This is a genomic window from Streptomyces sp. NPDC044719, from assembly GCF_056433405.1.
Window position 1 is genome coordinate 708,659 of record NZ_JBWKHE010000003.1, and the last position, 53,864, is coordinate 762,522.

57 protein-coding genes and 1 tRNA gene (1 of these 58 cut by a window edge) are annotated in these 53,864 nt (G+C 70.5%); 35 read left to right on the forward strand and 23 right to left on the reverse strand.

Annotated elements, in window-relative coordinates; genetic code table 11:
- Positions 1–83 precede the first annotated feature (83 nt).
- The gene (locus tag AC07DF_RS14745; protein ID WP_478970569.1) at positions 84–1,439 is read right to left on the reverse strand and encodes an aminotransferase class III-fold pyridoxal phosphate-dependent enzyme; all 1,356 of its coding nucleotides are present in this window, start codon (positions 1,437–1,439) and stop codon (positions 84–86) included.
- Between the two features lie 168 nt (positions 1,440–1,607).
- Between AC07DF_RS14745 and AC07DF_RS14750 the strand changes: the two genes are divergently transcribed.
- The 4 genes from AC07DF_RS14750 to AC07DF_RS14765 all read left to right on the forward strand — a co-directional run bounded on the left by AC07DF_RS14750 (position 1,608) and on the right by AC07DF_RS14765 (position 6,368).
- Positions 1,608–2,213, forward strand: coding sequence for a DJ-1/PfpI family protein (locus AC07DF_RS14750; RefSeq protein ID WP_478970571.1), 606 nt, complete (start codon positions 1,608–1,610; stop codon positions 2,211–2,213).
- A complete protein-coding gene (locus AC07DF_RS14755) occupies positions 2,210–2,668 on the forward strand; it encodes a MarR family winged helix-turn-helix transcriptional regulator (RefSeq protein WP_478970572.1) in 459 nt (152 codons plus the stop codon). Before AC07DF_RS14750 ends, AC07DF_RS14755 begins: the two co-directional genes overlap by 4 nt.
- 79 nt (positions 2,669–2,747) lie before the next feature.
- Complete coding sequence (locus AC07DF_RS14760) at positions 2,748–4,673, forward strand: serine/threonine-protein kinase (protein WP_478970574.1); 1,926 nt, start codon at positions 2,748–2,750, stop codon at positions 4,671–4,673.
- A gap of 144 nt (positions 4,674–4,817) precedes the next feature.
- Positions 4,818–6,368 carry a substrate-binding domain-containing protein gene (locus AC07DF_RS14765; protein ID WP_478970576.1) on the forward strand — a complete coding sequence of 517 codons (1,551 nt, stop codon included), beginning with the start codon at positions 4,818–4,820 and terminating at the stop codon, positions 6,366–6,368.
- A 90-nt stretch (positions 6,369–6,458) separates the two neighbouring features.
- On the opposite strand, the gene AC07DF_RS14770 is transcribed toward AC07DF_RS14765, so the two are convergent.
- Positions 6,459–7,214, reverse strand: a complete 756-nt coding sequence (locus AC07DF_RS14770; protein ID WP_478970578.1) for an SLATT domain-containing protein — start codon at positions 7,212–7,214, stop codon at positions 6,459–6,461.
- A 268-nt stretch (positions 7,215–7,482) separates the two neighbouring features.
- Here AC07DF_RS14770 and AC07DF_RS14775 point away from each other — a divergent pair, with 268 nt between their 5' ends.
- The 3 genes from AC07DF_RS14775 to AC07DF_RS14785 all read left to right on the forward strand — a co-directional run bounded on the left by AC07DF_RS14775 (position 7,483) and on the right by AC07DF_RS14785 (position 9,176).
- Positions 7,483–7,824, forward strand: a complete 342-nt coding sequence (locus tag AC07DF_RS14775; RefSeq protein WP_078899404.1) for a YbaB/EbfC family nucleoid-associated protein — start codon at positions 7,483–7,485, stop codon at positions 7,822–7,824.
- Between the two features lie 100 nt (positions 7,825–7,924).
- Positions 7,925–8,524 (forward strand): recombination mediator RecR, encoded by a 600-nt coding sequence (recR, locus tag AC07DF_RS14780; RefSeq protein ID WP_003991835.1) that lies wholly within the window; start codon positions 7,925–7,927, stop codon positions 8,522–8,524.
- The gene (locus AC07DF_RS14785; RefSeq protein ID WP_478970581.1) at positions 8,517–9,176 is read left to right on the forward strand and encodes a DUF5063 domain-containing protein; all 660 of its coding nucleotides are present in this window, start codon (positions 8,517–8,519) and stop codon (positions 9,174–9,176) included. The genes recR and AC07DF_RS14785 overlap by 8 nt, the downstream gene beginning before the upstream one ends.
- Positions 9,177–9,185: 9 nt before the next feature.
- Here the strand turns inward: AC07DF_RS14785 and AC07DF_RS14790 are convergent, their stop codons facing one another.
- Positions 9,186–10,022 (reverse strand): PhzF family phenazine biosynthesis protein, encoded by an 837-nt coding sequence (locus AC07DF_RS14790; RefSeq protein WP_478970583.1) that lies wholly within the window; start codon positions 10,020–10,022, stop codon positions 9,186–9,188.
- A 150-nt stretch (positions 10,023–10,172) separates the two neighbouring features.
- On the opposite strand from AC07DF_RS14790, the gene AC07DF_RS14795 reads away from it, so the two are divergent.
- On the forward strand, positions 10,173–10,706 hold the full coding sequence (locus AC07DF_RS14795; protein WP_478970585.1) for an SgcJ/EcaC family oxidoreductase: 534 nt from the start codon (positions 10,173–10,175) through the stop codon (positions 10,704–10,706).
- Positions 10,707–10,712: 6 nt separating this feature from the next.
- Here the strand turns inward: AC07DF_RS14795 and AC07DF_RS14800 are convergent, their stop codons facing one another.
- Complete coding sequence (locus AC07DF_RS14800; RefSeq protein ID WP_478970587.1) at positions 10,713–12,050, reverse strand: sensor histidine kinase; 1,338 nt, start codon at positions 12,048–12,050, stop codon at positions 10,713–10,715.
- Positions 12,047–12,742 (reverse strand): response regulator transcription factor, encoded by a 696-nt coding sequence (locus AC07DF_RS14805; protein ID WP_478970589.1) that lies wholly within the window; start codon positions 12,740–12,742, stop codon positions 12,047–12,049. Before AC07DF_RS14805 ends, AC07DF_RS14800 begins: the two co-directional genes overlap by 4 nt.
- 235 nt (positions 12,743–12,977) lie before the next feature.
- Here AC07DF_RS14805 and AC07DF_RS14810 point away from each other — a divergent pair, with 235 nt between their 5' ends.
- The 4 genes from AC07DF_RS14810 (at position 12,978) to AC07DF_RS14825 (ending at position 17,531) form a co-directional block, all read left to right on the forward strand.
- Positions 12,978–14,270 (forward strand): aspartate kinase, encoded by a 1,293-nt coding sequence (locus AC07DF_RS14810; RefSeq protein ID WP_478970591.1) that lies wholly within the window; start codon positions 12,978–12,980, stop codon positions 14,268–14,270.
- Entirely contained in the window at positions 14,270–15,355 is a 1,086-nt protein-coding gene (locus tag AC07DF_RS14815; protein WP_478970593.1) for an aspartate-semialdehyde dehydrogenase, read from the forward strand. The genes AC07DF_RS14810 and AC07DF_RS14815 overlap by 1 nt, the downstream gene beginning before the upstream one ends.
- 464 nt (positions 15,356–15,819) lie before the next feature.
- Entirely contained in the window at positions 15,820–16,395 is a 576-nt protein-coding gene (locus AC07DF_RS14820) for a SigE family RNA polymerase sigma factor (protein WP_478970992.1), read from the forward strand.
- A 98-nt stretch (positions 16,396–16,493) separates the two neighbouring features.
- Positions 16,494–17,531 carry a hypothetical protein gene (locus AC07DF_RS14825; protein ID WP_478970595.1) on the forward strand — a complete coding sequence of 346 codons (1,038 nt, stop codon included), beginning with the start codon at positions 16,494–16,496 and terminating at the stop codon, positions 17,529–17,531.
- Between the two features lie 51 nt (positions 17,532–17,582).
- Here the strand turns inward: AC07DF_RS14825 and AC07DF_RS14830 are convergent, their stop codons facing one another.
- Both AC07DF_RS14830 and AC07DF_RS14835 read right to left on the reverse strand, forming a co-directional pair.
- Complete coding sequence (locus AC07DF_RS14830; RefSeq protein WP_478970597.1) at positions 17,583–18,371, reverse strand: SURF1 family protein; 789 nt, start codon at positions 18,369–18,371, stop codon at positions 17,583–17,585.
- Positions 18,372–18,424: 53 nt separating this feature from the next.
- Positions 18,425–18,799, reverse strand: a complete 375-nt coding sequence (locus tag AC07DF_RS14835) for a nuclear transport factor 2 family protein (RefSeq protein WP_478970599.1) — start codon at positions 18,797–18,799, stop codon at positions 18,425–18,427.
- Positions 18,800–18,927: 128 nt separating this feature from the next.
- On the opposite strand from AC07DF_RS14835, the gene AC07DF_RS14840 reads away from it, so the two are divergent.
- The gene (locus tag AC07DF_RS14840) at positions 18,928–20,805 is read left to right on the forward strand and encodes a S9 family peptidase (protein WP_478970601.1); all 1,878 of its coding nucleotides are present in this window, start codon (positions 18,928–18,930) and stop codon (positions 20,803–20,805) included.
- 285 nt (positions 20,806–21,090) lie between these two features.
- On the opposite strand, the gene AC07DF_RS14845 is transcribed toward AC07DF_RS14840, so the two are convergent.
- Complete coding sequence (locus tag AC07DF_RS14845) at positions 21,091–22,983, reverse strand: potassium channel family protein (protein ID WP_478970603.1); 1,893 nt, start codon at positions 22,981–22,983, stop codon at positions 21,091–21,093.
- A 147-nt stretch (positions 22,984–23,130) separates the two neighbouring features.
- Between AC07DF_RS14845 and AC07DF_RS14850 the strand changes: the two genes are divergently transcribed.
- The 3 genes from AC07DF_RS14850 (at position 23,131) to AC07DF_RS14860 (ending at position 25,470) form a co-directional block, all read left to right on the forward strand.
- Positions 23,131–24,252 carry a permease gene (locus AC07DF_RS14850; RefSeq protein ID WP_478970605.1) on the forward strand — a complete coding sequence of 374 codons (1,122 nt, stop codon included), beginning with the start codon at positions 23,131–23,133 and terminating at the stop codon, positions 24,250–24,252.
- Complete coding sequence (locus AC07DF_RS14855) at positions 24,249–25,019, forward strand: TIGR03943 family putative permease subunit (protein ID WP_478970607.1); 771 nt, start codon at positions 24,249–24,251, stop codon at positions 25,017–25,019. The genes AC07DF_RS14850 and AC07DF_RS14855 overlap by 4 nt, the downstream gene beginning before the upstream one ends.
- A 64-nt stretch (positions 25,020–25,083) precedes the next feature.
- Positions 25,084–25,470 carry a Pycsar system effector family protein gene (locus AC07DF_RS14860; protein WP_478970608.1) on the forward strand — a complete coding sequence of 129 codons (387 nt, stop codon included), beginning with the start codon at positions 25,084–25,086 and terminating at the stop codon, positions 25,468–25,470.
- A gap of 39 nt (positions 25,471–25,509) precedes the next feature.
- On the opposite strand, the gene AC07DF_RS14865 is transcribed toward AC07DF_RS14860, so the two are convergent.
- Positions 25,510–26,376 (reverse strand): hypothetical protein, encoded by an 867-nt coding sequence (locus AC07DF_RS14865; RefSeq protein WP_478970610.1) that lies wholly within the window; start codon positions 26,374–26,376, stop codon positions 25,510–25,512.
- A 367-nt stretch (positions 26,377–26,743) separates the two neighbouring features.
- Here AC07DF_RS14865 and AC07DF_RS14870 point away from each other — a divergent pair, with 367 nt between their 5' ends.
- The gene (locus AC07DF_RS14870) at positions 26,744–27,994 is read left to right on the forward strand and encodes a PP2C family protein-serine/threonine phosphatase (RefSeq protein WP_478970612.1); all 1,251 of its coding nucleotides are present in this window, start codon (positions 26,744–26,746) and stop codon (positions 27,992–27,994) included.
- 129 nt (positions 27,995–28,123) lie between these two features.
- Here the strand turns inward: AC07DF_RS14870 and AC07DF_RS14875 are convergent, their stop codons facing one another.
- The 5 genes from AC07DF_RS14875 to AC07DF_RS14895 all read right to left on the reverse strand — a co-directional run bounded on the left by AC07DF_RS14875 (position 28,124) and on the right by AC07DF_RS14895 (position 33,150).
- On the reverse strand, positions 28,124–28,780 hold the full coding sequence (locus AC07DF_RS14875) for a DUF1326 domain-containing protein (RefSeq protein WP_478970613.1): 657 nt from the start codon (positions 28,778–28,780) through the stop codon (positions 28,124–28,126).
- 177 nt (positions 28,781–28,957) lie between these two features.
- On the reverse strand, positions 28,958–29,794 hold the full coding sequence (locus AC07DF_RS14880) for a DUF2182 domain-containing protein (protein WP_478970615.1): 837 nt from the start codon (positions 29,792–29,794) through the stop codon (positions 28,958–28,960).
- A 1,807-nt stretch (positions 29,795–31,601) separates the two neighbouring features.
- A complete protein-coding gene (locus tag AC07DF_RS14885; RefSeq protein WP_478970616.1) occupies positions 31,602–31,967 on the reverse strand; it encodes a hypothetical protein in 366 nt (121 codons plus the stop codon).
- A complete protein-coding gene (locus tag AC07DF_RS14890; protein ID WP_478970618.1) occupies positions 31,964–32,179 on the reverse strand; it encodes a hypothetical protein in 216 nt (71 codons plus the stop codon). The genes AC07DF_RS14885 and AC07DF_RS14890 overlap by 4 nt, the downstream gene beginning before the upstream one ends.
- Positions 32,179–33,150 carry a chymotrypsin family serine protease gene (locus AC07DF_RS14895; protein WP_478970620.1) on the reverse strand — a complete coding sequence of 324 codons (972 nt, stop codon included), beginning with the start codon at positions 33,148–33,150 and terminating at the stop codon, positions 32,179–32,181. The genes AC07DF_RS14890 and AC07DF_RS14895 overlap by 1 nt, the downstream gene beginning before the upstream one ends.
- Before the next feature lie 489 nt (positions 33,151–33,639).
- Here AC07DF_RS14895 and AC07DF_RS14900 point away from each other — a divergent pair, with 489 nt between their 5' ends.
- Positions 33,640–34,200, forward strand: a complete 561-nt coding sequence (locus tag AC07DF_RS14900) for an HD domain-containing protein (RefSeq protein WP_478970622.1) — start codon at positions 33,640–33,642, stop codon at positions 34,198–34,200.
- On the opposite strand, the gene AC07DF_RS14905 is transcribed toward AC07DF_RS14900, so the two are convergent.
- On the reverse strand, positions 34,188–34,658 hold the full coding sequence (locus tag AC07DF_RS14905; RefSeq protein ID WP_478970624.1) for an NUDIX hydrolase: 471 nt from the start codon (positions 34,656–34,658) through the stop codon (positions 34,188–34,190). The genes AC07DF_RS14900 and AC07DF_RS14905 overlap by 13 nt on opposite strands.
- 92 nt (positions 34,659–34,750) lie before the next feature.
- Positions 34,751–35,482: an XRE family transcriptional regulator gene (locus tag AC07DF_RS14910; protein WP_478970626.1), complete on the reverse strand. Its 732-nt coding sequence runs from the start codon at positions 35,480–35,482 to the stop codon at positions 34,751–34,753.
- 160 nt (positions 35,483–35,642) lie between these two features.
- Here AC07DF_RS14910 and AC07DF_RS14915 point away from each other — a divergent pair, with 160 nt between their 5' ends.
- From AC07DF_RS14915 to AC07DF_RS14965, 11 genes are all read left to right on the forward strand, one after another.
- Positions 35,643–35,996: an SCO3933 family regulatory protein gene (locus tag AC07DF_RS14915; protein WP_478970628.1), complete on the forward strand. Its 354-nt coding sequence runs from the start codon at positions 35,643–35,645 to the stop codon at positions 35,994–35,996.
- Positions 35,997–35,998: 2 nt separating this feature from the next.
- The gene (locus AC07DF_RS14920; RefSeq protein WP_478970630.1) at positions 35,999–37,354 is read left to right on the forward strand and encodes an FtsK/SpoIIIE domain-containing protein; all 1,356 of its coding nucleotides are present in this window, start codon (positions 35,999–36,001) and stop codon (positions 37,352–37,354) included.
- A gap of 83 nt (positions 37,355–37,437) precedes the next feature.
- Positions 37,438–38,124, forward strand: coding sequence for a DUF2637 domain-containing protein (locus AC07DF_RS14925; protein ID WP_478970632.1), 687 nt, complete (start codon positions 37,438–37,440; stop codon positions 38,122–38,124).
- Between the two features lie 21 nt (positions 38,125–38,145).
- Positions 38,146–38,337: a mobile element transfer protein gene (locus AC07DF_RS14930; protein ID WP_193507144.1), complete on the forward strand. Its 192-nt coding sequence runs from the start codon at positions 38,146–38,148 to the stop codon at positions 38,335–38,337.
- 9 nt (positions 38,338–38,346) lie between these two features.
- Complete coding sequence (locus AC07DF_RS14935; RefSeq protein ID WP_478970634.1) at positions 38,347–38,502, forward strand: hypothetical protein; 156 nt, start codon at positions 38,347–38,349, stop codon at positions 38,500–38,502.
- A gap of 16 nt (positions 38,503–38,518) precedes the next feature.
- Positions 38,519–38,842, forward strand: coding sequence for a SpdD-like protein (locus tag AC07DF_RS14940; RefSeq protein ID WP_478970636.1), 324 nt, complete (start codon positions 38,519–38,521; stop codon positions 38,840–38,842).
- Between the two features lie 88 nt (positions 38,843–38,930).
- Positions 38,931–39,137 carry a hypothetical protein gene (locus AC07DF_RS14945; RefSeq protein WP_478970638.1) on the forward strand — a complete coding sequence of 69 codons (207 nt, stop codon included), beginning with the start codon at positions 38,931–38,933 and terminating at the stop codon, positions 39,135–39,137.
- Positions 39,134–39,586, forward strand: coding sequence for a Pycsar system effector family protein (locus AC07DF_RS14950; protein ID WP_478970639.1), 453 nt, complete (start codon positions 39,134–39,136; stop codon positions 39,584–39,586). Before AC07DF_RS14945 ends, AC07DF_RS14950 begins: the two co-directional genes overlap by 4 nt.
- A complete protein-coding gene (gene repSA, locus AC07DF_RS14955; RefSeq protein WP_478970641.1) occupies positions 39,583–40,974 on the forward strand; it encodes a replication initiator protein RepSA in 1,392 nt (463 codons plus the stop codon). The genes AC07DF_RS14950 and repSA overlap by 4 nt, the downstream gene beginning before the upstream one ends.
- Positions 40,971–41,159: a helix-turn-helix domain-containing protein gene (locus AC07DF_RS14960; protein ID WP_366708916.1), complete on the forward strand. Its 189-nt coding sequence runs from the start codon at positions 40,971–40,973 to the stop codon at positions 41,157–41,159. The genes repSA and AC07DF_RS14960 overlap by 4 nt, the downstream gene beginning before the upstream one ends.
- A complete protein-coding gene (locus tag AC07DF_RS14965; protein ID WP_478970643.1) occupies positions 41,159–42,325 on the forward strand; it encodes a site-specific integrase in 1,167 nt (388 codons plus the stop codon). Before AC07DF_RS14960 ends, AC07DF_RS14965 begins: the two co-directional genes overlap by 1 nt.
- A gap of 77 nt (positions 42,326–42,402) precedes the next feature.
- Here the strand turns inward: AC07DF_RS14965 and AC07DF_RS14970 are convergent.
- From AC07DF_RS14970 to AC07DF_RS14980, 3 genes are all read right to left on the reverse strand, one after another.
- Positions 42,403–42,476 (reverse strand) — tRNA-Pro (locus tag AC07DF_RS14970).
- A 47-nt stretch (positions 42,477–42,523) separates the two neighbouring features.
- Positions 42,524–43,294: a Pr6Pr family membrane protein gene (locus tag AC07DF_RS14975; protein ID WP_478970645.1), complete on the reverse strand. Its 771-nt coding sequence runs from the start codon at positions 43,292–43,294 to the stop codon at positions 42,524–42,526.
- A gap of 89 nt (positions 43,295–43,383) precedes the next feature.
- Positions 43,384–44,310: a metallophosphoesterase gene (locus AC07DF_RS14980; RefSeq protein WP_478970647.1), complete on the reverse strand. Its 927-nt coding sequence runs from the start codon at positions 44,308–44,310 to the stop codon at positions 43,384–43,386.
- Positions 44,311–44,503: 193 nt separating this feature from the next.
- Between AC07DF_RS14980 and AC07DF_RS14985 the strand changes: the two genes are divergently transcribed.
- The gene (locus AC07DF_RS14985; RefSeq protein WP_478970649.1) at positions 44,504–44,968 is read left to right on the forward strand and encodes a GatB/YqeY domain-containing protein; all 465 of its coding nucleotides are present in this window, start codon (positions 44,504–44,506) and stop codon (positions 44,966–44,968) included.
- Between the two features lie 110 nt (positions 44,969–45,078).
- On the opposite strand, the gene AC07DF_RS14990 is transcribed toward AC07DF_RS14985, so the two are convergent.
- Positions 45,079–47,367, reverse strand: a complete 2,289-nt coding sequence (locus AC07DF_RS14990; RefSeq protein ID WP_478970651.1) for a transglycosylase domain-containing protein — start codon at positions 47,365–47,367, stop codon at positions 45,079–45,081.
- Between the two features lie 408 nt (positions 47,368–47,775).
- Here AC07DF_RS14990 and wblA point away from each other — a divergent pair, with 408 nt between their 5' ends.
- Positions 47,776–48,114 (forward strand): transcriptional regulator WblA, encoded by a 339-nt coding sequence (wblA, locus tag AC07DF_RS14995; RefSeq protein ID WP_184594573.1) that lies wholly within the window; start codon positions 47,776–47,778, stop codon positions 48,112–48,114.
- A gap of 69 nt (positions 48,115–48,183) precedes the next feature.
- On the opposite strand, the gene bagB is transcribed toward wblA, so the two are convergent.
- Both bagB and bagA read right to left on the reverse strand, forming a co-directional pair.
- Positions 48,184–49,620, reverse strand: coding sequence for an ATPase BagB (gene bagB / locus AC07DF_RS15000; protein WP_478970653.1), 1,437 nt, complete (start codon positions 49,618–49,620; stop codon positions 48,184–48,186).
- Positions 49,621–49,711: 91 nt separating this feature from the next.
- A complete protein-coding gene (gene bagA, locus AC07DF_RS15005; protein ID WP_478970655.1) occupies positions 49,712–50,689 on the reverse strand; it encodes an ATPase BagA in 978 nt (325 codons plus the stop codon).
- Positions 50,690–50,795: 106 nt separating this feature from the next.
- Here bagA and AC07DF_RS15010 point away from each other — a divergent pair, with 106 nt between their 5' ends.
- The 4 genes from AC07DF_RS15010 (at position 50,796) to AC07DF_RS15025 (ending at position 53,267) form a co-directional block, all read left to right on the forward strand.
- Positions 50,796–50,954 (forward strand): Sp36 family protein, encoded by a 159-nt coding sequence (locus AC07DF_RS15010; protein WP_097218487.1) that lies wholly within the window; start codon positions 50,796–50,798, stop codon positions 50,952–50,954.
- The gene (locus AC07DF_RS15015; RefSeq protein ID WP_478970657.1) at positions 50,954–51,415 is read left to right on the forward strand and encodes a RidA family protein; all 462 of its coding nucleotides are present in this window, start codon (positions 50,954–50,956) and stop codon (positions 51,413–51,415) included. The genes AC07DF_RS15010 and AC07DF_RS15015 overlap by 1 nt, the downstream gene beginning before the upstream one ends.
- Before the next feature lie 152 nt (positions 51,416–51,567).
- Complete coding sequence (locus AC07DF_RS15020; protein WP_478970659.1) at positions 51,568–52,440, forward strand: NUDIX hydrolase; 873 nt, start codon at positions 51,568–51,570, stop codon at positions 52,438–52,440.
- Positions 52,437–53,267, forward strand: a complete 831-nt coding sequence (locus AC07DF_RS15025; protein ID WP_478970661.1) for an MBL fold metallo-hydrolase — start codon at positions 52,437–52,439, stop codon at positions 53,265–53,267. The genes AC07DF_RS15020 and AC07DF_RS15025 overlap by 4 nt, the downstream gene beginning before the upstream one ends.
- An 83-nt stretch (positions 53,268–53,350) precedes the next feature.
- Here AC07DF_RS15025 and AC07DF_RS15030 read toward each other — a convergent pair whose 3' ends face one another.
- Positions 53,351–53,864, reverse strand: the 3' portion of a protein-coding gene (locus AC07DF_RS15030) for a Crp/Fnr family transcriptional regulator (protein ID WP_215119931.1). 161 nt of this gene lie beyond the right edge of the window; only the last 514 of its 675 coding nucleotides appear in the window; its start codon lies beyond the right edge, outside the window; it ends in the stop codon at positions 53,351–53,353.

Genomic DNA, 53,864 nt, shown 5'->3' on the forward strand with positions numbered 1-53,864 from the left:
TGCACGTATATGTCTACGAGCACGCCACCTTACGCGTTCGAATGGGGCGCGAGGTTGTCGGTTACTGACGGGTTTACAGCTGTTTACTCCGTGTACTCGTCCGCTACCGACAGCGCCGTGTCCAGGACCGCGAGGCCTTCCTTCAGCTCTGCCTCGCTGATGTTGCAGGGCGGCACCACATGCGTCCGGTTCATGTTCACGAACGGCCACAGCCCCCCGCCCTTCGCGGCGGCGGCGAAGGCGGCCATCGGCGCGTTCGCCTCCCCGGCCGCGTTGTACGGCACCAGCGGCTCGCGCGTCTCCCGGTCGCGCACCAGCTCCAGCGCCCAGAACATGCCGGTGCCGCGCACCTCGCCCACGCTCGGGTGCCGCTCGGCGAGCGCGTGAAGCTCCGGCCCGACGACGGACGCGCCCAGCCGGGCCGCGTTCTCGACGACGCCCTCCTCCGCCATGACGTTGATCGTGGCGACGGCCGCCGCGCAGGCCAGCGGGTGCCCGGAGTAGGTCAGACCGCCGGGGTAGGGCCGCTTCCCGAACGTCTCCGCGATGGCACCGGACATCGCCACCCCGCCCAGCGGCACATAGCCGCTGTTCACACCCTTCGCGAAGGTCAGCAGGTCGGGCGTGACGTCGAACAGGTCGGCCGCGAACCACTCACCGGTCCGCCCGAACCCGGCCATGACCTCGTCCAGGACGAAGACGATCCCGTACTTGTCGCATATCTCGCGCACCCCGGCGAGGTAGCCGGGCGGCGGGACCATGATCCCGGCCGTCCCCGGGATCGTCTCCAGGATGATCGCCCCGACGGTCGAGGGCCCCTCGAAGGCGATCGTCGTCTCCAGGTGCTCCAGCGCCCGCGCGCACTCCTGCTCCTCGGTCTCGGCATAGAAGCGGGAGCGGTAGAGGTAGGGCGCCCAGAAGCGCGCGACCCCGGCCGTGCCGCTGTCGGAGGCCCAGCGGCGCGGGTCGCCGGTGATGTTCACGGCCTGCTGCGTGCCGCCGTGGTACGAGCGGTACGCCGAGAGCACCTTCGGGCGGCCCGTGTGCAGACGGGCCATGCGGATGGCGTGCTCGACGGCGTCGGCGCCGCCGTTGGTGAAGAAGATCTTGTCCAGGTCGCCCGGGGTCCGCTCGGCGATCAGCCGTGCCGCCTCCGACCGCGCCTCGATCGCGAACGCGGGCGCGAAGGTCGTCATCCTCGCCGCCTGCTCCTGGATCGCGGCGACGACCTTGGGGTGCTGGTAGCCGATGTTCGTGTAGACGAGCCCACTGGAGAAGTCGAGGTAGCGGCGGCCGTCGTAGTCCCAGAAGTGCGACCCCTCCGCGCCGGCGACGGCGAGCGGGTCGATGAGTTCCTGGGCGGACCAGGAGTGGAACACATGGTCACGGTCGGCGGCCTTGACGGCGGCACCGGCTTCGGGGTTCGGCTGAGGGGTCATGCGGGCGAGCGTAGGCACGTGGGAGGCGGGCGGGAAATCGGCGTCGTGTGTGAGGTCCGGGGGTTTCCGCGACAGGTTGTCGACGGGGAGATGTCGTACAGGGGAGCTATTGACAACATGCTGTCGATTAGACAGTATATTGTCATACTCGGACCTCCAGGAGGAGCCATGAGCGGCAAGCCCGTCCATCTCGCCGTCTACGACACCCTCGCCGACTGGGAGACCGGCCACGCCACGGCCCAGCTCGCCCGCGCCGGCCACACCATCCGGACGGTCGGCCCGTCCACGGCCCCCGTCATCAGCACCGGCGGACTGCGCATCCAGCCCGACGCGGCCCTGGACGACGTGCGCCCCGAGGACAGCGCGCTGCTGATCCTCCCGGGCGCCGACCTCTGGGACACGTCGGACGACCTCGCGCCCTTCGCCCGCAAGGCCCGGGCCTTCCTGGAAGCGGGCGTGCCGGTCGCCGCGATCTGCGGGGCCACCGCCGGACTGGCCCGGGAGGGCCTGCTCGACGACCGTGACCACACCAGCGCGGTCTCCTTCTACCTGGCCGCGACCGGCTACGCGGGCGGCGGCCGCTACGTCGAGACCGACGCCGTCACCGACGGCCCCCTGGTCACCGCGGGCCCGACCGAGCCCGTCGCCTTCGCCCGGGAGATCCTCCGGCTGCTCGGGGTCTACGAGGGCGAGGTGCTCGAGGCCTGGTACCGGCTGTTCCATGACTCCGACGCGGCGGCCTACGCGGTGCTGGAGAAGGCCGGCGCCCTGTGAGCCGGGAGCGTCAGGACCTGTTCAGCCGCAGCGCCCTCGGGGTGTTCCGGCTCAACGGCCAGTTCCTCGCCGTCGCGGAGGAACTGGCCCGGCCGGCCGGGCTCACCGCCGCCTGGTGGCAGGTGCTCGGCGCGGTCCTCGGCGAGCCGCTGCCCGTCTCCGGCATCGCCCGCGCCATGGGCATCACCCGGCAGAGCGTGCAGCGCATCGCCGACCTGCTGGTGGAGCGCGGCCTCGCCGAGTACCGGCCGAACCCCGCGCACCGCCGCGCCAAGCTCCTCGCGGCGACCGAGGAGGGGCATGCGGCGATCGCCTGGATCGACCCCGGGCACGCGGCCTTCGCCGACCGCCTGGCGGAGGCGTTCGGGGAGGCGGAACTCGGCGAGGCGGTACGGCTGCTGGAACGCCTGTCCACCGTGCTCGACCAGGTGGGTCCGCCTGTTACGGAACCGTAGACGGCGACCAGGTCACCCCGCCCCGGACCCGCACTATTCTCGATCTGTTGCTCACGTGTGGGGGGAAGGCGGCTGAGCGATGGAGAAGCTGGGGCCCGGGGATCCCGTAGGCATCGGTGCTTATCGGCTGCTGGCGCGGCTCGGCGCCGGAGGGATGGGGCAGGTGTATCTGGCCCGCTCCGAGCGCGGCCGTACGGTCGCCGTGAAACTCGTGCGCGAGGAACTGGCCGCGCAGGAGGAGTTCCGGGAGCGGTTCCGGCAGGAGGTGCGGGCCGCGCGGCGGGTCGGCGGGTACTGGACGGCGCCGGTGCTGGACGCGGACACCGAGGCGGCCGTGCCGTGGGTCGCCACCGGGTACGTCGCCGGGCCGAGTCTCCAGCAGGTCGTGGGGCACGACCACGGCGCCCTGCCCGAGCGGACGGTCCGGATCCTCGCGGCCGGGCTCGCGCACGCGCTGCGGGACATCCACGCCGCCGGCATCGTCCACCGCGACCTCAAGCCGTCCAATGTGCTGGTCACCATCGACAGCCCGCGCGTCATCGACTTCGGCATCGCACGAGCCCTGGAGACCGTGACGGACGGCGGGCTCACGCGCACCGGCGCGCTCGTCGGATCACCCGGCTTCATGGCACCCGAGCAGGTGCGGGGCGATCGCATCACCCCGGCCTGCGACGTCTTCTGCCTCGGCTCCGTCCTCGCCTACGCCGCGACCGGCACCCTGCCCTTCGGCACCGCCAACAGCGGTGTGCACGCGCTGATGTTCCGCATCGCCCAGGAGGAACCGGACCTGACGGGCGTCCCCGAGGGCATCGCCGACCTCGTACGCGACTGCCTGCGCAAGGACCCGGCCGCCCGTCCGACCCTCGACCGCGTCCTGGAACGCACCGGCGCGGACGACACCGTCTCCGACGGCCGCGCCCTCGACCCCTGGCTGCCGAGCGCCCTGGTCGCCCAACTCGGGCGGCACGCGGTGCGGTTGCTGGAGACGGAGGATCCGGAGACCCAAGGGGCGCGGGGCAGTGACACAGGCGGCTCCGCCGCGCGGGCGCGACCAGCCCCCACCGGCCCGCAGCCGGAAAACAGCCACGACGCCACCCCCGAACACGCCCCGGCCGCCGACGAATCGTCACCGAACCCCGTGCCACAGGCACCCCCCGCACCCGCCGCGACCCCGGCTCCGCCCCCGCCGGGCCGCCCGGGCGAGGGCCCACCGCTGAACCACCTGCCCACCATGGTCGCGGGCCAGGGCACGACCCCGCCGCCGCGGCACGCCCCCGGCCCGGCCGCCCCGCCCCCGCACCCGGCGTACGGCTACCCCCAGCAACACCCCCAGCCCGCCCCCGCGTACCCCGCCCACGGCGGCGGCCTCAGCGCCACCCCGCCCTACGGCCCACCGCCGTACGGCACGCCCCCGCCCTACGGCCCCCCGCAGGACCCGCCCCGCAACGGCCGTTCCACCGCGCTGCTCGTCGTGATCGCCCTGGTCGTCGCGCTGGCCGCGGGCGGCTCGGTGTACGCGCTGATGCAGGGCGGTGACGGTGACCGGACCGACGGCAAGACCACGCCCACGCAGGACACCGGCACTCCCTCGGACTCCGGCCCCTCCCCGGAGACCTCGCGGCCGGACACCACCGCCACCCCGGCGAACGGCGCGATCCCCACGGCGTACCTCGGCACCTGGACCACCACCATCGACAACGCCGACGGACAGCACACCCGCTCCCTGACCATCCAGCAGGGCGAGCCGGGCGACACGGTCCTGTCCCTCGTGGCGGACGGCCCCACCAAGGGAGGCGGCACCTACCACTGCGTCTTCGAGGGCGAACTGACCGATGCCCCGGGCACCGACGGCCCGCTGAGGATCGGCCCGTCCACCGTGACCGTCGGGCAGCCGCGCACCGCCTGCACGCCCGGAGCGGCTACCGAGGTCACCCTCCTGACCGACTTCACGCTCGAGCGCGTGAACACGAGCAGCGGGGAGCGGCTGACGTACTCGAAGCAGTGACCAACTCCCGGTTCCGTCGAGGTCGTTGAACGAGGTCGTTGAACGTCCGGCGAATTCAAGCCGACGAAATCCGGATACTCGCTCGTACAGCCGTACGGTGACCAGACGATCGATTTCGTCCGGGCGGCGGCGGGGGCACGCACGATGGAGTGGCTCAGCGCGGAGAACCTCGTGGCCGTGGCGACGGCCCTCCTCGGCATCATCGCCTCGGGCGTCATGGTCTGGTACGAGCGCCGGGTGCCGCGCCGCAAACGCGTCGGCTACCGCGTGCAGATGGACAACCCCATCGGCGACGACGTGCGCTCGGGCCGCGCCAACCGCCGTCTCGGCCTGTTCGACGAGGGCCCGGACATGTCCGACGCGACCCTGGTCCTGCTGCGCATCGAGAACGACGGCTCGCAGGGCATCGACCGCGACGACTACACCGGCCCCGAACTGCACGGCCTGACCGCGGTGTTCGCCGGCCGCACCGTCCGGGGCGTCTCGGTGACCCAGCCGTCGGACACCGACCACCTCATGGACCACTTCACCCCCGCCCGCGGTTTCGCCTACGACGGCAACACTCTTCGCATCCCCCGTGTCCCGCTCAACCGGGGCGACCACTTCAAACTGCTCGTGCTGCTCGCCGGCGGCGATGTCGGCGACGAGATCCGGCTGGTCGGCGGCCTGCGCGACGGCGAGGTGCACCCCAACCGCAGTGCCACGCCGGACGACAAGCCGCCGCTGTTCAGCCGGGCGGCGCGGCTGATCACCCTCGCGCTCACGGTGAGCGTGGTCACCCTGGCGGCGATCGTCGTCGTCCAGGACGACACCCCGCCCCCGATCGGCTGCGCGAGCGGCACCCTCACCCTCACCGGCTCGACCGCCTTCGCGCCCGTCCTGCGCGAAGTGGCCCGCAAGTACGAGCGGGACTGCGGCGGCGACCCGGCCATCGAGGTGGACACCCACGGCTCGACGGCCGGGATCCGGGAGCTCGCGGCGGCCGGAGCCGAGGCGGCACGGGACGGACGGGGCTCACCGCCCTTGGTGGCCCTGTCGGACGGCCCCAAGCCGGCCGGCCTGCCCGAACTGCGCGAGAACCGGGTGGCGGTGTCCGTCTTCGCGCTGGTGGTCAACGACGACGTGGGCCTGAAAAACCTGTCCACGGCGGACGTACGGCGGCTCTACCGGGGCGAGATCCGCAACTGGAAGCAGCTCGGCGGCCCGGACCTGCCCGTGCACCTGGTCAGCCGGGACGCGGGCTCCGGGACGAGACAGGTCTTCCAGCGCCGGGTGCTGGGACGGGGCGAGATCGCCAACTCCTCCGTCGACTGCGTCCACAAGGACGACCCGACGGCGGCCGTCATCCGCTGCGAACTCGACTCCACGGAACAGGTGCTGACCACGGTCGCCGGCCTCCCGGGCGCCGTCGGCTACAGCGAACTCAACCTGGCCGCCCGGGCGAAGGGCCTGCACTCGCTGCGCCTGGACGGCGACCCCGCCTCCGTCGAAGCCATCGAGCACGGCACGAGCGGCTACCCGTACCGCGAGATCGAGTACGCCTACACCTACGGCCGGCCCCCAGCGGACTCCCTGGCGTCGAGCTTCCTGACGTACCTCTCCCGAGGCAACGGCCAGGACGTCACCCGCACCCACGGCCACGTACCGTGCTGGACCCCGGAGGGCCTCATCCTCTGCGCGCAGGATGCTTCCTAGCTGCTGGCATGCGTGCCGCTAGGGGGCAGCGGCACCCCGCAACGCCGGGCTGCGCACCCACCCGCCCTCAGCCACGACCCCGAGCACCAGTCACCGCGGCTCCGGCGGCCGCTGCCGAGGCATGTTCGGCCTCGCACCCCCGCCCGGCGGCACGGAGAACCGCCCGTTCACTCCCCCCACCTCGGCCCCCCGCCCCGCACCGGACAGCACCACCGCCTGCATCCCCACCGGCGCACCCCCGGCCCGGAACTCGCCCATCCAGTCCCCGGTCTCCACCCGGACCAGCTCACTCAGATCCTCCGTGAACCTCCGCAACACCCCGAGGCACCGCTCGGCGGCCTCGGCGGCCGTCCCCTCCGCAGGGCCCAGCACCTCCCGCACACTCTCCGCCGCCCAGTCGAACTGCAGCGCCTGCAGCCGCCGCTGCACGGCCTGCGCGGTGGCCACGTCCCGCATCCAGCCCGACGTCACCCCGAAGTACCGGTCGGCGGCCACACACGCCACCCCCAGCAGCAGCGCCAGACACCCCCACGGCGCGACCCCGCCCGCGACCCCGGTCAGATCCAGCAGGGGCAGCGCGACGCCGATGACCGCCCCCGCCGCGGCCCCGCAGCGCAGCACCCGCGCGCACCGCCGCTTCCACACCCGGTCCTCGAGATACCAGGCAGCCGTCCGCAGCGCCCCGCGCTCCACCCACCGGTACAGCTCGTCCAGCCGGACCGCCGGCTCGCCCCAGTCCCCGAGCGGGAAGGCCCGCCCGGTCAGATCGCCCGGCCGCGGCCGGGACGCCCCCTCGCCCCGTCCGTCCTGAGGCGGCACCTCGGGCTGCATCTCCGGCTGACCCACCCGGCACTCCCTACTGACCACGAGCGACCACGCGCGGTCCACGCCGACTCACACTGCGCGACGAACGACCCACCTGACGCGCCGGACCCTTCCTACCCCCCAATGGGTGGCGAAGGCGCAGCTTTCGCCACTTTTCCGCCCGGAAGTATTCCTTGATCCGGTATAGGGCGCGAGGGGGGCTCACTCGAAAGAGTGCTGGGGCGACGGCAGGCCTGACCACGTAGGCTCGTGCCGAACGGGAAAACCCGTACCGAGCAAGGAGCTGATCGTGATCCCCGGTGGTGGCCAGCCCAATATGCAGCAGTTGCTCCAGCAGGCCCAGAAGATGCAACAGGACCTGGCACAGGCACAGGAGGAACTGGCGCAGACGGAGGTCGACGGGCAGGCGGGCGGCGGCCTGGTGACCGCGACCGTCACCGGCGCCGGCGAACTGCGCGCCCTGAAGATCGACCCGAAGGCGGTCGACCCCGACGACACCGAGACCCTTGCCGATCTGGTCGTGGCGGCGGTCCAGGCGGCCAACGAGAACGCGCAGGCGCTCCAGCAGCAGAAGCTGGGCCCGCTCGCGCAGGGCCTGGGCGGCGGCGGCATCCCGGGTCTGCCGTTCTGAGACGCCCGCCGCCTTCCTCGGACGGGCGGCCGACAACTACCGTACGTACGGGAAGGCCGTACGTGGCGAACGACCTCGAAGACCCAGGAAGGGCAGTCCGTTGTACGAAGGCGTGGTCCAGGACCTGATCGACGAGCTGGGGCGGTTGCCCGGCGTCGGTCCCAAGAGCGCCCAGCGGATCGCTTTCCACATCCTTCAGGCGGAACCGACGGACGTACGGCGCCTCGCCCAGGCCCTCATGGAGGTCAAGGCGAAGGTTCGCTTCTGCGCGACCTGCGGCAACGTCGCGCAGGAGGAGCTGTGCAACATCTGCCGCGACACCCGGCGCGACCCCGCCGTCATCTGCGTGGTCGAGGAGCCGAAGGATGTCGTGGCGATCGAGCGCACGCGTGAGTTCCGGGGGCGTTACCACGTCCTGGGCGGCGCGATCAGCCCGATCGACGGGGTGGGCCCGGACGACCTGCGGATCCGGGAACTGCTCGCGAGGCTGGCCGACGGGACGGTCACGGAGCTCATCCTGGCCACGGACCCCAATCTCGAGGGCGAGGCGACAGCGACGTACCTCGCCCGCATGATCAAGCCCATGGGCCTGAAGGTCACCCGCCTGGCCAGCGGCCTCCCGGTGGGTGGCGACCTGGAATACGCGGACGAGGTCACCCTCGGCCGCGCCTTCGAGGGGAGACGACTCCTAGATGTCTGACGCCACGCTGCACGCGACCGACCAGAACCCGGACGACTTCGCGGTCCAGATCGCGGACCAGGTCGAGAGCTTCCTGGTCGCCGTCACGGAGGTCGCGAAGGGCGACGAGCCGGAATCGGCCGTGCCCTTCCTCCTCCTGGAGGTCTCCCAGCTCCTCCTGGCCGGCGGCCGGCTCGGCGCGCACGAGGACATCGTGCCGGACGAGCGCTACGAGCCCGACCCGGGCCCCGAGCCGGACGTCGACGAACTCCGCGAGAACCTGGCCCGTCTCCTCGACCCGATCGACGTCTACTCCGAGGTCTTCGACCCCTACGAGCCCCGCAAGGCACCGGTCCCGGCCCGTATCTCCGACGACCTCACGGACGTCATCACGGACCTGCGCCACGGCATGGCCCACTACCGCGCCGGCCGCACCACGGAGGCCCTGTGGTGGTGGCAGTTCTCCTACTTCTCCAACTGGGGCTCCACCGCCTCCGCGACCCTCCGCGCCCTCCAGTCGGTCCTCGCCCACGTCCGCCTCAACCAGCCCCTCGCCGAACTCGACGGCCTGGACACGGACCAGGGCATGGGCGACGACACCCTGGAGTTCGAGGCGGGCCGGGTCATGGCGGAGGAAATCGGGGGACCGCTGGGCATGCGCCCGGCCACGTAGAGGTCCGCGTCAGAGCCGTACGGCCGGGCCGGTCACGGCGATTCCGGTGTCCGCCTGCGCCGGTACCGTCACCGTGATCGTGCTCGGCCGCCCCATGTCCACGCCCTGGTGGACCGTCAGGGTGGCCGGGGTGGGCACGAGGCCCAGTTCCCGCAGATAGCCGCCGAACGCGGCCGCCGCCGCTCCCGTGGCCGGGTCCTCCGGCACACCGCCCGGCGGGAACGGATTGCGGGCGTGGAAGACGGTGGGTGACTCCCTCCGGACCAGGTCGATCGTGGTCCAGCCGGTGCGGGCCATGAGCGTGCCGAGTTCCGCCATGTCGTAGTTCAGACGGGCCAGCCGCTCCCGGCTCACGGCGGCGAGGACCGGGTGCCAGGCTCCGGCGAAGGCCGCCCGGGGAGGCAGCGCCGGATCCAGGTCCGCCTCGGACCAGCCGAGGATCGCCAGCAGCTCCGCCAGGTCGCCCTCCTCGATCGGTGCCGTACGAGGGGCGACGCTCACCAGGGTCGCCACGAGGGTGCCGTCCGCCGACCGGTCGGTGGTGACGGTGACCGGGCCCGCCGCGGTGCGCAGCAGCAGGCGCCCGGTGCCGTGCCGCTCCGCGTGGGCCACCGCCGTGGCGATCGTCGCGTGGCCGCAGAACGACACCTCGGCGAGCGGGCTGAAGTACCGCACGTCCAGGGTGTTGTCGTCGGACGCCACCACGAACGCCGTCTCGGAGTAACCGACTTCGGCCGCCGCCGCCAGCATCGCCGCGTCGTCGGCACCGGCGGCGTCCAGCACCACACCTGCCGGGTTGCCGCCCTCGGGATCCGTACTGAAAGCCACGTAGCGCAATATCTCCATCCCCGGACGGTAGCTCCCCGCCCCGCGTCACGCCGCGTGATTTGGAGGCTTGCTGTACGGCCCCTGTACGCGGGCTGCACGGGCCCTAACCCGTGGGACGCGAGTCTGGAGTCACTTCAGCAACTCCACTCGATCGCACCGGAGATGAACATGACCCGCCCCGCAGCCACGTCCATACGCAAGCGCGTCGCCGTCGCCACCGCCGTGGCCGTCGCCGCCGCCGGTGTCTTCGCCGCCGGTGCCGGGGTCGCGGGAGCCGACTCCGGGGGCAGGAGCGGGAAGTCCGCCAAGCCGGTCACCGAGGCGCAGGTGCTCGGGCTGTTCGACACCTGGAACGCCGCGCTGCGGACCGGCGACGCGCGGAAGGTCGCCGACCTGTACGCCAAGGACGCGGTGCTGCTGCCGACAGTCTCCAACGACGTCCGCACGGACAGAGCCGGGATCGTCGGCTACTTCGAGCACTTCCTCAAGAACAAGCCGGTCGGCACGAAGGTCGAGTCCCACGTCAACGTCCTCGACCGGGACACCGTCATCGACACCGGCGTGTACGAGTTCGCGCTCACCGACCACGAGACCGGCGAGAAGAGCACCGTCGAGGCCCGCTACACCTACGCCTACGAGAAGCAGCCGAACGGGAAGTGGCTGATCGTGAACCACCACTCCTCGAAGATGCCGGAGAGCTGAGCGGCCTCAGCCGCCCGCCCGGTGGGACGCCCGGAGCGTGATCGTCACGCACAGGCCGCCACCCGGGGCGTCCGTCAGCGCCACGGTGCCGCCGTCGTCCGTCGCCAGTTGCCGGACGACGGCGAGTCCGAGGCCGGAGCCGGACTTCCCGGTCAGGCCCTGGCCCCGCCAGAAACGGTCGAAGGCGCGGGACTTCTCGGCGTCCGACATGCCGGGCCCCTCGTCCAGGACCGACACCCCCACCACATCGCCCCGGGGGTCCACCCGCACGGTGATCGTCCCGCCGTCCGGTGACACCTCCAGGGCGTTGGAGAGCACGTTGTCCAGCATCTGGTCCAGATGACCGGGGCTGGCCAGCACAGACGGCCGGCCGTCGATACTCCTCCTGAGCGCGATGGTGACTCCGCGCTCGTCGGCGGCCGGCCTCCACACGGCGAGCCGTTCCCGCACCAGGTCCATCAGCGGGAGCGGCTCGGCCGCCGTCACCTTGGCCTCGGCCCGGGCCAGCACCAGCAGGCCGTTGACCAGCCGGCTCATGCGGACGACCTCCGCCGTCGCCTGCTCCACGTCCTCGCGTACGAACTCGTCGTCCACGCCGTCGGCGATGTTGTCCAGGGACAGCCGCAGCGCGGTGAGCGGGGTGCGCAGCTGGTGGGACGCGTCCGCCACGAAGATGCGCTGGGCCGCGATCAGCGTGTCCAGCCGTTCCGCGCCCTGGTTGAGGGTGCGCGCCAGCGTCTGGGTCTCCGGCGGGCCCGTCACGGGGGAGCGGGCGGTCAGGTCGCCGTCGCTGAACTTGCTGGCCATGTCGTTGAGCTGGCGCAGCGGGCGGGTGATACGGCGGGCGGCGAACGCGCCGATGGCGGCGGCCGCCGCGAGCACGACCACCGCGAGCCCGGCCCGGAAGCCCCAGATCTGCCAGAGCCGCTTGGTCATGTCCGAGGTCGAGTAGACGATCCTCACGGCCGCGTCGCCCCGCGCGGGGACGGTGACCTTCAGGTGCTCGCCCCAGACGAAGTCGGAACCCCAGTCCGTGGTCACCTCGTTCTTCTCCGTGGCCCGGGTCAGCGCCTCGTCCGCGGTGGGCTCCGGCAGCTTCGGGTCACAGGAGGCGGTGGGGGTCGCCTGTACGTCGCCGTACGCCCTGGCCACCTCGGTCAGGGCCTCGCACGAGGCCCCGGTTCCGTTGCTCAGCAGCAGCGCCATCGTGTTCGCCTCGCGCAGGACGGACTGCTTGGTGTCGTCCCGCAGCTGCTTGGTGAGGGTGAACGCGACCGGCACCGTGAACAGGAAGATGGCCACCGCGACCAGGAGGATGTAACTCCGGATGAGCTGCCGGTTCATGAAGCCCCGTCGTCCTTGACGATCTCCAGCCGGAAGCCGACCCCGCGCACCGCCTCGATCGCGATCGCCCCCGCGAGCTTGCGCCGCAGGGCCGCCACGTGCACGTCCAGCGTCTTGGTCGGCCCGAACCAGTTAGCGTCCCAGACCGCTTCCATGATCTGCTCGCGCGACATCAGCGCCCCGGGCTCCTCGGTGAGGAAGGCCAGCAGGTCGTACTCCTTGGGCGCGAGGGCCACCTCCGCGCCGTCGAGGCGCACCCGGGCGGCCTTGCGGTCGATCGTCAGGCGTGCGCCGTAGTGGTCGGGGCCGGGCGCGGGGGCGCCTGCCACGGGATTGCGGGCCTGAGTGCGGCGCATGACCGCCCTTATCCGGGCGATGACCTCCCGGACGCCGAACGGCTTGGAGACGTAGTCGTCCGCGCCGAGCTCCAGGCCCACCACCCGGTCCGTCTCGTCGCTGCGTGCGCTGATCACGATGATCGGGACGTCGCCGCGCTCGCGCAGCGCCTTGCAGACGTCCAGGCCGTCGGTGTCCGGCAGGCCCAGATCCAGCAGGACGACGTCGTAGGGGCCCTCGTGCCGCAGCGCCGCCGCGCCGGTGGTCACCCACTCGACCTCGAAGCCGTAGCGCTTCAGGCCACGGCGCAGGGATTCGGCGACCGGCTCATCGTCTTCCACCAGGAGTACGCGCACAGCCGAACCTTAGTGCTTGAAAGTTGGCTTACCGGCGTCGGCCGGACGGCGATTGTGACGCCGGGCACTTTCTCGCGTGGCCTGTGCCCAGGTGGGCATGAGCAGCTCTGAGCGAGTACCCCGGAAATCTCACCATGCGACATCGCGGAGGGGATTTTCGGACGCTCGTTAGACTGAGCCGACCGCGGTACGAATGCGTATGAGCGGATAGAGACGGATTGAGCGAGGAGCGCACGTGGGCCTTGTCGTGCAGAAGTACGGAGGCTCCTCCGTAGCCGATGCCGAGGGCATCAAGCGCGTCGCCAAGCGAATCGTGGAAGCGAAGCAGAACGGCAACCAGGTGGTTGCCGTGGTTTCCGCGATGGGCGACACGACGGACGAGCTGATCGATCTCGCCGAGCAGGTATCCCCGATGCCTGCCGGGCGCGAGCTCGACATGCTGCTGACCGCCGGAGAGCGGATCTCCATGGCGTTGCTGGCCATGGCGATCAAAAAGCTGGGTCACGAGGCCCAGTCGTTCACCGGAAGCCAGGCAGGTGTCATCACCGACTCGGTCCACAACAAAGCGCGCATCATCGATGTCACGCCGGGCCGGATCAAGACCTCGGTGGACGAGGGCAACATCGCGATCGTGGCCGGTTTCCAGGGCGTCAGCCAGGACACCAAGGACATCACCACCCTCGGCCGCGGCGGCTCCGACACCACCGCGGTGGCCCTCGCCGCCGCCCTCGACGCCGACGTCTGCGAGATCTACACCGACGTCGACGGCGTGTTCACCGCCGACCCGCGGGTGGTGAAGAAGGCCCGGAAGATCGACTGGATCTCCTTCGAGGACATGCTCGAACTGGCGGCGTCCGGGTCGAAGGTGCTGCTCCACCGTTGCGTGGAGTACGCCCGCCGGTACAACATCCCGATCCACGTCCGGTCCAGCTTCAGCGGACTCCAGGGAACCTGGGTCAGCAGCGAGCCGATCGTCCAGAAGACGCAAGCGCAAGGGGAAAAGCAGGTGGAGCAGGCTCTCATCTCCGGTGTCGCGCACGACACCTCCGAGGCCAAGGTCACGGTCGTCGGTGTGCCGGACAAGCCGGGCGAGGCGGCTTCGATCTTCCGCACGATCGCCGACGCCGAGCTCAACATCGACATGGTCGTGCAGAACGTGTCCGCGGCCTCCACGGGCCTGACGGACATCTCCTTCACGCTGCCGAAGACCGACGGCCGCAAGGCCATCGACGCGCTGGAGAAGAACAAGGCCGGCATCGGCTTCGACTCGCTGCGCTACGACGACCAGATCGGCAAGATCTCCCTGGTCGGCGCGGGCATGAAGACGAACCCGGGTGTCACGGCCGACTTCTTCAAGGCGCTGTCCGACGCGGGCGTGAACATCGAGCTGATCTCGACCTCCGAGATCCGCATCTCGGTCGTCACGCGTGCCGACGACGTGCCCGAGGCCGTCCGCGCCGTGCACTCCGCGTTCGGGCTCGACTCCGACAGCGACGAGGCGGTCGTCTACGGGGGCACCGGCCGCTGATGGCCCACCTCCGACAGGACGCCCGGACCGGCAGGTCCGGGCGTCCGACGCTCGCCGTGGTGGGCGCGACCGGGGCCGTCGGCACGGTCATGCGCCAGATCCTGTCCCAGCGGGCCGACGTCTGGGGCGAGATCCGCCTGATCGCGTCCCCCCGCTCGGCCGGCCGCAAGCTGGCCGTGCGCGGCGAGGAGACCGAGGTCATGGCGCTCACCGAGGACGCCTTTGACGGGGTCGACGTCGCGATGTTCGACGTCCCCGACGAGGTCGCCGAGCGGTGGGCGCCCCTGGCGGCCGCCAAGGGCGCGGTGGTGGTCGACAACTCCGGCTCGTTCCGGATGGACCCGGACGTGCCGCTCGTCGTGCCCGAGGTCAACCCGCACGCCGTACGGATGCGGCCGCGCGGGATCATCGCCAACCCCAGCTGCACGACGCTCTCCATGATCGTGGCCCTGGGCGCGCTGCACGCCGAGTTCGGGCTGCGCGAGCTCGTCGCCTCCTCGTACCAGGCGGTCAGCGGCGCCGGACGCGCGGGCGTGGCCACCCTGCGTCGGCAGCTGTCCCTGGTCGCCGGCACGGAGCTGGGCACCAGCCCCGGTGACGTACGGCGGGCCGTCGGTGACCACACCGGGCCGTTCCCGGAGCCGGTCGCGCTGAACGTCGTGCCCTGGGCCGGTTCGGCGCGCGAGGACGGCTGGTCCTCCGAGGAGCTGAAGGTCCGGGACGAGTCCCGCAAGATCCTCGGCCTGCCGGAGCTGCCCGTGGCCGTCACCTGTGTCCGGGTGCCGGTGATCACCACGCACTCGCTGACCGTGCACGCCCGCTTCGAGGGCGAGGTCACCGTCGACAAGGCCCGCGAGATCCTCGCCACGGCGCCCGGTGTCGTGCTGTTCGACAATCCGGCGGCCGGGGAGTTCCCGACCCCCGCCGACGTCGTCGGCACCGACCCGACCTGGGTCGGACGGGTGCGGCGGGCGCTGGACGACCCCACGGCGCTCGAACTCTTCGTGTGCGGGGACAACCTGCGCAAGGGCTCCGCGCTCAACACCGCGCAGATCGCCGAGGTGGTGGCCGCGGAGCTGTCCTGATCGTGGGCGGTTTGTAGGATCTGTGTGCGACATGTGAGCTGATCGATGGTCCGGACCACTTGTCCGCGGCGCTTCGGCATCAGAGGATTTATCTCCCCGTCCTCCGCAACCGTGCGGTGGGCGGGGAGCGTCTTTGCGGTCGCCCTTCGGCCGTGCAAGCGCTTCATCAGGCGTGGGGACGCCTGGGACCGGGCGTGGGGACGTCCGTTCATAATTGGACATAGGGGAAGAGCGGGACGCATGAGGGCATTTGACGCACCATCTGTTGTGCTGCCTGACGCGGGTAGACCGTCGACGGCGACGGTCGGCGTGAAAGTGACGCCCGGCACGTACAACCCTCACAGGGGTGAGCGTGTCCAACAGGCGTGGCAGAGGTACTCGACTTCAGCGCGGCACGCGGCACGGTCCTACGACCGCCCCGTCCGGCGGCTCTACGACCCCGCATGGCCGGTACGCCCGGTGGCATGCCGGTGATCGCGCCCGTGCCCGCAGCGCGGCCGGCCCGCATACCGAACCAGCGCGACGGCGCCGAGGACGACGTCGCGGCCGGCACCACCGTCGACCACCTCACCGAGACCTACCGCGCGCACTACCGCTCGCTGCTGGGTCTCGCCGCCCTCCTCCTCGACGACACCGCCTCCTGCGAGGACGTCGTCCAGGAGGCCTTCATCCGGGTCCACTCGGCCCGCAAGCGGGTCCGCGACCCCGAGAAGACCCTGGCGTACCTGCGGCAGACGGTCGTCAACCTCTCGCGCTCCGCGCTGCGCCGCCGCATACTCGGCCTGAAGCTGCTGTCGAAGCCCATGCCCGACATGGCCAGTGCCGAGGAAGGCGCCTACGACCAGCTGGAGCGCGACTCCCTCATCAAGGCGATGAAGGGCCTGCAGCGCCGCCAGCGTGAGGTGCTGGTGCTGCGCTACTTCGCGGACATGACCGAGGCGCAGGTCGCCGAGGCCCTCGGGATATCCCTGGGCTCGGTCAAGGCGTACGGCTCGCGCGGCATCGCGGCGCTCCGGCTGGCCATGGAGGCGCCGGTATGAGCGCCTCGGACGGAGCGGGCCGTGACGGGCGCGACCGGCACGAGCCGGCCGGGCCGCACGGGCAAGATCCGAAGCAATCGCACGCTGGGAACGGAACTGTGAACCACGGCCCCGACGATCAGAGCCCCGAAGGGTTCGACTCGGACGAGCTGGACCTGCGCACGATGCTGCACCAGGTGGTGCAGGAGGTGGAACCGCGCGACGGCACCCTGGAGTACCTCCGGAAGGCGGTGCCCCAGCGGCGGACCCGCAAGCGGCAGGCCGTCGTCGGCATGGCCGCCGCGTGCCTCTTCATCGGCACCGCCGTCCCCGCGCTCGTGCACGTCTCCAACTCCACCGGCTCCGACGCCAACCCGTCCGCCATCGGCCACGCCTCCGAGACCCAGGGCGGCGCGAGCCAGGGCAAGGGACCGGACGGCGGCGAGAGCACCGTGGGCGGCTCCTCCGGCAAGACCGAGGGCAAGGAAAAGGGCGAAAAGAAGAAGGAGGACAAGGGCAAGGGCACGGGCGCCGCCACCGGCGCGACCCAGGGCGCCGACCCTTCCTCCAGCACCACCGCCGGCATCGCCGCGTGCACCGCGGCCCAGCTCGGCCCCGCCAGCGGAAGCAGCGCCGCCCCCGACTCCACGGGCGCGGTCTACGGCTCCTTCCGCGTCACCAACGTCTCCGCGGCGAGCTGTACGGTCACCGGCCCCGGCTCGGTGACCGCGCTGCCGCAGGGCACGGCCGACATCAGCAAGGTCAGCACGGCCCGGCACGCGGCCGGGGACGCGGCGGCCGGCCTGCCCGACCCCTCCTTGGAGGCGGCCCAGCTGGAGCTCGCGCCCGGAGCCGCCTACGACGTGAAGTTCGCCTGGGTCCCGACCGAGACCTGCCCCACCCCCGGCGGCAGCGTCGGCGGCCCCGGCGACCCCAGCCCCGACCCGACCCCGTCGGGCGACACGACGGAGACGGGCGGCACCTCCACCGGCGGCGACACGGGCACGGCCCCGCAGCTGGCCACGGAGGACGGCACGACCGACGGCAGTGTGGCGGTGACGTACACGCCGGGTACCGGCTCGGGCGCGAGCTCGGTCACGGTGTCCAACGCGTGCGCGGGGACCGTGTACTGGACGGGCGTGCTGGCGGCCTCGTAGGCCTGCCTCTCCAGGACGGCCGGCCTCGCCGAGCAGGGAGTGGTCGCCTCGTCAGGCGACCACGCGCTCCTCCTCCTGGTCCTCCTGGACCAGGCCCAGCTCCGCGTCCCGGGCGAACTCCACCTCGCGCCGCAGCAACCGGAACCACATGAAGATCACGAACCCGACGAAGGCGAACCACTCGGCGGTGTAGCCGAGGTTCTGGAACGCCTTCAGGTCGAGACCCGAGTCCGGCGGGGCGCTCGCGGGCACCGCCTTCATGCCCGAGTCGCCCTTGGCGAGCGTGACCCACGCGTCGTACACGTCGTACGGCACCAGGTTCACCAGAGACGCCGCGCTGATCGCCGAGGTCTGCCCGGACGGCAGACCGCCCGCTGCGCTGACGCCGTTGTCACCAGGGGACTCGGACGCCTGGAGCGCCCCCGTGACCGTGACCTCACCGGTGGGCGGGGCGGGGGCCCCGGCCACGTCCGGGGAGCCGGGCAGCCAGCCGCGGACGACCGGCAGGGCCTCACCCGAGTCGGTGCGCAGCAGCGTCAGGACGTAGTAGCCCCGCTTGTCGTCGAGCTCCCGGTCCGGCACCAGCAGCTGCTTGCCGTAGCGGCCGGTCGCGGTGACCTGCTTGCCGGACGTCGCCTTGGTCACCGGCAGCAGCTCGGCGAGCGGCCGGGGCGCCTCGTGCCGGGCCTCGGAGACCTGCTCGGTCGCGGTGCGGTGGTCCTGCACGCGGTCCTCGAACCGGCCCAGCTGCCAGGACCCCATGAAGATGCAGAAGGGGATGGACAACAGCACGAAGACGTTGATCCCCCACCATCGGGGCGTCAGCAGAAACCGGTACACACCCCAAAGGTACGGGGCTGCCCGAAGGGTCCGGACTGCGGGGTGGGCGCCGCTCAGTACCGCTCGGCCAGGTGCTCCCGGCCCGCCGGGGGTTCGTACGGCTCGGGCCAGAAATCGGTGATGGCGGATATGCGGCCTTCCGCGTCTCCGGTGAAGAAGGAGACGGCGTCCATCTCCTCCGCCCCCACCCTGACGTGGATCCAGCTGACGACCTGTCCCGGCTCGGCGACGACGCGCTCGACGCGCAGGTGCCAGTCGCCCGGGTACTCGCGGTTGAACCGGACGTACCGCTCCCGGCCGCTGATGCGTTCGCGCGTCTGGGGCAGTGTGTAGACGACGTCCTCGGACAAGGTGGCGGCGAACGCGGTCCAGTCCCGGGCCTCGGCCGCGGCCCAGAACCTCTCGACGGTCTTGCGCAGATCGGTCATGTCGAGCAGTGTGCCCGCCACCACTGACAGTCGGCCCTGACCTGCCCGGGAAGGGGAACCGGTGGAGGTTATCCACAGGCTGGGCACCTCGGCAGCGCATTGTCGGCCGGGGCGGGCAGTATGGGGCCATGACTGAGAGCAACGCGTCCGATGCGCGGGACCAGCGGGACCCGCGGGACCAGCACGAACAAGTGGTACAGGCGGGACAGCAGGAGCGGATGCCGGACTGGGAGAAGCGCTTTCGGGCGCCCCGGGTGTCCCTGCCCGACTGGGCGGAGGACGCGCCGGACCGCTCCCTGTTCGTGTCGAACGCGACAGGGACGTACGAGCTGTACGCGTGGGACCGGTCGACGGGCGACCAGCGCCAGGTGACGGACCGGCCGAACGGCACGACGGACGGCGTGCTGTCGCCGGACGGCGCGTGGATCTGGTGGTTCGACGACAAGGACGGCGACGAGTTCGGCGTATGGCGCCGCCAGCCGTTCACGGGCGGTGCGGACGAACCGGCCGCCGCGGGTCTTGAGGCCTCCTACCCTGCGGGCCTCGCCCTCGGCCGCGACGGGCGCACGGCGGTCGTGGGCCGCTCGACCGACGAGGACGGTACGACGATCCACCTCGTCCGCACCGGCGAGGAGCCGGTGGAGATCTACCGCCACCGCGAGTCCGCCGGCGTCGGCGACCTCTCCCACGACGGCTCCCTCATCGCCGTCGAGCACACCGAGCACGGCGACGCCATGCACTCGGCCCTGCGCGTCCTGCGCCCCGACGGCACCCCGGTCGCCGACCTCGACGACACCGAGGGCGGGACCCGCGAGCTCGGCCTCGAGGTCCTCGGCTTCGCCCCCGTCGACGGCGACACCCGCCTGCTCATCGGCCACCAGCGACGCGGCCGCTGGGAGCCCCTGGTGTGGGACGTGGCCTCGGGCGAGGAGACGGACCTGGCGCTGGAGCTTCCCGGCGACGTCAGCGCCGAGTGGTACCCGGACGGCACCGGCCTGCTCATCGTGCACGGCTTCGAGGCCCGCAGCGAGCTGTTCCGCTACGACCTCTCGAGCCGCGCCCTGGTGGAGATCCCGACCCCGCCCGGCACGGTCTCCGGCGCCACGGCCCGGCCCGACGGCAGCGTGGAGTACCTGTGGTCCTCGGCCGCCGAACCGTCGGCGCTGCGCTCCACGACGGGCGGTGTCGTGCTCGACCCGCCCGGCATGAAGTCACCCGGCTCGGTGCCGGTGGAGGACGTGTGGGTGGAGGGCCCCGGCGGCCGCATCCACGCATTGGTCCAGAGGCCGAAGGGCACCACCGGCCCGCTCCCCACGGTCTTCGACATCCACGGCGGCCCGACCTGGCACGACAACGACTCCTTCGCGGCGGGCCCGGCGGCCTGGGTCGACCACGGCTACGCGGTGGTCCGGGTCAACTACCGCGGCTCGACGGGTTACGGCCGTGCCTGGACCGACGCCCTGAAGCACCGCGTGGGCCTCATCGAGCTGGAGGACATCGCCGCGGTCCGCGAATGGGCCGTCAGCTCCGGCCTCGCCGACCCCGGCCGCATCGTCCTCACCGGCGGCTCCTGGGGCGGCTACCTCACCCTCCTCGGCCTCGGCGTCCAGCCCGACGCGTGGACGCTGGGCATCGCGGCGGTCCCCGTCGCCGACTACGTCACGGCGTACCACGACGAGATGGAAGCGCTGAAGGCGATGGACCGCACCCTCCTCGGCGGCACCCCGGAGGAGGTCCCCGACCGCTTCGAGGCGTCCTCTCCCCTGACCTACGTCGACCAGGTCAAGGCCCCGGTCTACATCTCGGCCGGCGTCAACGACCCGCGCTGCCCGATCCGCCAGATCGAGAACTACGTCAAACGCCTGGAGCAGCGAGGCGCGGTCCACGAGGTGTACCGCTACGACGCGGGTCACGGCTCCCTGGTGGTGGACGAACGGATCAAGCAGGTGCGGCTGGAACTGGAGTTCGCGGAGAGGTACCTGAAGGGGCGGGGGAGCGCCCAGTAGCTCGGCGGCGCGGGCGGTGTGGCGGTGGCGGGTGTGCCGCGGCTGATCGCGCGGTTCCCCGCGCCCCTCGGGTTGCCGCGCAACCCGCGGCAATCGCGCCGCCGGGGGCACCACGGGGTCGCCCACGTGGTGGGGTGCGGTCGCCCTTAGCCCGCGGGCATGCGTGCCGCCAGGGGCGGCACGGGTGGGCGCGGGCGGCACCCCGCTGCCCCGGGTTGCGTGACGCCCCGGCAGCAGTGCAGCGCCGGGTGCCTCGTAACGCCGAGCCGCGCAGCGAACCGGCGGCTACGCCCCGGCCCGTTCCCTCCGCCTCCGCCCCAGCAACTCCGCCAGCCCCCGCCGAGTCGCCGCCAGCACCACCCGATCACCGGCCCCCAGTACATACGTAGGAGGCAGATCCCACACCAGCCCCGAGGCCGGCGCACCCTCCTCCTCCGCACTCTCCCCTTCACTCCGCCGCCCCCCAGGAGGTGCCGTATTGAGCGCCAGCACCCGCCAGGCCCCGCCCCGGAACGCCTCCGCCACCGTCCTGCCCTCCAGCTGCGGATGCCCGGCCACCTCCACCTCCGCGAACAGCAGCACCCGCCGCTCCACCGGAATCGCCCCCAGGATCTGCCGCCCCATCATCGCCCCGGCGAACGCGGGCGCGGCCAGATGCGACACACTCCGGCTCCGCGTGAGGGCGAAGGGATGAGCGGCCCGCAGGGTCCGGTACACGGCGGTCGCGAAGTCGTCGTCGTACAGCCGCAGCACGACCCGCAGATCGGGCCGCACGGACCGCGCGTACAGCGAGGCCTCCAGATTCGTCGTGTCCGCGCTGGTCAGCGCCAGCAGGGCGCTCGCCCGGTGGATCTTGGCGGCCTCCAGCACCCCCTCCTGCGTGACGTCCCCGAGCACCACCGGCACCCGCAGCCGCCGCGCCGTGGCCATCCCCCTGGCCTCCGGGTCGGACTCGACGCACACCACGGGAATGTGCAGCTCACGCAACCGCGTCAGCACCCTCGTCCCGATCTTGCCGAGCCCGAGCAGCACCACGTGCCCACCGAGCCCCCGCGGCGGCTTGCGCAGGGTGGACGCGCTGCGGAACGTGCCCAGGGCCTCCAGCACCGCGGCCAGCAGCACCGGCAGCAGCAGCAACCCGACCAGTCCGGACAGCAGTTGCAGGACCTGCCGCCCGGTGGACTCGTGGTACGCGGGATCGTTGATGCCGAAGAGGTCGAGGAGCGTGACGTACGTGGCGTACAGGGGATGCTCCCCGGTCACGAACATCAACGCGACGGCGAGCGCGAGCACGCACCCGACCAGCCCGGCCAGCGACCACCGCAGCCGGCGCGAGAACAGCGAGGCGAAGGGCGGCACACCGCCCCGTCCGGAGGGCAGGGACGGCCCGGAGTACGCCACCTGCTCCAGGACGACGGTCCCGCGCCCGGTCGCCGACGCCACCGCCATCTCGTCCGGGAGCAGTTGAGGCCCGTGCTCCCCGCTGCTCTCGGAACCGTCGGCACCGGCCGGGTCGTTGCTCGTCGCGGACAGCAGCGCCAGGGTGCACAGCCCGGGGTCGGCCACCTCACCCGGCCGCGGCGGCTGCCGCTCCACGGCCCGCAGGACGAGCCCCTCCGTCTGGACGACCTTGCTGGTGCCGACGAGGGCGGTGGCGGCCAGCGCGGGCGCGGCCGTGTCGGCGTCGGACAGCACGGTCGTCGAGGTGTCGGCGCCCGCGCCCGGCCCAGCCCCGGAGGCCACGGCCGCCGTCTGGTCGAGCAGTTCCTCGATGTGCTGCCCCAACCGCCTGTTGTAGAGCCGCAGTACGAGCCTCAGGCTGGGGTTGATCCGGCGGGCCGTGAGCGCGGCGCGGATGTTGGTCTCGTCGTCGTCGTACACGAGCGCCAGAGCCGCCGCCCGGTCGGCGCCCACCTCGGTGAGCACGGCCTCGGTGATCTCGGCGGCCTCCACGACCTGTTCGGTGGCGGCCGGTTCGGCGCTGCCCGCGCCCGTCCGATTGACGGCCGCGCTGACCCGGTCGAGCAGGGCCGCCGAGGCGGCCCGGGCCCGTCCGACCACCGGCTGCCGCACCCGGCGTCCCGACGGCGGTACGACGAGCGTGACCTGTTCGCCGTAGACACCCCGGAGTTCGGCGGCCAGCCGATGGGCGAGCCCGTCGTCACCGCATACGACCATGTGCGTGGCCGGTTCGCCTGGCTGACCTTGATTCGGAACGCTCCCCACAAGGGAGAAGACTGCCTCACCGGGACGGCTGGTTCCAGAAGGGAACCGTGGTGCCTGAACGCCCGGTCCCGCTCGTCCGTATCGAAGGGGAGGCAATGCATGCCCATGCGCACCACCGGAGGTACCGGGCCCGTGGCCACCACGAAGACCGTCCCGAGGGAGAGCGGCGAGCACGGGGACATCGAGACCGACCGGGGACGGGACGGCCGGGAGGGCCGGGACGCCCGGGACAGCCGGGGTGCCCGGGACCTCCGGGACGGCCGGGACGAGGGCAGACACCTCAACTCCGCCCTCCTGCTGACCCTTCTGCTGGTCACGGCGGTGATGTTCCAGGGCCCGATCCGCGGGGTTCTGGCCGCACCCGTGATGCAGAGCTGGATGACGGTCTTCGTGGCGGTCATGGTCCAGGCGCTGCCGTTCCTGGTCCTCGGCGTGCTGCTGTCGGCGGCGATCGCGGTGTTCGTGCCGCCGTCGTTCTTCGCCCGGGCCCTGCCGAAGCGCCCGGCCCTGGCGGTCCCGGTGGCGGGCGCGGCCGGCGCGGTGCTGCCGGGCTGCGAGTGCGCCTCGGTGCCGGTCGCCGGAGCACTGGTGCGCAGAGGCGTCACGCCCGCGGCGGCGCTGGCGTTCCTCCTCTCCGCGCCCGCCATCAACCCGATCGTGCTGACGGCGACGGCCGTGGCCTTCCCCGGCAACCCGGAGATGGTCCTGGCCCGTTTCGTCGCGAGCCTGCTGGTGGCCTGCGCGATGGGCTGGCTCTGGCACCGCCTCGGCCGCGCGGACTGGCTGCGTCCCCCGGAAAGGGCGTCGTACGAGGGCCAGGGCAGGGGGGCGGCCTTCTGGGGTTCGGTGCGCCACGACGTGACGCACGCGGGCGGCTTCCTGGTGATCGGCGCGATGGCGGCGGCGACGCTCAAGGCGGTGGTACCGGCGGAGTGGCTGCGACTGGCGGCCGGGCACCCCGTGTTGTCGGTCCTGGCCCTCGCCGTCCTGGCCGTCCTTCTCTCCATCTGCTCGGAGGCGGACGCGTTCGTGGCGGCGTCGCTGACCCAGTTCTCGCTGACGGCCCGTCTGACGTTCCTCGTCGTCGGTCCCATGATCGACCTGAAGCTCTTCGCGATGCAGGCGGGCACCTTCGGCCGCGCCTTCGCCCTGCGCTTCGCCCCCGCGACCTTCGCCCTGGCCGTCGTCGTGTCGGCCCTGACCGGAACGGTCCTGCTGTGAACCGCCTGGCCCAGAGCGCCCTCCTCTTCCTGCTGGGCGCCACGCTGCTGCACGCCGGCATGACGGATCTCTATCTGCGCTACGTCAAGGCGGGTCTGCGCCCACTGGTCCTGCTGGCGGGCGTGGTACTGATCGCGACGGCGGCGGCGACGCTCTGGTACGAACGCCGCGGCACCGGACACGGGCACGATGGCGCCGGGGGCGGACACGACGGCCCCGAGGGCGGACACGATGGCACCGGGAACGGGCACGACCACCACCACGAACCCCGTGTCACCTGGCTCCTCACGCTCCCCGTCCTGGCTCTGATCCTGGTCGCCCCGCCGGCCCTGGGCTCCTACAGCGCGTCCCACACCGGCACGGCCCTCCAGAAGCCGTTCGGTTTCGCGGACCTCCCGGCCGACGGCCCCCTCCGCCTGGGCGTGGCCGACTACGCGGGCCGAGCGGTCTACGGCGACGGCCGCTCCCTGCGCGACCGGGAGCTGAAGATCACCGGCTTCGTCACCCTGGACCGGGCGGGTTCCCCGTACCTGGTCCGCATGGGCCTCAACTGCTGTGCGGCGGACGCCCAGCCGGTCAAGATCGCCCTGACCGGCAACGTCCCGCCGGTCCTGAGCCCGGACACCTGGCTGGAGATCACCGGCCGCTACACCCCCCGCCGGACCAAGGACCCGGTCAACAACGGCCCGATCCCGTATCTCGAGGTCACCCGCGCCAAGCCGGTGCCCACGCCGCACGATCCCTATGACGAAACCTGGAACACCTGAAGTGGCGTACTAGACCGCCCACTTCCGGGTACTCGTGAAACCCGCTGTTCAGCGAGGGGGGCGCATGACCACACACGGAGGCCGGTTCCGCACCGAGGCCCGCGAGGAACTCGTGAAGGCCGACAACAGAGCCGAACTGACCCTGGCGACCCTGGGCGCGGCCCTGACCGCCCTGCTGGGCGCGATCGCCGCGGGCGTCATCGCACCCGCCCAGTACGCGGTGATCCCCCAGCTCCTGGTCTGGGCAGGCTGCGCGGCCTGCGCCCCGTCCCTGGTCCTGCTCGGCCTGGCCGCGCGGCCCCGCCCCACCCCGGCCCGGGACCTGACCTCACCGGAGGCCCTGTCCCGCACCGTCTGGATCAAGTACCGCTGCATACGCCGGGGGATGGCCTGGGGCGCGGTCTTCCTCACACTCACCCTGGCGGGAACACTGGCCGGGGCGCTCACGTAAGGGCTGTGCCGAGCCCTCCCCGGCCCGGGCCCAGGCGGCTCAGCCAGCCGCTCGGAGGTGATCCCGGGATTCCCTGGAGCGGCATTCCCGGCAGCACCCGGGCTCCGGCGCGCGGAACGCCCGCTCGCATCCGTCGCAGGTCTGGAAGGGCAGCACGACCGGGCGGTTCGCGCCCTCGGCGAGCGGGCGGCTCGCAGGCGGTGCGGGCAGGGGTGTCTCCCGGAGACGGAAGGCGAGGATGCCCGCCGGCCGGGTCAGGAAGCGATCGGGGAGCCCTGCGGTCAGCAGCGCCGTGATCTGGGAGGGGTCGACCCCGGCCGCGAGCCACTGCGCGACGGCAGGCGCCAGCCGCACGGCCTCCTGCTCGGACAGGACGAGACGTGGATCGACACGGCGGAGCGAGGCCAGAACGGCGACCGCCCGGGGATCGGCGTCGGAGAGTGACTGGGGTTTCTCCGGCTGCTCCCGAGCGGGCGAGGGCGTGGCCTCCTCGGCCGCGGACGCCTTCCGGGGCCGGGGCGGCTTCGGAGGCTCAGGCGGTCCGCCGTCAGGGGCCCCGCCGGGGACGTCGTAGAAGTACGTCCGGGTGCGGACCTGCCCGGTGGGCGTGCGCACCCGGCGGCGCTCCAGATACCCGGCCGCTTCGAGCTCCCGCAGCGCTCGCGAGATGAGGATCTCGCCCTCGTCGAAGTGCGCGCACAGGGCGGCGATGCTCACGGGGGAGCCGTCGGGCAGGGAGGAGATGTACGCCGCGACGCCGATCGTGACCGCGCTGCCGCGTCGCTGGGCGAGGGCGTTGGAGATCACCGTGAAGTCGGCGGTGAGGCGGGTGCGGACGTGAATCACGCCGGAAGCCGGAGCTCCGGCGTCGGAGCGCAGGGGCGCGTTAGACTGCGAGTCATCCATCGGGAAGGTGCTTCTTCCTGATCGGTCAGGCCCTCGATCGGGATGCCAGTCCCGGCCGGGGGCCGTATCTGTTTGCGGTTGTCGCGGCGAACGTAACGGTCCGTTACCCGCCCCTGCAAGCCGGTCACTCGGACGGGTGACGCGGCCTTCCTGGCCGGGGAGGGTGGGAGGGCGGGTAGTTCTTTCCCCCGGTTCTTCAGGAGGTCAGCGGCCCGCCGGACCCTCGCGGACAAGGGGGCGGTGAGCCCGGAAGGCGGACGGTGGCCGGGCCCCGGCCACTCCAGGGACGGCGCTGTCCGGCCGGCGAGGCGCGTTCACTCCTATCGTGGATCCGCACAGTGATGGTCGGCGCCGAGGCGGGCAACACATGACGGAACCGCAGATCGACTACGCGGCGGTCTTCCACGCCCTGCCCGGCATGGTGGCTCTGCTCACCCCCGAGCTGGTGTACGCCGACGCCAACGAGGACTTCCTCAGGCTGGCCGGGCGCAGCCGTGAGCAACTGCTGGGCCGCTACATCTTCGACGTCTTCCCCGAGAACCCCAATGAACCCGCCGCGGCCGGCATGCGGGAGACCCGGGCGTCGATGCTCCGCGTGGTGGCCACCGGCGAGCGCGACACCATGGCGCTGCTGCGCTACGACATCGAGGACCCCGAGCGGCCCGGCCACTGGGTGGAACACTTCTGGAGCCCCGTCAACGCACCCGTGCTGGGCCCGGACGGGCGGGTGATGCTGATCGCACACCGGGTGGAGGAGGTCACCGAACTCATCCACGCCCGCGCCCGCGCCCGCGCCCGCGGCGGCACGGGCGGCGAGAGCAGCCGGGCCCGCGTGCTGGAGGCCGAGCTCTACACCCGCTCCCGTGAACTGCAGGAAGTCAACGAACGCCTGCGTCGGGCCCACGCGCGCGAACGCGAGGTCGCCCTGGCCCTGCAGGCGGCGATGCTGCCCGCCCCGGAGCCGGTCGGGCACCATCGGGCAGCCGTCCGCTACCGGCCCGCCGTCGGCACCCTGAACGTGTGCGGCGACTGGTACGACCTGGTCGACCTGCCCGGCGACCGCATCGCGGTCGCGGTCGGCGACGTCGTCGGACACGGCCTGGAAGCTGCCTGCGTCATGGGGCAGTTGCGCAGCGCGCTGAGCGCGGCCGCCCGGGTCGCCGACGGCCCGGCCCGGGCGCTGGAGGCCCTCGGACTGTACGCCCGCCACGTCGACGGTGCGGAGTCGACCACAGTGGTGAAGACCTACATCGACTGGGAGACCCACACCCTCACGTACAGCAGCGCCGGCCACCCACCACCCGCCCTGCTCCACCCCGAGGGCACGGTGACCTTCCTCGACCGGGCCACCGATCCGCCTCTCGGCGCGCGTCCCGAACACGTTCCGCGGCCGGAGGCCAGTACGGCCTTCGCCGAGGGCGCCACCCTGGTCCTCTACTCCGACGGCCTGATCGAGCGCCGTGACGAGGACATCGACACCGGCCTGGCCCGCCTCGCCGACTCCCTCGTCCGCCACGGCCGAGCCGACCCCGAGGCCCTGGCCGACGCCCTGCTGGCAGACCTTCTCCCACCCTCCGGCACCACCGACGACACGGCGCTGGTCATCATCCGCCTGTGAGCACGACGGCCCGGAACCCGTCGGCTGCCCAGAATCGCCTGGACGTCAGTCGCTCCGGCGCGCACACCGGGCAGCTGAGCCAGCTCGACTCCGGCGTCCTCAGCCCGGACATCCTCAGCCCGGACATCCTCAGTCAGGGCCGCTCCAGTCGAATGGGAAGTACTTGCTCGATTTGCCGGAGCGTTCCCAGGAGAAGCCGAATGCGTCGGCGCGGTCGACGGTGGCCCGGCCCCACGTGGCGATCTGGCCCGGCCCCACTTCGGCGCCTGGGGCGTTGTGGACCTGGACGCGTGCGCCGTTCGGGGTGGTCGGGCCGGTGAGAGCCTCGGCGGTTGCCGTGACACGGCCTGGGATCTCGGCTCGCCAAGTGGCAAGGTCCTCGTCGATCTCCACATGGATGGGGGCGATGTCCATGCCGCGCATCTCCGGGTGGAACATCTCCCCGAACTGTGCCGGCCATCCGCCCGCCTCACCGCCGAAGACGGCCCCGAGTGCAGCCCGCTGCCGGTCGTCGGCGCGTTCGTCGAGGAAGACCGCGGCGTACGGATCGGTATGCGTGCCGGCCCACGGGTTGCCCTCGAAGGAGCCGAGCATCAGGACGTTGAGATCGTCGAGCTGTACGTCGCCGAAGTTGCCTTCCCGAATGTGCCAGACCAGTACGCCTTCGCAGTCACCGTAGGTCGGCGGCTGCGCGAACGTGCAGGGGCAGGGTATGGCGCACTTGCACACGTCGAACCAGTCGCCGGCCAGATGCCAGCGCGTAACGGTGATGGCCTGCTCTGTCATCTCGCTTCCCTCCTGCCGAGCCCGAAAGAGCTCACTCGGAGTGGCGAGACCGCGTATCCCGAGCCCGCTCCCGGGACCGGGAGGGTGGCCTCCCCTCCAGCTTGCACCTCACGTCCCGGTCGGGAAACCCGTCCACGTCGGCCATCGCCCCTGTGGTGGGCAGCGGTACAGGGGTGATCACATGCCGTCCATCGACGGCATCGAGCCCTGCAGCCCCGGCAGCAGCCAGTCCTGAAACGGGGCGAGCAGGGCCAGGACGAGGAAGGCGACGCCCACGACGCTGGTGAGAAGCAAGCCCCGGGACCACAGCTTCTCCATGAAGATCACCAAGGCCAGTCCCGCCATCGCCGCCACGTTCATCACGCCGAGCGGAATGAGGACGACCATCAGTCCGGCGCAGCAGCCGACACAGTAGGCGCCGTGGTGGACGCCCACCCGCAGGTCGCGGGCCGGTCGCCGGAAGCCGGCGTAGCGCACCAGATGGCTCAGCGGGTCGCGGCAGTGCCGCAGGCAGACGTGCTTGAGGGGACCGAGCTGGTACAGGCCGGCCAGCAGGAAGGCGATCAAGCCGATCCAGCGTCCGGCGGTCGGATGGTCGTCCACCAAGCCGCCGGTGAAGGCCAGGGCCGCGTAGGCGAGCAGTCCGAAGGCCGTCCACACCAGCAGATATCCGCCCACGAACTCGATGGAGCGGGCGGCCCGGGTCCAGCCCGAGGACTGCCGTCCGATGCCCCGCACCCAGGTGAGGGCCACCGGCGCCATGGACGGCAGCATCATGGCCGCCATCATCGTCACCCAGAGCAGCAGGAACAGGGGCAGCGCCATCCCCATGGTGCCGGGCTCGACCCCCATGTCCCGGGCCTGTCCGATCGTCAGCGCCCAGGCGGGCACCGCGATCAGGACGACGAGGATCCAGGCGGCCGCGAGATCCCGCGTGGGCAGCAACCCCCCGTCCGCTCCGGTGGGGGCGGGCGACCGGGTGGATACGAAGGCGGTAATCCGGCTGCGACGCATCGGTGTTGCCTCCTGCGGCTGCTTCCAGAACAGCACACGTGCACCTGCGACGCGACCTGACCCAGACGCTCCTTACGGCCGGTCCCAACGATCTCCAGAGAATGCAGGAAGGGCCTGATCCTCAGCGAGGATCAGGCCCTTGACCTGGTATTTTACTGTCGGGGTGGCGGGATTTGAACCCACGACCTCTTCGTCCCGAAGCAACTTGAGTGAATGCTGGACCTTGGGGCGGTGTGCCTCTCACCTGCTGCGATGGTCCGCAGGTGTGCGCGGTTGTCCGCCGCCGTCTGTCGGCGTTGTCACGCAGTTAGACACTCACCTAGTTGTTGGCAGCGTCGTTGCCTGCGACAGCTCCACGGGCGAGATCCTTGAAGTCCGCTGTCGCGGCATTGACGCGGCCAAAGAGCTCTTCACTCGATGGGATGTCGGCTCGTTGCGGGCGCCCACGGCTAGCGAGCAGGTGTTCGAGGGCTGTGGTGCCTTGCCAGTCTGCCAGGCAACGTTCAACCGTCCTCGCGCTATGGGCAACGCTGGCTGGGCCTTCGAGTTCAACGACAAGGACCGCCTTGCTGATGTCGCGTACGAGCCCCCTGAGTCGATCGCCAGATCCAGGTGGCAGCTCTTCGCCTAACAGTTCCTGCTCCCGCCCTGTGCGGCGTAGCTCTTGAAACTGTGCAACGCACCTGAGGAACTCGACGTAGGCATCTCTGCGCACCTGCCGGCGCCATTGGTCGTGCTGGGACGCTGCTTGCGTCCGTCCGCTAACTACGGCTGCACCGATGGCGCCTCCGGCACCTACAGCTGCGCCCAGGACGGCCGCTACTGCACCGATGAGTGCCACAACCCCCGTATCCATGCTGGGCATTGTCCCGCAGCACACTCATCACGGACTACGGCAGGGGACCGCGCGGGTGTCTCGGCATCACCGCCGGAATGGAGAAATACCCCATCTTGCCCGACGTCCACCCTTGGGTGGTAACCCGTATGGTCAAAGGGCTGTGACCTGCGGTTTCGCGTTTGGGTGACTGTGGCTCGACTGTCACTGTCGGTCGTCGCTGATCGGCCTCGGGGGGCGTCGGACGGCCCAAGGACGGCCTAGCCGTCCTCAGCAGGTGGCTTGTCGCCTGGCCTCGGTATGAAGGAAAACCGGTGCAGAACGCCTGGCGGACACAGACTCTGTTCCGCATGGACGAAGAGATCACGTCCGGCGCACCCCTGGCACTCTGGGGCGCTGTACAGGGCATAGGTCGCCTGGCCGTTGAGAGCGCCGAGCTGGAATCACGGCTACGTTTCGTGATCGGTTGGCTCGCTGGGGACAACGACGCTGGCTGGATCATCTTTGAGGGGCAGTCTGTGGATTGCTGGTGTCCAACGGCTGGGCTGTCCTCGGGGAGCACGCCGTGATGAAGGAGTGGCCCAAGGAAGAAAACGAGCGCCTTGTCCATCTGTTGACGGAGGTGCAGGAAGTCAGCAGGTCCCGGAACTAAATCGTTCATGGATCATGGGGTGAGCGTTGCTTCCTTGCGGACGACTGCGAAGTTCGTTCGAAGGGCCGAGAACCGGAAGAGAAGGTCTGGCACGTCGTACGAAGCAGACACCGCAAGGGCTACCAGGAACGCCAAGTCACTGTCTCTGACATCGAAGCCCTCGGAGGCCGGCAGGGAGACTGCGCGCGGCTTGGCTGACGCCTCACATTGAACCCCTCCGTCCCCCATGGCCGACGGGTCCTGCATCAGCGACTGAGGCAAAGTCCGGACTGCGAAGCTCGATCCCACTCGTGTCAGACTTGGACGCTAGCTGGGCCGAACTATGCCACGGCACCTGCAATTGCCGCAGAACCAGCCGATACTGCTGCCGCTGCCGCGAAAGTAAGCGACCCGATCAGGAACCGGCCGGATCTATTTAGCTTAGCCATCGCTCCAGCTAGCTGCGCCAAGCCTCCATAATCGACGCCCGCCGCCTGCTCTCTGTACTGATCCGCTGCTTCCTTGCTATCGAGGCTACCGCCTGCCTTTGTTGCGACCTTCTTGGCTGTCTCGCGAATCGATGACTCGTCATCGATAAATGCAAAAACTACGGCGAACACGAGGCAGATCCCCGAGGTAACCAAACAGAAAACTGCAACGTTGTCGGCAATGCTTGGAACGTGAGAAGCAGCGGAAGTCAGGCTCATGGCTCACCTACCTGGGAGAACAGTATTGGTCGGGGGAGCTTTTGAATCACGACGCGGATACCCTCCAGCTCTTCCGGGAAGGTCTCGGCGTCTACATCCTGCGGGATATAGAGTGTGACAACCTCAAGCTCAGCATCGAACGACCACGTGAGCAACTCATCGTGCGCCATTCGCTCCGCGGCGTAGTTCTCGATCGCCTTCAGGTTCACCATCACCGCAGTGTCGCACCCACTGCCGCCATTTGGTAGTCCGCATCTTGAACGATGCTGTAAACACCTGGGTAGCCAGCGACGACATGCCCAACCAGCAGCCCGGCCTGATTGAAGACCGGCGCACCCGAGTCCCCCGGGGCTGAGATGGGTCCGAGCGTCATGAACGCCTCCCCGAAGTTTCCGCCGTCTGGGCTCGTACCCCTGAATGGCGTGCCGGCCGCAAGCACCGGAGCGCTGCGTCCACTGGTTACTGAGCCGTAGGCAGTGACGGTGTCCCCAAGACGTGCCGCCCCGGTGGTCACCCCGGAGGCGACCGGCGCAGACAAACGGCCGTCCAGCACGTGCGGCAGCAGTTCAATGACCGCGATGTCCGCTGTAGTTACGCCGGGTCCAGCGAGTGCACAGTATTGAGTGTTGACTACCTTCCCAATCAAATTCGCGTTCGAATCGTATGCCCCGCCGCCGTTAACGGGTGCCGCGTGGCCCGCCGTAAGGATTCCTCGCGAGCCAGAACCGGTATAAACGTGCACGCCAAAAGTGGCTGGGGACGATCCGCAGTGGGCGGAATTCCCCGGCCCTACGTACTCGATCGGGTGCGGGATGGCAATAATCGCCAACTCGGAAGATTTTTGATCCATCCGCTCCGTCATGTTCAATTGAAGAGAATGTAGCGCTTTATCGAGTTGGTCCATTTCATGATCAGTCGCGCCATTTCCGTATTCGGCAGGTGGCACAATGCGCGCAATGGGAGGATTAATGTACACCACGATCGCCGCGGAAACCACTCCCCCATGAGCTACCACAGCAACGCCGGGAGGGTACTCACTGTCAATTGCAGCACTTTCACCGTCAACTTGCCATTCTTGTGAAATGCTCCGAGCTAGAAATTCTACCTTTTCGAGATCAACGCTCTGCATAAGATTAAATTCGTGCGGATGCTCTTTGGCGAGCCTTTCGGAGATGCTATTCATAACTCGCAAGGTGCCCTGCTGGGACTTAACGGTTTCAAGGCCCGGGAAATTACCGCTCTAACGGCCCAAGGGAGCCACCTGAGCGGACTACGATGAGGTCGGCGGAACGGCTTTGGGCTGGAGCTGCTTTGGGGCGAGTGATCATGGCCCCGTAAGCTTCCGGCGAGTCGGGCAGTCTGTGGACCTGCCCGTTAAAGCACGACGTTGGGGCCATGATCTTCGAGGCTCGCCCCAAAGTGGCTGCCTAAAGCCGTGGAGCCGACCGCCCCAGCCACAGAGGGTGTCTCCCGCTTCATGCCCGCAGCCGCCGAGCGCGCCGCCGGGCGCGGCCAGCCGGGGCGCAGACAGGAGGCAGGCCGCGCCGCAGAGGCGGCGCGCGCCCGCGCCGTGCGCGGGCCTTGATGAAGTAGGGAAAGTCTTACCGCGCCATGATCCCTGGGGTCAGTCCGGGGCTGTCGACTGCGTGCCCGCTGAGCTACCGTGCGATCTATGTCCTCTGCTCTAGACACGCCTCAAGGTGCGGCCGAGCTGGCCGAGTCGCTGTTGCCGCCCCTCGGGAATCGCTGGCTGCACACTCAGGCCGTTGCGGCTCGTGCCCGCGAAGCGTCGGCGGCAGTGTCCGAAGGGGACCGAGATCTGCTCGTAGCTGCCGCGTGGCTGCATGACATCGGTTACGCCACCGAACTGCGGGACACGGGCTTTCATCCCCTCGACGGTGCGCGGTATCTGGAGACGCTTGGTGCGCCCTCCCGGCTCGTGCGCCTGGTCGCTCACCACTCCGGCGCCGTGTATGAGGCCGAGCAGCGCGGCCTGACTGCCGAGCTGGCCGTGTACGACCGAGAGGACTCCCCGGTCCTGGACGCGTTGATCTACGCGGACATGACGACTGGACCGGCCGGTCAGTCCTTCGTCTTCGACAGTCGCATTGATGAGATCTTGGAGCGGTACGAGCCGGGTAGCGAGGTGCATAACGCGATCAGCAAGGCGCGTCCGTACCTCGGCGCCGCTGTCGGGCGGACGCTCGCTCGCCTAGGCGATCAACCGACGTAGGGCTCAGGCCGGTCAGCCAGGCCGTGATCGATCCGCATCCGCATCGACGGATGGATGTTCAGGCTGTCCAGCCGACTCGGGTGCACGAACGCCACTTCCTTGCTCTCGCTGCTCGTGCGCAGCTCGCCGCCGACGATGCTTGCTCGGAAGCAGATCGAGAACTGTTGGCGGACTTCGCCGTCGTCGTACGCCATGACGTGAGCCGGGTTGGTGTAGGTGCCGACCAGGCCCGTCACCTCGATGTCGAACCCGGTCTCTTCCTTGGTCTCGCGCACGGCCGCATTGGGTGCCGACTCGCCGACGTCGACCCCGCCACCGGGCAGGGCCCATAGGTCGTTGTCCGTCTTGTGGATCAGCAGTACTTCCCCGGCGCCGTTGAGGGCCACCGCGGTTACTGACGGCACGATGCTGTTCGCCTTCGGCGCGTTCGGATCGTTGAAGTAGTCGACTCGGGCCATGACTCCAGCGTCGCACGCTCGTCGTCGGCCGGGGACCAGGTGCCGGGTCCGCCGGCGCCCGCAGCTCCGGTCTCCAACGTGTCGGCGTTTGCCTAGGCGGGTCGACCGCGCTCCCAGGTGTAGTCGAAGCTGCGCATGTAGTGCCGGAACGTGCGGGCGCCCGGGATGTAGCGGAAGTGCAGCACGGGGTTCTGCCCGGCGGGTGCTCCGAGTACGTGCGGGTTCACGAGCACGTCGTCATCGAACCGGTAGATCGAGTTGTAGAGGATCGTGTCGTGCAACCGGACTTCGACGCCGGGCGTCGTCATCGCCGGTTCGAGGTAGCGCCGCGTGATCCGGGCACGTGCGGCCAGGTCGCCCCCTATGCCTTCCTCTTCACCGCGCTGGCGGACCATCTCAGAGTCGGGATCGCCAAGCAGGACACGAACCTGGGCCCCGGCCTTGGCTTTCTCCGCCAACTGGTCCGGGAGGTCCGGGTGGTTGTCGAAGAGGAACAGCCCTGCGTACACGAGGATGTCCACCTGGTCCTTCGCCTTTTCGATCAGCGATGACCACAGCGCTGCCGGAACTGCGCCCCGGTGGGGGTAGTACGTGATCAGCTCGGATGCGCTGGCGGACTCGGCCTGCTTCTCGACGGTGGGCCAGAGATAGACCTCATCGGCACCGAGGAAGCTCGCGGCCTTCCAGCGGTGTCCCCGGTGCGGCGTGCGGTTGGTCGTGATCCAGCGCTCCACGCTCTTGGGGTCGACTCCGACGTGCTGAGCCAGGGACTGGATCGTCTCGCCCTTCGCTGAAATCGCCGCGCGCAGACGTTCGTTCGCCATGGCTGCCCTCTCGTAGGACTTCTCAGGGACGTTTTGACGATAGCTCAGACGTCCCTAAACGTCCATACGGACCGTGATACGTCCACTGCCTCTCGCGGTCTCCTGATCTCACCGGCGCTTCCGCCGGTTCGAACCGCCCTCCAAATTCAGGAGACAGACCATGCGTCAGATTCCCGTCGACACCGCCAACGCGACCGTCATGGTTGCCAAGGCTCCGCAGCCCAAGGTCAAGGACCGCCGTACCGGTGAGATCGCCCTCGACAAGGACGGCGTCACGCTGATGACTGTGGAGGTCATGTTCTCCACGCCGGATGAGGTGGAGATCCTCAAGCTGACCGTTCCGCAGCCCGGCGTCTCCGAGGACCTGACGATGGGGACCCCGGTCGCCCTGACGGGCCTGGTGGCCTCGGCGTGGGAGAACGAGTTCAACGGTCAGAAGCGCCACGGGATCGCGTTCCGTGCGGTCGCCGTGACCTCCCTGGCCGCCGCTGACACGCAGTCCAAGGCTGCCTGATCATGACTTGGTTCTTGGTCGCTCTGGTGCTGGTCGTCGCCGCTGCGGGTCTCCTGCGGTGGCGGCGCCCCGCCTGGTACTGGCTGACCTTCGGGATCGCCCTCTCCACCGTGCGGGTCCTGGTTCGCTACGCCTCGGTCATGGACGCCTGCGGCCTGACGGTCCCGCCCTCGCGCTGGCGCCTGACTCTGGCCCGGATGACCAACCGGCCGGTGCCGGAGTCCCGCCCGCCGCGCATCCTGCGGTTCCGGCCGACCCGGACCGGGATGGTCCTGCGGCTGAAGCTCCGGCCGGGACAGGACGCCTTCGACGTGGCGGCTTCCACAGACCGGCTGCGCCACTCCTTCGGGATGTACGGCGTGACCTCCCGCGAGGTGCGCTCCGGCATCGTTGAGGTGCGGATGACCGGCTACGACGTCCTCCAACGGGTGCAGATGCCCGCCAAGACCGACCCCGCCCCCATGCGGGTCCCGGTCGCCCTCCGTGAGGACGGCTCGGTGCACTACCGCGACTACCGCGCCGTCCCGCACGGTCTGACCCTCGGTGCCACGGAGTCCGGCAAGTCCGTCTACCAGCGCAACCTGGTCGCCGGGCTCGCCCCGCAGCACGTCGCCCTGGTCGGCATCGACTGCAAGCAAGGGGTCGAGCTGTTTCCCCTGGCACGCCGCTTCTCCGCCCTGGCCGACAACCCCGACACCGCCCTTGAGCTGCTGGAAGCATTGGTTGGGCACATGGTAGAGGTCTACCAACTGATCCGGGCCGAGCAGCGCATCAGCGTCGCGGTGCCGGATGCGGAGATCGCCGCCGACATCTGGGACCTGCCCGACGACATCCGCCCCGTCCCGGTCGTGGTCCTGGTCGACGAGGTCGCCGAACTCGCCCTGTTCGCCAGCAAGGAGGAGGAGAAGCGCCGGGACCGCATCATCACTGCCCTGGTCCGCCTCGCCCAGCTCGGCCGCGCCGCCGGCATCTACCTGGAGATCTGCGGGCAGCGCTTCGGCTCCGAACTCGGCAAGGGCATCACCATGCTCCGCGCCCAGCTCACCGGCCGCACCGCCCACCGAGTCAACGACGAGACATCCGCCAACATGGCCTTCGGTGACATCTCCCCGGACGCCGTCCTGGCCGCCATCCAGATACCCGCCGAGACACGCGGCATCGCGATCGCCGGGGACTCCACTGGGGGCTGGCACCGCATCCGTGCCCCGCACACCTCGCTGCGCCAGGCCGTGAACACCTGCAACAAGTACGCCGACCGTACCCCCGACGTGTCCGCCCTGGCGGCCTACCGGCCCGCGACCGGCTCGCTGCCCTCGGCCCGGGTGCCGCTGGCCAAGACAGCCCCCGCCACCGCCTGACTCCTCCACGTTCCACCGGTCGGCGCGACCGCTTCGCGCCAGGTCCCTACCCCTCCCATGCCTCACGACAGGAAGGAGCCGTGATGACTCGCCCCGCTCTCCGCGTCGACGCCGTCCTGGTCCAGGCCGTCATCGCCGGGGCGCTGTCCTTCGCCCACCTCCACGACCTGGCCGCCGCTGCCGGACAGGACGGCTGGAAAGCCTGGGCCTACCCGATCTCGGTGGACCTGCTCCTGGTCGCTGCCTGGCGGCGGCTGCGCTCGCACGGCCCGTCCCGGCTGGCCTGGTGCTGGTTCGTGATCGCCCTGGTCGCCTCCCTCGGCGCCAACGTCGCCACCGCCGGACTCCTCGACCTGACCCACGTCCCGGCCTGGCTGCGCATCCTCGTCGCCGCCTGGCCCGCGCTGGCCTTCATGGGCGGCACGCTCTTGGCCCACTCCGCCACAGACCCGGTGCCGGAGCCGCCGGCACCCGCAGCCCCGGCCCCCGCACCCGACATCGAGCCCGAACCGCAGCCCACCAAAAAGGAGTTGGAATTCCCTTCCGCTCCTGAGGTTGAGGAAGCTCCCGAGCTTCCTGCCTCTGGTCCTGTCGCGGCTCCGCCCGTTGCTGCGGCCGTGCCGGTCCCGGCTGCGTTGGTCGACCACGCCCGCAAGGTCGCCGACGACCACCAGGCCCGTACCGGCTCGCCCATCGACACCGACACCCTGCGCGCCCGCCTCGGCGTCCCGCCCCAGCTGGCCGACGCCATCGCCACCCAACTCGCCTGACCACGAGGGAGACCCACTGCCATGCCTGCTCGTGACCACTTCCACTCCGTGATGCGCATCGGCCCGGTGCAGATCGGCACCCACCGCGACCGCCACGGCCAGACCAAGTACGCCGCCGTGTGCACCGCCGACAGGTGCGGCTGGTCCTCCGACTACTCCAGCCAGTCCGCCGCGCAGCTCGCCGCCCGCACCCACCGCTGCAAGGTCCGCTAGGAGGCCGCGATGCAGGTTCCGCTCTGGCTCGCGCTGCTCGTCGTCGGCTACCTCGGCGTCAAGCTCATCCGCCCGCCCGCCTGGCTCATCACCGTCCTGCTGCTCGGTGGCTTCCTCCTCGCCGACAGCGTCCTTGCCCCCGCCATCGACACCGTCGTCAAGTAGCCGAAGGAGACCGCTGATGTTCCGCCCGAAGATCCCGACCATGCCCACGCCGACCGGCCAGGTCACGCCGCCCACCGTGCTCGAGCCGACCACCATCGTCCCGGCCGCTCAGGTCTCGCAGCCCGCCTCGGTGGCCCCGGCCCCCGCGCCCGCTCGGCCGACGGTGCAGCTCACTCCCGGCACCGCGCTCGCCCTCGTCGGCGGCGGCACCGCCGTGGTCCTGGTCGTCGGCGCCGTCCTGGTCTCCATGCTCCTGGCGGTCGCCATCACCGGCGTCTCGGTCGCCGTCTGCGCCGTCGTCCTGCGCTCGCTGCTCGCCTCGGAGATGAAGCGACGCTGACCGGCCCCCGGAGCGGCCTCAACCGCCAAGTCTCGTCCGCTCCGGGCGCCGTCCCTGTCCGATCTCGCAACCGGAAGGAACCTCCATCATGGCCCGCCTGACCCCCGTCTCCGCCACAACCGCCCGGATCTGCCCGAACTGCGACGGCTTCCCCACCGTCGCCATCGCGTCCGGCGCTCGCGACCACCGTGGCCACCTGCCCACGGCCACCGTGCACTGCCGCACCTGCTTCGGCACCGGCACCGTGTCTCTGCGCCCTCGCCTGACCACCGCCGACCTGGGGGTGAGCGCATGAGCGCCCCGGACCCCCTGACGGCCGCGCTGGCCGACGTCAAAGCGGAGATCGCCCGCACCGACAACAAGACCGCCTTGCTGCTCGCCTTCGTCGGCGTAGTCCTGGCCGGTGCCTGGTCCGTCGCCAAGGACGCACCGCTGAACCTCGCAGCCGTCCTCGTCGGCGGGGCAGGCCTGGTGCTGCTGGTCGCGGCGATCGGCCTGCTGCTCAGCTCGGTCCGCCCCAACCTGGGCGGCGATCACCGTGTGGGCTTCCCGCTGTGGGCGACGCTGACCGCCGAGCAGATCACCGCCGAACTGGCCGACGACCGGCGCGCACAGCACATCGCCAACCTGTCCCAGATCGCCGTCGCCAAGTTCAACCGTCTGAAGCGGGCGGTCGACCTCACCCGCATAGGCGGCGCCCTGCTGATCACCGCAGCCCTGATCGCAGCCGGAGGCGCCGCATGACCAACCCCGCGACCCTCGCGGGCCTGGACCCGATCACCCTCAGCGATCTACTTAGGGTGGCCGGGTCTCCCGGCTTCGATCGCTGGCACGACCAAATCCGCCGCACCGGCGGCTGCGCTGACCCCATCCACCTCACCGGCTGGACCCTCACCAAGGACAAGACCACCGGCGAAACCCTGCACCACTACTCCACCGAGAACGAGCCGGACGGCCGTCTCCGCGTCGCCTGCGGCAATCGCCGGGCCTCCCGCTGCCCGTCCTGCGCCTGGACCTACGCGGGCGACACCTACCACCTCATCCGCGCCGGACTCGCCGGAGACGACCGACGCGACATCCCCTCCACCGTCCGCGACCACCCCCGCGTCTTCGCCACCCTCACCGCTCCGTCCTTCGGCGCGGTCCACAACCGGCCCGACCGAGGAGTCTGCCGCTGCGGCACCCACCACACCGCCGACGATCCCGCCCTCGGCACTGCCCTCGACCCGGTGATGTACGACTACGCGGGCGCCGTGCTGTTCAACAACCACGCCGGACAGCTCTGGCAGCGCTTCACCAACCGGCTCCGCCGCGAAATCGCCGCCCGCGCCGGCATCACCCAACGCGAGCTGAAGGAGTGCGCCCGCCTCTCCTACGGCAAGGTCGCCGAGTTCCAGAAACGCGGCGCCCTGCACTTCCACGCTGTCATCCGCATCGACGGCCCCGACGGACCAGAAATGGCCCCGCCGTCCTGGGCCACGGTCGACCTCCTTGCCAATGCCATCCGAGCAGCTGCCGCGCACGCCTATACCTCGGTCTCCGTCCCCGCTGCCGAGGACCAGCCCGCCCGCACCTTCCGTTGGGGCACCCAGCTCGACGTCCGGCCCGTGAAGGCCTTCGGTGACGGCTCCGACATCACTGAACAGGCCGTCGCCTCTTATGTGGCGAAGTACGCCACCAAGGCCGCCGAGACCACGGGCACCTTGGACCGCCGCATCGGCGAACTCGCCGAACTCGACCGCCACCAGGTCCCCGACCACACCCGCCGCCTCATAGAAGCCTGTAAGCGGCTCGACTCGCTGTACCCGGAACGGCGCCTGTGGGCCTGGGCTCACATGCTCGGCTTTCGCGGCCACTTCTCCTCAAAGTCCCGCCGCTACTCCACCACCCTCGGCGCCCTTCGCCAGGCCCGCGCCGACTACCGCGCCGCCCAGGAACGCGAAGCGCTTGGCCTGGAGGACGTCGAGCCGGACACGGTCCTGGTCCTGGCCGACTGGCAATACGCCGGACACGGCCACACCCCCGGCGAATCTGCCCTCGCCGCCACCATCGCCCGCGACCTCCAACTCAACCGCGAAACCGCCCGCGAAGCCCTACGCGACCAACTCGCTCAGGAAGGAGCCGCAGCATGACCACTGCCACCCCTGAACTGCTGACGGTGTCGGACGTCATGACACGGCTCAAGGTCGGACGCTCCAAGGTCTACGACCTGATCCGTACTCATCGGCTGGCCTCCATCAAGATTGACGGAGCTCGCCGGATACCCGCCGACGCGGTACGCGACTTCATCCAGCACCAGCTGGAGGAGGCCGCCTGATGACCAAGCGACGCAGCCGCGGCGACGGTGGGCTCCACTGGGACGAGAAGAGACAGCGTTGGATCGCCACGGCGAACCTCGGCTTCGATCCTAGCGGCAAGCGGATCGTGAAGCGGGGGAGTGGCAGGACCAAGACAGAGGCGAAGAACAAGCTCAAGGAGGTGCTGCGGGACCACGAAGACGGTCTTGCGATCGCGCCCACGGGCTATACCGTCGCCGACGCCGTGAACGACTGGCTTGCCTTCGGCCTGGCGGGTCGTGACCCGGGCACCGTCGAGACCTGCACCATCCTGAGCCAGAACCACGTGATCCCCGCTCTGGGCGCCCGGAAGCTCCGCGACCTCAGTGCGGAGGACGTCGACCGCTGGCTGGCCGCCAAGGCCAAGATCCTCAGCACCCGCACGCTGCAGTCCGTCCACTCCTGCCTGAACCGCTCGGTCAAGCGGGCCATGGCGCGGGACAAGGTGAAGCGCAACGTCGTCGAGCTGTGCTCCGTGCCCCAGGGCCAGGCTGGGCGGCCGTCCAAGGCGCTCACCTTGGCCCAGGCCGAGGCGGTACTCAAGGCGGCCGAGGGAACCTCGATGCACGCGTACATCGTCGTCGCCCTGCTGACCGGTGCCCGCACTGAGGAACTGCGGGCGCTGACCTGGGACCACGTCTTCCTCAAGGGCAGGCCGGACGCCGATCCGCCGCAGCCCCCGCACATCGCCGTGTGGCGCTCGGTCCGGCGCGGCGGGGACACCAAGACCCGGAAGTCCCGGCGAACGCTCGCTCTGCCGGCGCGTTGCGTCGAGGTCCTGTGGCAGCAGTTCGAGGACCAGGGCTGGGAGCGGCTCGCTGCTGGCGACAGCTGGGAGGAACACGGGCTGGTCTTCTCCTCGGCCGTCGGCAAGCCGCTCGACGCGACCAACGTCCGGCGGGCCTTCCGCCAGGCACTCAAGGACGCCGAAGGGATCAACGCCGACGAGTGGACGCCGAGGGAGCTGCGGCACAGCTTTGTGTCGCTGCTGTCCGACCGTGGCGTCCCGCTGGAGGAGATCTCTCGTCTCGTCGGCCACGCTGGCACGGCCGTGACCGAGGAGGTGTACCGGAAGCAGATCCGGCCCGTGATCCAGACCGGCGCGGTGGTCATGGACGGCATCTTCACTCGGGATCCAAAGCGGTAGTCACGCAGATAGACACGTAGAAAGCAGATCAGCCAGCCTACTCACGTGAGTAGACTGGCTGATCTGCTGTTTCTCTGTCGGGGTGGCGGGATTTGAACCCACGACCTCTTCGTCCCGAACGAAGCGCGCTGCCAAGCTGCGCTACACCCCGATGTCGCTGCTGTCGCGGCGACGACGTTTACTTTAGCCCACCGGTGGCTAGAGACGAAATCCGGTTTTCCAGGGGTGCCGGAGGGGGTTCGGGCGGGCGTGGTCGAGGGCTACGAGGAGGACCGCCAGGACGTAGAAGGAGAGGCCGAGGAGGAGGGCGTTGCCGAGGACCTTCTTGTAGCCGTCCTGGTCGACGTCGAGGAAGGGGTAGAGGTAGCGGCCGGACGAGCCCGGGAGGAGCAGTTCGCCTCGGATGAGGGTGAAGGCCAGGTAGGCCAGGGGGTAGAGCAGCCAGGTGCTGGCCTGGCGCAGGTGCAGGCGGCCGGGGGGCGTGAGCAGGAGCCAGTCCAGTACGGCCGCGATCGGGGTCACCGCGTGGAGGGTGTAGTGGGTGAGGGCCTGCCAGCCCGTCGGGTGGGCCGCTTGGCCCGTGAGGGAGAAGGGGCTGGCCTCGTTCGCCAGGAGCAGGTGGTGCGCCAGGGCCGCGATGACGACGTAGAGGGTCGTCGCGCCCAGTAGGGACCCCGGCAGGGGGCGGCCGGCCGTCCAGGCGCGGCGGGCCGAGACGGCCATGACCAGCGCCAGCAAGATGTTGCTCTGGACCGCGAAGTGGCCCAGGGCCCGGGTCGGGTCGCCGAGGAGCAGTTCGAGTGTCACGCCGACGGCCGCCGCGCAGGCGACCAGCAGGCGGAAGGCCGCGGCCGCGGGGCGGCGGACCGGGCTGACGACGGCCGTGGCCGGGACGGGGGAGGGCTTCAGCGCGGGCCTGCCCGGTATCGCGGGCAGGTCCGGGATGTCCCTGGGTATCGGGGCGGTCATGCCCCCACGCTGACAGAAGCGGACATACAGGGCGATGCGGGCGGGGCTGTGTGGGTTACCCCGCTACCCCGCCGCTCCCGCTGGTCCCGCTACTCCCGCCCCACCAGCGTCAGCAGTGTCGCCTCCGGCGGGCACGCGAACCGTACCGGCGTGTAGCGGCTCGTGCCGCAGCCCGCCGACACGTGCAGATACGACGTCCGGTCCTCCACGGTGTGCGTCGACAGGCCCTTCACCCGGTCCGTGTCCAGGTCGCAGTTGGTGACCAGGGCACCGTAGAAGGGGATGCACAGCTGGCCACCGTGGGTGTGGCCGGCCAGGATCAGGGGGTAGTCGTCGGCCGTGAAGGCGTCCAGGGCGCGCAGGTAGGGGGCGTGGACGACGCCCATCGAGAAGTCGGCGGACTCCGCGGGGCCGCCGGCGACCTGCTCGTAGCGGTCCCGCTTGATGTGCGGGTCGTCCAGGCCCGTCAGCTCCAGTGAGACGCCCTCGATCTTGAGCGTGCCGCGGGTGTTGGTCAGGTTGAGCCAGCCGGCCGCGTCGAAACCGTCCCGCAGGTCCTCCCACGGGTTGTGCACCACACCCACGGCCGGGGCGTTGCCGTTGAGGCCGTGGCGGCCCTGGGCCCTCTCCAGCAGGTAACGGGCGGGGTTGCGCAGCGTGGGGCCGTAGTAGTCGTTCGAGCCGAAGACGTACGCGCCCGGGAACTCCATCAGGGGGCCGAGCGAGTCCAGGACCTCCGGTACGCCCTCCGGGTCGGAGAGGTTGTCGCCCGTGTTGATCACGAAGTCGGGGCGCAGGCCCGCCAGGGAACGCAGCCAGCGCTGCTTCTTGCGCTGGCCGCCGACCATGTGGATGTCGGAGACCTGCAGCACACGCAGTGGGCGCATTCCGGGGGGCAGGACCGGGACGGTGACCCGTCGGAGGCGGAAGGAGCGGGCTTCGAAGCCCGCGGCGTACAACAGACCGGCGGCACCAGCCGCCGCGATTCCCAGGGGGACTCCGTATCGCGCGCGCATACGACCATCGTCTCAGACCCCGGACGTAGCCCCTGCCCGGGCGGCGCCCCGACCCTGCCCGGGCCGTGCCCCGAAATCCCCTGGCGGCACCGGCTCTTCGAAAACCACAGTCCCGCCGCGGTCCGCCACCATCCCGCCGCCGCCCCGCAAAACAGGGGGCGTCTTTCCTCCGGCACCTGCGACAATCAGCCCCATGACCACGCTCAAGTCGAAGCTGCAGGATGACCTCAACGTTGCGATCAAGGAGCGCGACGAGCTCCGCTCCTCGACGCTCCGGCTGACGCTCGCCGCGATCACCAAGGAGGAGGTCGCGGGCAAGGAGAAGCGCGAGCTCTCCGACGACGAGGTGCAGAAGGTGATCACCCGCGAGGCCAAGAAGCGCCGCGAGGCGGCCGAGGCCTTCGCTCAGGGCGGTCGTGCCGAGAGCGCCGAGCGGGAGAAGGCGGAGGGCGAGGTGCTCGCCGAGTACCTGCCCAAGCAGCTGTCCGACGACGAGCTCCAGCAGATCGTGGCCCAGGCCGTGGAGGAGGCCAAGGCCGCCGGTGCCGAGGGGCCGCGGGCCATGGGCGCGGTCATGAAGATCGTGAACCCGAAGGTGGCCGGGCAGGCCGAGGGCGGCCGCGTCGCCGCCGCGGTGAAGAAGCTGCTCGCCGGCTGATCATCGGCAGAACAACAGGCGGCCCCCTCCTCCCGTACGGGAAAGAGGGGGCCGCCTGTCGTTGTCACCGGCCCGGGAACGGGTCTGTCACCGGCCCGGGACGCGTCGGCTCAGCCGAACCGCCCGCCGTTGCCGTTGCCCCCGCCGTTGTCCTGGCCTCGGAAGAAGCCCTCAGGAAGGGAGAACGAAGGCGTCGGAAGGGGCTCGCCACCCCCGCCGTTGTTGTTGCCGCCGACCAGGCCGCCGATGAAGCCGCCGTTGCCGTTGTCCCCGTCGTCGCGGTCGTCGTCGCGGTTCTCGTCGTCGCGGCCCTTGTCGCGGCCGTCGGGGATGTGGATGTCGTTGAACTGCTCGACGGGCTTGCCCTCCAGCGCGCCGGACATCATGTCCCGCCAGATCGGACCAGGGACCTCACCGCCGAAGACCTTGCCGTACGACCGGCCGCCGATGGTGATGCCGGACATCTTCCGCTTGTGCGCGGGGTCGCCGACCCACACCGCGCCGGCCATGTTCGGCGTGTAGCCCACGAACCAGGCCGCGTAGCGCTCGTCCGTCGTACCGGTCTTGCCCGCGCTGGGACGGCCGCTGAGGCCGGCCTTCGAACCCGTACCGTCCTCGACGACGCCCTTCAGCAGCGCGTTGATCGTGTCGGCGGTCTTCTCCGACATCGCGCGCGAGCAGGTCGACTTCGGGACCGGGAGCGACTTGGTCTCGCCACCGACCCGCTGGCTGACCGACTCGATGGCGATCGGCGTGCAGTACATGCCGCGCGAGGCGAAGGTCGCGTACCCGTTCGCCATGGTCAGCGGGGACATCTCCTGGGTGCCGAGGGCGATGGACGGCGCCTGGTCCAGCTTGCGGCCGTCGGCCCGCTCGACGCCCATCTTCTTCGCCATCGTCGTCACCGGGCAGATGCCGATGTCACTGATCATCTGGACGTAGTAGGTGTTGACCGACTTGGCGGTCGCTTCCTTCATGTCGTACGGGCCGACCTCCGAGCTGTTCTCGTTCTCGAGCTTGGCGGGGTCGGTCCGGCTGTTCCGCCAGGTCTTGCCGTCGCAGGCGGAGACCGGGCTCGGGTAGGCCATCTGGTACGGCGCCGAGTACACCTTGTTCGCCGGCATGCCGTCCTCGATGGCCGCCGCCGCCACGATCGGCTTGAACGTCGAACCGGGCTGGTAGCCCATGCCGCCGCCCATGTCGTCGTTGACGGACAGGTTGAGGGTCGTCTCGCCCTCCTTGATGTCGACGCCGTACGGACGGGACTGGCCCATGGCGAGGATCTTGCCGGTGCCGGGCTGGACGATGCTGGCGGCGGTGGCCACCTCGTCGCTCGTGTAGACGTGGTCCTTGATGGACCGCTGTGCCGAGTCCTGGGCCTTGGGGTCCATGGTGGTGCGGATGGTGAGGCCGCCCTGGTTCCAGACCTTCGCCCGTGCCTCCTTGGTCTTGCCGAAGACCTTGTCGTTCAGGAAGACCTCGCGCACGTAGTCACAGAAGAAGCCCGCGCCCTTGACCGCCGTGATGCAGCCGTTCCTGGGCTTGCTGACCTTGAGGCCGAGCGGCGCCTTCATCGCCTCGCCGGCCTGCGCCCGGGAGATGTCGCCGACGGCGGCCATGCGCTGGAGCACGATGTTGCGGCGCTTGGTGGCCTCCGCCTCGTCGTTGACCGGGTCGTACCGGCTGGGCGACTGGACGATGCCGGCGAGGAGGGCCGACTCCTGGATGTCGAGGTCCTTGGCGGACTTGGAGAAGTAGCGCTGGGCCGCGGCCTCGACGCCGTAGGCCTGCTGGCCGAAGAACGTGATGTTCAGGTAGTTCTCGAGGATCTTCTTCTTCCCGAGCTCTTCCTCGACCTGGATCGCGTACTTCAGCTCGCGGATCTTGCGGCCGATGGTCTGCTGGGTGGCCTGCGCGACCTTCGTCGGGTCGTCGCCCGCCTCCTCGACGAAGACGTTCTTCACATACTGCTGCGTCAGGGTCGAGGCGCCCTGGGAGACCTCGCCGCTGCGCGCGTTCTTGTTGAGGGCGCGCAGGACGCCCTTCAGGTCGACCGCGCCGTGCTGGTAGAAGCGCGAGTCCTCGATCGCGACGATCGCCTTCTGCATGTACGGCGAGACGTCCTTGAGCGGGACCACCGTGCGGTCGCGCGAGTAGACCGTGGCGATCTGGCCGCCGTCGGCGTCGAGGATCGTGGTGCGCTGACTCAGCGGCGGCGTCTTCATGTTGGCGGGGAGCTCGTCGAAGCTCTCGACCGAGCCCTTCGCCGCGAGGCCCAGCGCGCCCACGGCGGGCAGCGCGATGCCGGCCAGCACGGCTCCCGCAAGGACACTGACACCGAGGAACTTGGCGGCCTGCTGCGCAGGAGACAGACCACCGCCCGAGCTCTTCTTTGGCATGAGGGCAGCCTACGTTCTCATTCGCCGGACAGGCGTATAGGCCTTGGCCTAAGCTGCTCTCAACTGTCACAGCAGTGAGGTCACGTATCAATACGTCCGGCGACCCCGAATCGTTCCGGGTGTTCCCCAACTTTTTTGGTGGGGTCGTGTCCGAATCCGCCTTGTGTGTCATGCGGCGTCCGTTGTGACGCAACTGAACTGTCCCGGTTTGCCGGGAAAGTTATGTATGTCGCCAGCTCACTCCCCCGGGTGATCTGCCGCTTACCCATAGTCCGTTCGGGCCATTCAAGATTGGGCCCGACGGGGGTGTTGCGCTGTGCCCACCTTCCGTAACGTCCTCAACTGGCGGCGGTGAATATGCCGCTGCCGCCGTGGGGGAGCCTCGATTCGGGAGAGGACGGCGCCGGTATGGGCTGGGTAGTCGACTGGAGTGCGCAGGCGGCCTGCCGCACTACCGATCCGGATGAACTGTTCGTTCAAGGAGCAGCGCAGAACAGGGCCAAGGCGGTGTGCACCGGATGTCCGGTGCGTACGGAGTGCCTGGCCGACGCGCTCGACAATCGCGTCGAGTTCGGCGTGTGGGGAGGCATGACGGAGCGGGAGCGCCGCGCACTGCTGCGCAGGCGTCCCACGGTGACGTCCTGGCGCCGGCTGCTGGAGACGGCGCGCAGCGAGTACGAGCGCGGCACGGGTGTCGTGTCCCTCGACGACGACGAGATCTACGAGAACTACGCCGCAGTGAGCTGAGGAGTGCCCACCGGGGACTCCACGGGGGCTCCTCGTCGCTGATGTCCGGTCGGGGGCCCGTACGGGCCCTCAGGCATCACGGCCGGGCGGCTCCGGCTCGGCCGCGTCGGGAAGCTCGCGTTCGTTCGCCGCGAGCCGGTCGCCGATGTCGCGCAGTCCCGCGAGGTCGTGCACATCGCCGGGCAGCGCGGCCACTTCCGTCACGGCCACCTCGGGGTGCAGCGCGGTGAAGCGGTCACGCGTGCGCTGCTCGCGGGAGAGCAGCTGCATGCGTTCGGCGTGCAGCCTCAGCAGGCCTGCCGTGAGCTGGTCGATGGACCGCTCGGCGTCCTCGGCGTCCGCGATGTCTTCGGCGTCCTCGGTGGGGGAGCCACCCTCGGGAGCCGATGCCGTGGCCGAGGCCTGAGCTGGGGTCTGATCTGAGGTCTGAGCTGGGGTTTCGGACGTGGAAGAGGCTGAACTGTCGTATGCGTCGGGGGAGTTACGAAGTCCAGCTTTCCCGTCCTCCTGATCCACAATGCGGGGCTCTTCAAGATTTTCCGCGGCGGCGAGCGCCCGCTCGGCCGACAGCCGGTCGGCCCCGCTGCCGTGGACCCGGTTGAGCACAAGACCGGCGAGCGGCATGTCCTCCGCGGCCAGGCGCTCCACGAAGTACGCGGCCTCGCGCAGCGCGTCCCGCTCCGGGGCCGCGACCACGAGGAACGCCGTCCCGGGCGCCTGGAGCAGCTTGTACGTCGCGTCCGCGCGGGTGCGGAAGCCTCCGAACGTCGTGTCCATCGCGGACACGAACGTCTGGACGTCCTTGAGGAGCTGACCGCCGAGCAGCTTGCCGAGGGTGCCGGTCATCATCGACATCCCGACGTTCAGGAACTTCATCCCGGCGCGCCCGCCCAGCTTCGCCGGCGCCGTCAGCAGCCGGATCAGCCGCCCGTCGAGGAACGACCCGAGCCGCTTGGGCGCGTCCAGGAAGTCCAGGGCCGAGCGGGACGGCGGGGTGTCGACGATGATCAGGTCCCACTCGTCCCGGGCCCGCAGCTGCCCGAGCTTCTCCATCGCCATGTACTCCTGCGTGCCCGCGAAGCCCGCCGAGAGCGACTGGTAGAAGGGGTTGCCCAGGATCGCGGCCGCCCGCTCGGCGTCCGCGTGCACCTCGACGATCTCGTCGAAGGTGCGCTTCATGTCGAGCATCATCGCGTGCAGCTCGCCGCCCGCGGTGTCGTCGATGCCCTTGACCCGGCGCGGGGTGTTGTCGAGGGAGTCGATGCCCATGGACTGGGCGAGCCGGCGGGCCGGGTCGATGGTGAGGACGACCACCTTGCGGCCCCGCTCGGCCGCGCGCAGGCCCAGGGCCGCCGCGGTCGTGGTTTTGCCGACCCCGCCCGAGCCGCAGCACACCACGATCCGGGTCTCAGGGTCCGCCAGCAGCGGATCGACGTCGAGCAGGCGAGCGGGGGACATGCGGGGGCGGGCCGGGTCGTGTGTGTGGGCCGGGTCCGGACGACTCATGACATCCCCTGCTTCCGACTCATGACCAGCTTCATGGCGCCTTGTTCCACGACGGCCTTCATGGACATGCCCCGTCCGGCGGCGGTTCCGCTCATGACACGCCCTGCCCGCGCAGCTCGCGGGCCAGCGCGTACAGCCCCGCCAGGTCCATGCCCTCGGCGAACAGCGGCAGTTCGTGCAGCGGCAGGCCGAGCTCGGCCAGCACCGCACGCTGCTCGTGCTCCAGCGTGTACCGCTCGCCGTATTCCTCGGCCTGGGTGAGCAGCGGGTCCACCAGCCGCTCGGCGTGCCCGCCGCGCCGCGCGCCGCCGAGTCCGGCGGACGACAGCGACCGTGCGACCGTGGAACGCGTGGCCCTCCGGACGAGTTCCAGATCGGCCTCGTCCAACACCTCCGGCCGCACCATGTTCACGATGATCCGCCCCACCGGCAGCCGCGCGGTCCGCAGCTCGGTGATGCCGTCCACGGTCTCCTGGACGGGCATCTCCTCCAGCAGCGTCACCAGGTGCACGGCCGTCTCCGGCGACTTCAGCACCCGCATCACGGCCTGTGCCTGATTGTGTATCGGGCCGATCTTGGCGAGGCCGGCGACCTCGTCGTTGACGTTCAGGAAGCGCGTGATGCGCCCGGTGGGCGGCGCGTCCATGACGACGTAGTCGTAGGTGAACCGCCCGCTGCGCTCCTTGCGCCGCACCGCCTCGCACGCCTTGCCGGTGAGGAGTACGTCCCTCAGGCCGGGCGCGATGGTGGTGGCGAAGTCGATCGCGCCCAGCTTCTTCAGGGCCCGTCCGGCGCTGCCCAGCTTGTAGAACATCTGGAGGTAGTCCAGAAGGGCCAGTTCGGGGTCGATGGCCAGCGCGTACACCTCCCCGCCCCCGGGAGCGACGGCGATCTTCCGCTCCTCATAAGGCAGCGCTTCCGTTTCGAAGAGCTGCGCGATTCCCTGGCGGCCTTCGACCTCGACGAGAAGCGTCCGCTTCCCCTCCGTGGCCAAGGCCAGCGCGAGGGCCGCGGCCACCGTGGTCTTGCCGGTACCGCCCTTGCCGCTGACGACCTGGAGCCTGCTCACGTATTCGAGCCTAACCAGTCGGCGCCCGGGCTACTCCGGAGGCTGTGGACAACCGCCGCCGCAGTCGGCCGCCTGCCCCTGTCCGCCAGGGGCTAGAGTCGGCCGCATGACCAAGTGGGAATACTCAACCGTGCCGCTGCTCGTCCACGCCACGAAGCAGATTCTGGACACCTGGGGCGAGGACGGCTGGGAGCTCGTCCAGGTCGTGCCCGGCCCGAACAACCCCGAGCAGCTCGTGGCCTACCTGAAGCGGGAGAAGCAGTAATGGGCGCCGTCGAGGCGAAGCTGGCCGAGCTGGGCCTGACCCTGCCCGACGTCGTCCCGCCGCTGGCCGCGTACCAGCCGGCCGTGCAGACCGGCCCGTACGTCTACACCGCCGGGCAGCTCCCGATGGTGGAGGGCAAGCTTCCGCTCACCGGCAAGGTCGGCGCTGAGGTCACCCCGGAGGAGGCCAAGGAGCTGGCGCGCACCTGCGCGCTGAACGCCCTGGCAGCCGTCAAGTCAGTCGCCGGCGACCTGGACCGCATCGCGCGCGTGGTGAAGGTCGTGGGCTTCGTGGCCTCGGCCTCGGACTTCACGGGCCAGCCCGCGGTGCTGAACGGCGCGAGCGAGCTGCTCGGCGAGGTCCTGGGCGACAAGGGCGTGCACGCGCGCAGCGCGGTGGGCGTGGCGGTGCTGCCGCTGGACGCCCCGGTGGAGGTCGAGATCCAGGTGGAGCTCGCGTAGCGCCCTTCGGCGCTCGCGCGGGTCTCTTACGCGGGCCTCTTACGCGGGTCTCTTGTGGGGCCCGTTCCGTAGGCCTTTTCCGCAGGCCCGGGTGCGGCATCGGCCCCGGGGGCCACTCGAACATCCGCCCGTCACGGGATAGCCTCGCGCCCATGGCGAACGGTCAGTGGTATCCCCCGGAGTGGCCGGACCGCATCCGCGCACTGGCGGCCGGCACACTCACGCCGGTCACGCCGAAGCGGGCGGCCACCGTCATGCTCCTGAAGGACACGGGCACCGGCCCGGCCGTCCACATGCTGCGCAGACGCGCCTCCATGGCCTTCGCCGGAGGCGCGTACGCGTATCCGGGCGGCGGCGTCGACCCCCGGGACGACGACCACCAGGTCCGCTGGGCGGGCCCCACGCGCGCGTGGTGGTCGGACAGGCTCGGCGTCGACGAGACGGAAGCCCAGGCGATCGTCTGCGCGGCCGTACGGGAGACGTACGAGGAGGCGGGCGTCCTGCTCGCCGGACCGGCGCCCGACTCGGTCGTCGGCGACACCACCGGGGCCGACTGGGAGGCGGACCGTGCCGCCCTGGTCGCCCGGGACCTGTCCTTCGCCGAGTTCCTGGACCGCCGCGGCCTGGTCCTGCGCTCCGACCTGCTCGGCGCCTGGACCCGCTGGATCACCCCCGAGTTCGAGGCCCGCCGCTACGACACCTGGTTCTTCGTGGCGGCCCTTCCCGAGGGGCAGCGCACCCGCAACGCCTCCACCGAGGCGGACCGTACGGTGTGGATCTCCCCGGGCGAGGCGGCGGCCGGCTACGACAAGGGCGAGCTGCTGATGATGCCGCCGACCCTCGCGACCCTGCGCCAGCTGACGCCGTACGACACGGCCGCGCGGGCGCTCGCGGACGCCCCGGGGCGTGACCTCACGCCCGTGCTGGCCACGGCGCGTCTCGTGGACGGCGAGATCGTGCTCTCCTGGTCGGGACACGACGAGTTCACCAAGCACATCCCGACCACCGGTGGAGCCACCGCATGACGGACGCAGCAGCCCTTCCCGGCCAGCCCCGGGGCGGTGTCCTCACGGGCCCCGCCACCGCGCGGGCCGTCAACGTCCTGGCCCCCAACCCCTCGGCGATGACCCTGGACGGCACGAACACCTGGATCCTCTCCGAGCCCGATTCGGACCTGGCCGTGGTGGTCGACCCGGGCCCGCTCGACGACGGGCACCTGCGCCATGTCGTCGCCACGGCCGAGCAGGCCGGCAAGCGCATCGCCCTGACGCTGCTGACCCATGGCCACCCCGACCACGCCGAGGGCGCCGGGCGGTTCGCCGAACTGACCGGCACGCGCGTGCGTGCGCTCGATCCGGCCCTCCGGCTGGGTGACGAGGGACTGGCCGCCGGTGACGTGATCACCGTCGGCGGCCTCGAACTGAAGGTCGTACCGACCCCCGGCCACACCGCCGACTCCCTCTCCTTCCACCTCCCGGCGGACCGGGCGGTCCTGACCGGCGACACGATCCTCGGCCGCGGCACGACGGTCGTGGCCCACCCCGACGGCCGCCTCGGCGACTACCTGGACTCCCTGCGGCGGCTCAGGTCCCTCTCGGTCGACGACGGCGTCCACACGGTGCTGCCGGGCCACGGGCCGGTCCTGGAGGACGCCCAGGGCGTCGTCGAGTACTACCTCGCCCACCGGGCCAAGCGCCTCGCGCAGGTGGAGACGGCCGTCGAGGACGGCTTCCGCACGCCCACCGAGGTCGTCGCCCACGTCTACGCGGACGTGGACCGCTCGCTGTGGCCGGCGGCGGAACTGTCGGTGCGGGCGCAGGTGGACTACCTGGAGGAGCACGGGCTCATCTGACCGCTGACGTGCCCTGGTACGACGTCGGGCCCTGTCTCGCGAGGAGACAGGGCCCGATGACGTACGGCACGCGCGGGTGCGCGTCAGCGCGAGCGCTTGGCGAGGCGTTCCACGTCCAGCAGGATCACCGCGCGGGCCTCCAGGCGGAGCCAGCCGCGCTGGGCGAAGTCCGCTAGCGCCTTGTTGACCGTCTCGCGGGACGCGCCGACCAGCTGGGCCAGTTCCTCCTGCGTGAGGTCGTGGACGACGTGGATGCCCTCCTCGGACTGCACGCCGAACCGGCGCGAGAGGTCCAGCAGGGCGCGGGCGACCCGGCCCGGGACGTCCGAGAAGACGAGGTCGGACATGGCGTCGTTGGTCTTGCGCAGCCGGCGGGCGACAGCGCGCAGCAGTGCCGTGGCCACCTCGGGGCGGGCGTTCAGCCAGGGCTGGAGGTCGCCGTGGCCGAGTCCGAGCAGCTTGACCTCGGTCAGTGCGGAGGCCGTCGCGGTGCGCGGGCCCGGGTCGAAGAGCGACAGCTCGCCGATGAGCTCGCCGGGGCCGACCACGGCCAGCATGTTCTCGCGGCCGTCCGGGGACGTGCGGTGGAGCTTGACC

What these genes read in the sequence shown, in the direction of transcription:
- AC07DF_RS14850 (WP_478970605.1), top strand. Translation starts at nt 23,131, where the DNA reads ATGCCCATGCGCACCACCGGAGGTACCGGGCCCGTGGCCACCACGAAG.
- AC07DF_RS15015 (WP_478970657.1), top strand. Translation starts at nt 50,954, where the DNA reads ATGGGCGCCGTCGAGGCGAAGCTGGCCGAGCTGGGCCTGACCCTGCCC.
- AC07DF_RS14870 (WP_478970612.1), top strand. Translation starts at nt 26,744, where the DNA reads ATGACGGAACCGCAGATCGACTACGCGGCGGTCTTCCACGCCCTGCCC.
- AC07DF_RS14925 (WP_478970632.1), top strand. Translation starts at nt 37,438, where the DNA reads ATGACTCGCCCCGCTCTCCGCGTCGACGCCGTCCTGGTCCAGGCCGTC.
- AC07DF_RS14985 (WP_478970649.1), top strand. Translation starts at nt 44,504, where the DNA reads ATGACCACGCTCAAGTCGAAGCTGCAGGATGACCTCAACGTTGCGATC.
- bagB (WP_478970653.1), bottom strand. Translation starts at nt 49,620, where the DNA reads ATGAGTCGTCCGGACCCGGCCCACACACACGACCCGGCCCGCCCCCGC.
- AC07DF_RS14980 (WP_478970647.1), bottom strand. Translation starts at nt 44,310, where the DNA reads ATGCGCGCGCGATACGGAGTCCCCCTGGGAATCGCGGCGGCTGGTGCC.
- AC07DF_RS14765 (WP_478970576.1), top strand. Translation starts at nt 4,818, where the DNA reads ATGGAGTGGCTCAGCGCGGAGAACCTCGTGGCCGTGGCGACGGCCCTC.
- wblA (WP_184594573.1), top strand. Translation starts at nt 47,776, where the DNA reads ATGGGCTGGGTAGTCGACTGGAGTGCGCAGGCGGCCTGCCGCACTACC.
- AC07DF_RS14910 (WP_478970626.1), bottom strand. Translation starts at nt 35,482, where the DNA reads ATGGCGAACGAACGTCTGCGCGCGGCGATTTCAGCGAAGGGCGAGACG.
- AC07DF_RS14935 (WP_478970634.1), top strand. Translation starts at nt 38,347, where the DNA reads ATGCAGGTTCCGCTCTGGCTCGCGCTGCTCGTCGTCGGCTACCTCGGC.
- AC07DF_RS14920 (WP_478970630.1), top strand. Translation starts at nt 35,999, where the DNA reads ATGACTTGGTTCTTGGTCGCTCTGGTGCTGGTCGTCGCCGCTGCGGGT.
- AC07DF_RS14940 (WP_478970636.1), top strand. Translation starts at nt 38,519, where the DNA reads ATGTTCCGCCCGAAGATCCCGACCATGCCCACGCCGACCGGCCAGGTC.
- AC07DF_RS14885 (WP_478970616.1), bottom strand. Translation starts at nt 31,967, where the DNA reads ATGAGCCTGACTTCCGCTGCTTCTCACGTTCCAAGCATTGCCGACAAC.
- AC07DF_RS14860 (WP_478970608.1), top strand. Translation starts at nt 25,084, where the DNA reads ATGACCACACACGGAGGCCGGTTCCGCACCGAGGCCCGCGAGGAACTC.
- AC07DF_RS14815 (WP_478970593.1), top strand. Translation starts at nt 14,270, where the DNA reads ATGGCCCACCTCCGACAGGACGCCCGGACCGGCAGGTCCGGGCGTCCG.
- AC07DF_RS14785 (WP_478970581.1), top strand. Translation starts at nt 8,517, where the DNA reads ATGTCTGACGCCACGCTGCACGCGACCGACCAGAACCCGGACGACTTC.
- AC07DF_RS14795 (WP_478970585.1), top strand. Translation starts at nt 10,173, where the DNA reads ATGACCCGCCCCGCAGCCACGTCCATACGCAAGCGCGTCGCCGTCGCC.
- AC07DF_RS14820 (WP_478970992.1), top strand. Translation starts at nt 15,820, where the DNA reads ATGCCGGTGATCGCGCCCGTGCCCGCAGCGCGGCCGGCCCGCATACCG.
- AC07DF_RS14750 (WP_478970571.1), top strand. Translation starts at nt 1,608, where the DNA reads ATGAGCGGCAAGCCCGTCCATCTCGCCGTCTACGACACCCTCGCCGAC.
- AC07DF_RS14895 (WP_478970620.1), bottom strand. Translation starts at nt 33,150, where the DNA reads ATGAATAGCATCTCCGAAAGGCTCGCCAAAGAGCATCCGCACGAATTT.
- AC07DF_RS15025 (WP_478970661.1), top strand. Translation starts at nt 52,437, where the DNA reads ATGACGGACGCAGCAGCCCTTCCCGGCCAGCCCCGGGGCGGTGTCCTC.
- AC07DF_RS15020 (WP_478970659.1), top strand. Translation starts at nt 51,568, where the DNA reads ATGGCGAACGGTCAGTGGTATCCCCCGGAGTGGCCGGACCGCATCCGC.
- AC07DF_RS14875 (WP_478970613.1), bottom strand. Translation starts at nt 28,780, where the DNA reads ATGACAGAGCAGGCCATCACCGTTACGCGCTGGCATCTGGCCGGCGAC.
- AC07DF_RS15010 (WP_097218487.1), top strand. Translation starts at nt 50,796, where the DNA reads ATGACCAAGTGGGAATACTCAACCGTGCCGCTGCTCGTCCACGCCACG.
- AC07DF_RS14890 (WP_478970618.1), bottom strand. Translation starts at nt 32,179, where the DNA reads ATGGTGAACCTGAAGGCGATCGAGAACTACGCCGCGGAGCGAATGGCG.
- AC07DF_RS14960 (WP_366708916.1), top strand. Translation starts at nt 40,971, where the DNA reads ATGACCACTGCCACCCCTGAACTGCTGACGGTGTCGGACGTCATGACA.
- AC07DF_RS14835 (WP_478970599.1), bottom strand. Translation starts at nt 18,799, where the DNA reads ATGACCGATCTGCGCAAGACCGTCGAGAGGTTCTGGGCCGCGGCCGAG.
- AC07DF_RS14865 (WP_478970610.1), bottom strand. Translation starts at nt 26,376, where the DNA reads ATGGATGACTCGCAGTCTAACGCGCCCCTGCGCTCCGACGCCGGAGCT.
- AC07DF_RS14990 (WP_478970651.1), bottom strand. Translation starts at nt 47,367, where the DNA reads ATGCCAAAGAAGAGCTCGGGCGGTGGTCTGTCTCCTGCGCAGCAGGCC.
- AC07DF_RS14965 (WP_478970643.1), top strand. Translation starts at nt 41,159, where the DNA reads ATGACCAAGCGACGCAGCCGCGGCGACGGTGGGCTCCACTGGGACGAG.
- AC07DF_RS14975 (WP_478970645.1), bottom strand. Translation starts at nt 43,294, where the DNA reads ATGACCGCCCCGATACCCAGGGACATCCCGGACCTGCCCGCGATACCG.
- AC07DF_RS14745 (WP_478970569.1), bottom strand. Translation starts at nt 1,439, where the DNA reads ATGACCCCTCAGCCGAACCCCGAAGCCGGTGCCGCCGTCAAGGCCGCC.
- AC07DF_RS14950 (WP_478970639.1), top strand. Translation starts at nt 39,134, where the DNA reads ATGAGCGCCCCGGACCCCCTGACGGCCGCGCTGGCCGACGTCAAAGCG.
- AC07DF_RS14915 (WP_478970628.1), top strand. Translation starts at nt 35,643, where the DNA reads ATGCGTCAGATTCCCGTCGACACCGCCAACGCGACCGTCATGGTTGCC.
- AC07DF_RS14945 (WP_478970638.1), top strand. Translation starts at nt 38,931, where the DNA reads ATGGCCCGCCTGACCCCCGTCTCCGCCACAACCGCCCGGATCTGCCCG.
- AC07DF_RS14845 (WP_478970603.1), bottom strand. Translation starts at nt 22,983, where the DNA reads ATGGTCGTATGCGGTGACGACGGGCTCGCCCATCGGCTGGCCGCCGAA.
- AC07DF_RS14930 (WP_193507144.1), top strand. Translation starts at nt 38,146, where the DNA reads ATGCCTGCTCGTGACCACTTCCACTCCGTGATGCGCATCGGCCCGGTG.
- AC07DF_RS14800 (WP_478970587.1), bottom strand. Translation starts at nt 12,050, where the DNA reads ATGAACCGGCAGCTCATCCGGAGTTACATCCTCCTGGTCGCGGTGGCC.
- repSA (WP_478970641.1), top strand. Translation starts at nt 39,583, where the DNA reads ATGACCAACCCCGCGACCCTCGCGGGCCTGGACCCGATCACCCTCAGC.
- AC07DF_RS14790 (WP_478970583.1), bottom strand. Translation starts at nt 10,022, where the DNA reads ATGGAGATATTGCGCTACGTGGCTTTCAGTACGGATCCCGAGGGCGGC.
- AC07DF_RS14905 (WP_478970624.1), bottom strand. Translation starts at nt 34,658, where the DNA reads ATGGCCCGAGTCGACTACTTCAACGATCCGAACGCGCCGAAGGCGAAC.
- AC07DF_RS14840 (WP_478970601.1), top strand. Translation starts at nt 18,928, where the DNA reads ATGACTGAGAGCAACGCGTCCGATGCGCGGGACCAGCGGGACCCGCGG.
- AC07DF_RS14760 (WP_478970574.1), top strand. Translation starts at nt 2,748, where the DNA reads ATGGAGAAGCTGGGGCCCGGGGATCCCGTAGGCATCGGTGCTTATCGG.
- AC07DF_RS14900 (WP_478970622.1), top strand. Translation starts at nt 33,640, where the DNA reads ATGTCCTCTGCTCTAGACACGCCTCAAGGTGCGGCCGAGCTGGCCGAG.
- AC07DF_RS14880 (WP_478970615.1), bottom strand. Translation starts at nt 29,794, where the DNA reads ATGCGTCGCAGCCGGATTACCGCCTTCGTATCCACCCGGTCGCCCGCC.